Consider the following 57,671-nt stretch of genomic DNA (forward strand, 5'->3'; position numbering starts at 1 on the left):
TTTGTTTTGGGCGGTCGAAAAGCCAGCTAACATCCCGACTCCGCCAACAACGCCTCACAGTGCTAAAGTCGCACCCTCGATTTTGCTTTTCCCAAGGAAGCCGTTATGCCGGATGCGACGTCCCTCAGCGCTGGATTCATGGTGGTTCACGGCAACCGCCTGGACGAACTGCGCAGCCTGGTGGTCAGTTGGATGCGCCGCTATCCCCTGGCGCCTCTGGAAAACGAAATCGCTCTGGTACAAAGCAATGGCATCGCCCAATGGCTCAAGCTGGCCCTGGCTGAAGACCCGGAAGAAGACGACATGGGCGGCTGTGGCATCGCAGCAGCAATCGACGTGCAACTGCCCGGCAGTTTCATGTGGCAGCTCTATCGCATGGTCTTGGGCAAAGATGAAATCCCGCCCAAGTCTCTGCTCGATAAAGCCCCGCTGACCTGGCGCCTCATGCGCCTGCTTCCGGAGCTCATCAATCAACCGCACTTCGAACCGTTGCAGCGCTTTCTCACCCATGACACCGACCTGCGCAAACGCTACCAACTCGCCGAGCGTCTGGCCGACCTGTTCGACCAATACCAAGTCTACCGTGCCGACTGGCTAGAGGACTGGGCAGCCGGCCGTCACCAATTGCGCAGCGCTAGAGGTGAACCCAAGCCACTCAACCCCGCAAACTGCTGGCAAGCCGAGCTATGGCGCGCACTCTTGTTGGACGTCGGTGAGGAGGGCATGGCCGAAAGCCGCGCCGGTGTTCACCAGCGTTTTATCGAACGTATTAATAGCCTCGAAAACGCTCCGGCAGGTCTGCCCTCCCGGGTCATTGTGTTCGGCATCTCCTCTTTGCCCGCGCAAGCACTGGAAGCACTCGCCGGCCTGGCACGCTTCAGCCAAGTCTTGTTGTGCGTGCACAACCCTTGTCGCCACCATTGGTCCGACATCGTCGCCGACAAAGACCTGCTGCGTAACGAATACAAACGCCAAGCCCGCAAAGCCGGCATGCCGGTCACCATCGACCCACAAACCCTGCACCAGCACGCCCATCCGCTGCTGGCTGCCTGGGGCAAGCAAGGCCGCGACTACATCAGCCTGCTGGACAGCTACGACGACCCCAACAGCTACCGCGCCGCCTTCCGCGACGGGCGCATCGACCTGTTCAGCGACAGTCAGCCCACCACGCTGCTCAACCAGCTCCAGGACGACATCCTCGAACTGCGCCCGCTCAACGAAACCCGCGAGCTATGGCCTGCCGTGGACCTGGAACACGACACCTCAATCCGCTTCCACATTGCCCACAGCGCCCAGCGCGAAGTGGAAATCCTTCACGACCAACTCCTCCAGCGCTTCAGCGCCGACCCCACGCTGCGCCCCCGGGACATCATCGTCATGGTCCCCGACGTCGACAGCTACGCGCCGCATATCCGTGCAGTGTTCGGTCAACTGGAAAGAAGCGATCCACGCTTCATCCCCTTCACCCTCACCGACCAAGGCCAGCGCGGCCGCGATCCTCTGCTGATCGCCGTCGAACACCTGCTCAAGCTCCCCGATAGCCGCTTCCCCGTCAGCGAAATTCTCGACTTGCTTGACGTGCCCGCCCTGCGCGAGCGCTTCGCGATCAAGGAGCGCGACCTGCCCACGCTGCATCGCTGGATCGAAGGTGCCGGTATCCGCTGGGGGCTCAATGCCGAACAACGCGCCGGTCTCGGCTTGCCGGATGAGCTGGAGCAAAACAGTTGGCGGTTCGGCCTGCGCCGTATGTTGTTGGGCTACGCGGTCGGCACCGGCGCGGCGTGCAACGGTATCGAACCCTACGACGAAATCGGTGGCCTTGACGCTGCTCTTATCGGCCCCTTGGTCGCCCTGCTCGATGCATTGAATGAAGCGCACCACGCCCTGTCCCAATCAGCCGCCCCTCAACAATGGGGCGAGCGACTGCAGCGCTTGATGCAACTGTTCTTCCTGCCGAGCAGTGAACACGACGACTACCTGCTAGGCCAACTCGAGCAACTGCGCGAGACCTGGCTGGAAACCTGTGAGTCCGTCGGCTTGCAGGATGAGTTACCGCTCACCGTCGTCCGCGAAGCCTGGCTGGCCGGACTGGATCAAGGTCGCCTGTCCCAACGTTTCCTCGCCGGGGCTGTCAATTTTTGCACCTTGATGCCCATGCGTGCGATTCCGTTCAAGCTCGTATGCCTGCTCGGCATGAACGACGGCGACTACCCGCGCGCCCAGCCACCCTTGGACTTCGACCTCATGGGCAGCGACTATCGCCCTGGTGACCGTTCACGCCGTGAAGACGACCGCTACCTGCTGCTCGAAGCCCTGCTGTCAGCCCGAGACCAGTTGTACATCAGCTGGGTGGGCCGCAGCATCCGCGACAACAGTGATCGCCCAGCCTCCGTGCTGATCGGCCAATTGCGTGACCACCTCGCCAGTGGCTGGCACAACGTAAATACAGCAGAGCTCCTGCTGGACGCCATGACTCAGGAACACCCACTCCAACCCTTCAGCGCGCGCTATTTCCACGAAGGCGACCCACTGTTCAGCTATGCCCGTGAATGGCAGTTGCTCCACGAAGCACCGGTTACCAGGCTTGAAGAAGAGGGGCTCCCGCAACACGAGCAGGAAGAACCCCTGACCCTCGGCCAGTTGCAGGACTTCCTGCGCAACCCGGTCAAACACTTCTTCAGCCAGCGTCTCAAAGTTTTCTTCGAGGCCGCTGAAGTGCCCCTTGCCGACGAAGAACCTTTCGTACTCGACGCGCTGCAACGCTACAGCCTCAGCGACAGCCTGCTGAGCGCCGCACTCACACAGCCCGACCATCTCGACCAAGCCCTAAACGCCCAGGCCCTGCGTTTGCAAGGCAGCGGCCTGTTGCCCATGGTCGGCTTTGGCGAATGCTTGCGTAACGAACTGATCGAGCCGTTGCCTGACCTGTTGCAACGCTACCAACAATTACTTGCCCTCTGGCCGACGCCTCACACTGGCGCGGAACCGATCGGTTTTGAGCATCAAGGCCTTCAACTTGATGGCTGGATCAGTGGTCTGCACCGGCGCAGTGATGGTGGCTTGCTGAGTGTCACCACCATCCCCAACAGCATCGGCTCGATCAAATCACGCAAGTGGCATCGCCTGATCCGTCCCTGGGTCAATCACGTGGTTGCCTGCGCCTGCGGGCTGCCGTTGAGTACCGGCTTGGTGGCCAGCGATGACACCTTGCTGCTGTCACCTCTGGATAAACCTGCCGCCCAGGAAATCCTCGGCCACCTGCTGCTGGCCTGGCATACCGGTATGAGCAAACCGCTGCCTGTCGCCGTTAAAACCGCCTTCGCCTGGCTCGGCCAAACCGATCCTGTTAAAACCCTGGCAGCGGCGAGTAAAGCCTACGAGGGCGACGGCCTCAAAACCGATGGCGAACGCCGCGAAACCCCAGCGCTCACGCGACAGTTCCCCGACTTCGCCACCCTAATGGCGAGTGAAGAGTTTGAAGGTTGGTGCGAAACCCTCTATCGCCCCCTGCTCAACGCTCCATGGCGATCACTGACAAGCGAGGAGGCCAGCGCATGAGCAGCAAACCCTTGGCCCTGGCTTTCCCGCTAAAAGGCAGCCAGCTGATTGAAGCCAGCGCCGGTACCGGCAAGACCTTCACCATCTCCGCCCTCTATCTGCGCCTTGTGCTCGGGCACGGTGGTGATGAGTCAGGCTTTGGCCGCGAACTGTTGCCACCGCAAATCCTGGTGGTGACCTTCACTGATGCGGCCACCAAGGAACTGCGCGAGCGCATCCGCATCCGCCTGGCCGAGGCCGCGCGCTTCTTCCGTGACGAAATCCCGCAGCCCGATACCTTGATCGCCGACTTGCGCGATCAATATCTGCCGGAACAATGGCCTGCCTGCGCCAACCGCCTGGACATCGCAGCCCAGTGGATGGACGAAGCTGCTGTCTCCACTATCCACAGTTGGTGCCAGCGCATGCTGCGCGAACACGCCTTCGACAGCGGCAGCCTGTTCACCCAGACCCTGGAAACCGATCACAGCGACCTGCTCGGCGAAGTCCTGCGCGACTACTGGCGGCTGTTCTGCTACCCCATGCACGACGACGCGCTCAACTGGGTGCGCAATAACTGGGGCGGCCCTGCCGCATTGATGCCGCGAGTGCGTGCGCTGTTTGGCAGCGAACGGCCCACCGACGAAACCCGCGACCCCGCCGAACTGATCAACGCATGCCTGCAGGAGCGCCGTGAGGCGCTGGTACAACTCAAGGCGCCCTGGCAGCAATGGGCCGCCGAGTTGCGCGACATCTGCCTGCAAGCCGTGGCCGCCAAAGCCGTCGACGGCCGCAAGATGCAAGCCCGCTACTTCGAGCCCTGGTTTGAAAAGATCAGCGCCTGGGCCGCTGACGAAACCCTGGAGCAACTGGACATCGGCACCGGTTTCACCCGCCTCACGCCTGACGGCATGGCCGAAGCCTGGAAGGGTGAGCCGCCGCATCACCCCGGCATCGACGCCATGGCCGGTCTCAAGGCTGCCCTCGATGCGTTGCCAAGCCCCGACGCCGCCGTGTTGCAACACGCCGCTGGCTGGGTCGGCAAACGCTTTGAGGACGAAAAACGCCGTCGTGCCGAAATGGGCTTCGACGACATGCTCATCCGCCTCAATGCCGCGCTGCAAGCCGATGGCGGCGAGCGCCTGGCCAGCGTGATTCGCGAGCAATTCCCGGTGGCGCTGATCGACGAGTTCCAGGACACCGACCCGGTGCAATACAGCATCTTCGACAGCATCTACCGCATCGAAGAAAACCACCTCGACAGCGGCCTGTTCCTGATCGGCGACCCCAAGCAGGCGATCTACGCCTTCCGTGGCGCCGACATCTACACCTACCTGCGCGCGCGGCAGTCCACCACCGGCCGCCACCACACCTTGGGCACCAACTTCCGCTCCAGCCATGCGATGGTCGAGGCGGTCAACCACGTGTTCCAACGTGCGGAAACCGGCCGTGGTGCTTTCCTGTTCCGTCAGCCGGATGGCGAAAACCCGGTACCGTTCCAGTCGGTGCTGTCCCAAGGCCGCAAGGAACAGCTTCAAGTCGACGGGCAAACGCTGCCCGCCCTGAACCTCTGGCACTTGCCCACCGACCAGCCGATATCCAACGTGGTCTATCGCCAGCAACTGGCAGCGGCCTGTGCCACGCAAATTGTCGAGTTGCTCAATGGCGGGCAGCAAGGTTCGGCGGGTTTCCTGCAGCCGGACACGAGCTTCAAGGGCGTGCTTCCGTCGGATATCGCCATCCTTGTGCGTGATGGCAAGGAGGCCCAGGCGGTGCGGGCCGAGTTGGCCGCCCGGGGCGTGCGCAGCGTTTACTTGTCGGATAAAGATTCCGTCTTTGCCGCCCAGGAAGCCCATGACCTGCTCGCGTGGCTCAAGGCCTGCGCCGAGCCGGATGTCGAGCGCCCCCTGCGCGCCGCCTTGGCCTGCGTCACCCTGAACCTTTCGTTACCGGAATTGGAACGTCTGAATCAAGACGAACTGGCGTGGGAAACCCGCGTCATGCAGTTCCGAGGTTACCGTGCGATCTGGCGCACCCAGGGCGTGCTGCCAATGTTGCGACGCCTGCTCCATGACTTCCAACTGCCACAAACCCTGATCGCCCGCAGTGACGGCGAGCGCGTGCTGACCAACCTGTTGCACCTCAGCGAACTGTTGCAGCAAGCCGCATCGGAACTGGACGGTGAACAGGCGCTGATCCGCCACCTGGCCGAGCACCTGGCGCTCTCCGGGCAGGCCGGTGAAGAGCAGATCCTGCGCCTGGAAAGCGATGAGCAACTGGTCAAGGTGGTGACCATCCACAAGTCCAAGGGACTGGAATATGACCTGGTTTTCCTGCCCTTCATCTGTTCGGCCAAGCCGGTCGATGGCAGCCGTTTGCCGCTTCACTACCATGATGAACACGGTAAATCCCACGTCAGCCTGCGCCCAACCGCCGAGCTGATCGCCCAAGCTGATGACGAGCGCCTCGCCGAAGACCTGCGCTTGTTCTACGTCGCGCTGACCCGCGCCAAACATGCGTGCTGGCTCGGCATTGCCGACCTCAAGCGCGGTAATAACAGCAGTTCCGTGCTGCACCTTTCGGCACTCGGTTATCTACTGGGTGCGGGAGCCTCGCTGGGCGAGTCCGCTGGCCTTGCACGTTGGTTGCTGGATCTCCAGGAAGGCTGCCAGGCAATCCACTATGGCCCGGTGCCCGAAGTCACCAGCATCGTGTTCCACCCGCCCAAAAATGAAGCTACTTTGCTTGCGCCTTTGCTACCCAAACGCAAGGCGGCAGAGAACTGGTGGATCGCGTCCTACAGTGCCCTGCGTATTGGCGACAGCATGAGCGCCGCCAGCCTCGAAGCGCCGGAAAGCCCTCAGGCCCAGAAGCTGTTCGATGACGAGCGCCTGGACCCCGACGCACCGCGCGAAGTAGCCGCGTCTGGCGGCGACATTCACCGTTTCCCGCGAGGGCCGAACCCAGGTACGTTCCTCCACGGCCTGTTGGAATGGGCGGGTGACGAGGGCTTCAACGTCACCCCAGCAGACATCGAAAAAGCCGTGGGCGCCCGCTGCAACCGCCGCAACTGGGAAGGCTGGATTGTGACCTTGAGCGGTTGGCTGGGCCAACTGCTGCAAACACCGCTGCCGGTGGATAACGGCCGCATTACCCTCAGCGGCCTCACGCAGTACCAGATCGAAATGGAGTTCTGGTTCGCCAGCCACAAAGTCGACGTGCTCGCCCTCGACAAACTGGTGTGCCAGTACACCCACGAGGGCGTCTCTCGTGTCGCTGCCGAGCCGGTGTTGCTCAATGGCATGTTCAAGGGGTTTATCGACCTGACCTTCGAACACGACGGCCGCTACTACGTGGCCGATTACAAATCCAACTGGCTCGGCCCTGACGATTCGGCCTACACCCATGACGCCATGGAGCAGTCGATCCTCGACCATCGGTACGACCTGCAATACGTACTTTACCTGCTGGCCCTGCACCGACAACTGAAGGCTCGCCTGCCGGACTACGACTACGACCGCCACGTAGGCGGCGCGCTGTATGTGTTCCTGCGCGGCACCCAGTCCGCCAGCCAAGGCGCGTATTTCACCCGGCCACCACGGGCGTTGATCGAAGGTCTGGACCTGATGTTCCAGGGCAAATCCATCCCGCCGAAGGCCGAGCCCGCCTGGGAACAAGGAGTGCTGCTATGAGCCTGTCTCCGCTACCGCTTGAAGCGCTCGAGCCCCTCAGCCGCGCTGCCGACCTGGTGCAGTTGCTGGAACGTTGGGTTGACCGCGGCTGGCTGCGTGCCTTGGACAAAGCGTTCGTCGGCTTCCTGCACGAACTCGACCCACAGGCCGATCCGTTGGTGCTGCTGGCAGCGGCCTTGACCAGCCACCAGTTAGGCCACGGTCACGTCTGCCTAGACCTGTTCGAAACCCTCAAGGCCCCCGACTTTGCCCTGTCCCTGCCGCCCGAAGGCGACCTGCAAACCGGCGCCATGCTGTTGCCGTCGCAACTGCTGGACGGGTTGGACGGTGCCCACTGGTGCCATGCGCTGGCTGCCAGCCACTTGGTCGCCCTGGCCGTCGATGGCAGCGAAGCCGCCCAAAGCCGGCCCTTGGTCCTGTCGGGCAAACGCCTGTACCTGCGCCGCTACTGGACTTACGAGCGGCGCATCGACACGGCCCTGCGCGTGCGCCTGGCGACCCAGGAAACCGTCAGCGCCGACTTGCCCCAGCGCCTCAATGGCCTGTTCGACCAGCCCCCGCCCGACGGTGTGATCGACTGGCAGAAACTGGCCTGCGCCCTGGCCACTCGCGGTGCCTTCAGCATCGTCACTGGTGGCCCCGGCACCGGCAAGACCACCACCGTGGTGCGCCTGCTCGCGCTGTTGCAGGCCCCAGCCGTGGAAACCGGCAACCCGCTGCGCATCCGTCTGGCCGCCCCCACCGGTAAAGCCGCGGCACGCCTCACCGAGTCCATCAGCCAGCAGGTGCTGTCGCTGAAAGTGCCGGACAACGTGAAGGAAAAAATCCCGACCCAGGTCACCACCGTTCACCGCTTGCTGGGCAGCCGCCCGGGCACGCGGCACTTCCGTCATCACATCGGCAACCCGCTGCCCCTGGATGTGCTGGTAGTGGATGAGGCCTCGATGATCGACCTGGAAATGATGGCCAACCTGCTCGATGCCTTGCCGCCTCATGCACGCCTGGTATTGCTGGGCGACAAGGACCAACTCGCCTCGGTCGAGGCGGGCGCGGTACTCGGCGATCTGTGCCGCGATGCCGAGGCTGGCTGGTACAGCCCTCACACGCGGCATTGGCTGCAAGCGGTCAGCGGCGAAGACCTCAGCGCCAGTGGCCTGCAAGAAGACCTCGACGGCAGTCACCCGCTGGCGCAGCAGGTTGTGATGCTGCGTTATTCACGGCGATTCGGTGAAGGCAGCGGCATAGGGCAACTGGCGCGTTGGGTCAACCAGCAAAATGCCGAAGAAGCCCGCAAGCTCCTGGCGGCCCGCAGTCACGCCGACCTGTTCTGCGTCAGCCTCAAAGGCGAGCACGACCACGCATTGGAGCGCCTGGTGCTGGACGGGCAGGGCGACGGCGCCCAGGGTTATCGCTACTACCTCAACCTGCTGCAATGCGCCCGACCGCCTCTTGATACACCGCGCGAAGACGCGGCGTGGACCCACTGGGCGCAACAGTTGCTGCAAGCGTTCGATGCCTTCCAATTGCTCTGTGCCGTGCGTAAGGGGCCGTGGGGTGTCGAAGGTCTCAACCTGCGTATCACGGCGGCCCTGCGCAAAGTGCGGCTGATCGAAGGCGATGATCAATGGTACGAAGGCCGCCCGGTACTGATGACCCGCAACGACTACGGCCTGGGCCTGATGAACGGTGACATCGGCATTGCCCTGAAATTACCCGAAAGCGACGGCCGTCCCCAGGTGCTGCGTGTGGCCTTCCCGCGCAACGATGGCCAGGGCGGTGTGCGCTTTGTATTGCCCAGCCGGCTCAATGATGTGGAAACCGTGTACGCCATGACCGTGCACAAGTCCCAGGGCTCGGAGTTCACCCACACCGCCCTGATCCTGCCGGACGCGCTGAACCCGGTGCTCACCAAAGAGCTGATCTACACCGGCATCACCCGGGCCAAGCGTTGGTTCAGCCTGATCGAGCCCCGTGGCGGTGTGTTCGAGGAGGCAGTGCGACGCAAGGTCAAGCGTTTGAGCGGGCTGATGCTGGAGCTGGAGCATGCAGCTGAAAAAATTGACTGACAGGTCACGCAATATTTCTGATTCAGTCGTCTGATTTTTCTGAAAAAATAGCGCGCCCCGCGAAGACCTACTCTTCGCGGGGTTTTCCGCCGCTGTGCTATCGTTGCGGCATCACCCTGAAAACACCTGAGAGAATCGCTGCATGAACGTGGCTGTCTCGCCCGCAGAGCGCAGTTTGAGCTGGAGACGCATGTTACTGGTGGCGGTTCTGTGCCTGCTCGCGCCCCGGGCATTTGCCCAGTCGCTTGCCCCGGCCAGCCTGGCTGACCAGCGTGCCCAGGCGGTCACCCAAGTGGTACTCGGCATCCTCAGTTATGCCCGTTGGCCAGTGGAGCCTGCGCAATTGCGCCTGTGCATCATCGGGCCGACCCAATACACCGACGATCTGGTCAAAGGCACCACCCAGGCCACCGGCCGACCGGTGGTGGTGCAACGCCTGCTGGCGGATCATCCCGATATCGTCAACGCCTGCGACGCGGTGTACATCGGCAAGCTCACCGCCGACGAACGCGGTCGCCTGTTTGCCTCGTTGATCGGCCACCCGGTGCTCAGCATCAGCGAAGGCGGCGATCAATGCACCGTGGGCAGCCTGTTCTGCCTGCGCGTGGCGGATGACCAGGTGTCTTTCGAGGTCAATCTCGACTCGGTCGCCCGCAGCGGCGTGCGTATTCACCCCAGCGTGCTGCAGTTGTCTCGCCGTCGAGCGCCTGCGCCATGAGCCTTGAAAAAGCGCGGCCAACCCTGCGCTCCGTCATCGGCCGAGGGCATTTGATCCTGGCGCTGGTGGCGGTGACGCTGGCGAGTGTCTCCCTGACCCTGCTCGGCGTGCTGGCGCTGCGGGTGTATGCCGAGCACAACCTGCACCTGATCGCGCGCTCCATCAACTACACCGTGGAGGCGGCGGTGGTGTTCAATGACAGCGCCGCGGCCACTGAGGCCCTGAGCCTGATTGCGTCCACCGAAGAGGTCGCCGAGGCCGAGGTGCAGGACGTGAATGGCAAGGTGCTCGCGCAATGGACTCGCCCGGAAACCGGCATGCTGTCGCGCGTCGAACTGGCGTTGGCCCATACCTTGCTCGAACAGCCGATCAATCAACCGATCCTTCACCAGGGGCGAACCATCGGCAGCATTCACCTGACCGGCCATGGCGGCAGCTTGCTGCGCTTCTTGCTCAGCGGCCTGGCCGGGATCCTGATCTGTACGGCCCTCAGCGCGTGGGTCGCCTTGCACCTGGCGCGGCGCCTGTTGCGTGGCATCACCGGCCCTCTGCAGCGCCTCGCCTCCGTGGCTCACGCCGCGCGCAGCGAGCGCGATTTCGACCGCCGCGTGCCCCCTGCGCAAATCGCCGAACTCGATAGCCTGGGCAGCGACTTCAACGCGTTGCTCGGCGAGATGGAAGCCTGGCAAAGCCACCTGCAAAGTGAAAACGAATCCCTCGCCCACCAGGCCAACCACGACAGCCTCACCGGGCTGCCCAACCGCGCCTTTTTCGAAGGGCGGCTGATTCGTGCCCTGCGCGGCGCGGCCAAGGCCAAGGAGCGGGTGGCGGTGTTGTATCTCGACAGCGACCGTTTCAAAGAAATCAACGACAGCTTTGGCCACGCCGCTGGCGATGCGGTGCTGGTGGCCGTCGCCGACCGCGTGCGGGCTCAACTGCGCGAAGATGACCTGGTGGCGCGCCTGGGCGGTGATGAGTTCGCCATCCTGCTCGCGCCCTTGCACAACGTGGAAGACGCCCAGCGCATCGCCGACAAAATCATTGCCAGCATGGACCTGCCGATCCCGGTGCCCGGCAACACCCAGGTGTTGACCTCACTCAGTATCGGCATTGCGATCTACCCCGATCATGGCGCCACGCCCGGCACCCTGCTCAATGCCGCCGACGCGGCGATGTACCAGGCCAAGCGTTTATCGTCCGGTGGCCAGCAAACGGCGGAGCCGGAGAGCCCCGTCGTCAACGTTCAACACAGGAGTTGATCCCTTGTTCTCGACCACGCGATTCATGTTTATCACCTTGCTGGTGGCGTTCCTTGCCCTCGGTGGCTGCCAGACAGCCCCGCAAAAAGGCCTGACCCCGGCCCAGGTCGCTGTGCTCAAGCAGCAAGGTTTCGAACTCACTGACGAAGGCTGGGCATTCGGCCTGTCCGGCAAAGTGCTGTTCGGCAGTGACGTCGAAACCCTCAACCAGCCCAGTACCGACATCGTCCAGCGTATCGGCAAGGCCCTGCTGGGCGTCGGTATCGAACGCGTGCGCGTCGACGGCCACACCGACGCCTCAGGTAAGGAAACCTACAACCAGCAACTGTCCCTGCGCCGCGCCAAAAGCGTGGCCACGGTGCTGCAAGGTGTAGGCATGAAAGAAGAAAACATCCAACTGCGCGGCCTGGGCAGCAGCGAACCGGTCGCGCCGAACACCACGGCAGCGGGGCGCACCGAAAATCGGCGAGTGTCGATTGTGGTGATTGCGGACTGAACCCGTCCCCCCAATCTCAATGTGAAACCCAATCAACTGTGGGAACTGGCTTGCCTGCGATAGCGGTGTCGCAGTACTGGATGTATTGACTGACACACTGCCATCGCAGGCAAGCCAGCTCCCACAGTTGGTTTGCGGTGTGCTTGAAACCGCGTTTGCTAAGTAATTTCTCCGTAGGAAAGCTCAGCCATGAAGAGCCTTGATGGCTAGGTTGATGAGGTTTCGCTTTTTCGCACGAGGTCGGCTTAGTTAAATGGCCGCTCTGAGTTGCCCCGAAGCTCATAACGTACATCCGCCACAAGTCGAGCCCCATGGACAACTCCGATATTGCGATCACGCTGGTCTTGATCTCTGCCTTCATGCACGCCACCTGGAACGCTGTTGTCCGCGCCGGCAGCAGTCGCTTCATGACCTTGGCCATGGTGGATGGCACAGCGCTGGTGATATGCCTGTTGGCGCTGCCGCTTGTGAGCGCGCCGAGCCTCGATGTATGGGGCTACATCCTCGTCTCGGTGGGTCTCAATACGGTCTATCGGTTGTTTCTGATCAAAGCCTATGAGACGGGGGATTTCGGTCAGGTGTACCCGGTGATGCGTGGGATACCGCCCGTGCTGGTCGCGCTGTTTTCCTACTTTCTGTTGCATGAGCAGCTGTCACCCCAGGCGCTGGCGGGAGTGCTGCTGATTTGTGTGGGCATCATCAGCCTAACCTTTGTGCGCAGGATGACGGCGAAGATGTTCAAACCGATCCTGATGGCAACGTGTGCCGGAGCGTTTATCGCGGCTTACACGGTGGTGGACGCCAAAGGCGTAAGGGCCAGTGAGACGGTGTTGCAATACATCATCTACCTGACGGTGTTCCAGAGCATTCCGATCCCGGTGCTGGCGTTTTCCAGGGAGCGTTCAGCGTTGGCGAATGCGATCCGCGGGCATTGGCGAGTCGGCGTGTTAGGCGGTGTTTTTTACCTGGCGTCTTACGGGTTGGTATTGTTTGCGTTGTCACTGGACGCGGTGGCCAAGGTCTCAGCGCTGCGGGAAACCAGTGTTATTATCGGCGCCATTATTGCCGCGCTGTTTTTTAAAGAACGGTTCGGTTGGCGACGGATGCTGTCGGCATTCATCATTGTTTGCGGGATCATCTCTATCAAAGTGAGCACCTGATGGCCCAGCGTCCGCCTCCCACACCGATGCTTCAAGCCTTCGTCAGCGCTGCGCAAACCGGTAGTTTTGCGCGTGCGGCGTCGGAGCTTAACCTTACCGCGAGTGCCATCAGCCATCAGATTGCAGGCCTGGAGGAGTGGTGGGGCGTGCAGTTGTTTGAGCGGCATTCACGCGGCGTCAAGCTGACGTCCGCGGGGCAGGCGTTGTTGCCGGTTACCGATGGATTTTTCAAGGCACTGGATGGGGTGCTGCATTCACTCAACCCTTCAAAGCCCCGACCGCTGTACCTCTCCTGCACATCTTCCCTCTGTTCGACGTGGTTGATCCCCAGGATGCACGGCTCTCACACCGAGGCCTCGTTCAACCTTGATCTGGTGTTGACCAGCGTCGACATCAACAGCGCCAGCCTGGAAGCGCATCAATACGATGTCGCTGTGGTGATGGGGCACGGCGATTACCCGGATCATCATGTTGAACTGCTGATGCGTGACGCGGTGTTCCCCGTTTGCTCGCCGGAATTTCTACAGTTGAAAGGGGATATTGCGCCGGGTGAAGTCGCCCAATACCCGCTGATTCATCGGGTGGACGATCAGGTGTGTCCGGGGTGGGAAAGCTGGTTTGCGTTTCAGGGGCTGACGGCGCCGCCTTATCACCATGGACCGAGATTTCCCGATTCGAGCCTGGCGATCAGTCTGGCGGTAAGGGGCACAGGGATCGCACTGGGCAGGACTGCGTTGGTGTATGACCAATTGGAAAACGGTGCATTGGTTGCGTTGAAAAGCCCCGTGATGATGTCCCCTGCGGCCTACTACATCATTTGTCGAAATGGGCGGCAGTCAGAGCCGGATATTGCTCGGCTGATTGAATGGCTCAAGACGCGTGCGGGTGAGTTCCTGCGCGACGTTCGAGCTCGTTATCCGAATATTGCCGGGGCTGGTACGGTGTAAGTCTATGAACGATGTGACGCTTACCTGTAGGGCTGCGTTTTAATCCGCGAACCGCATCTCCCGTGTCTCCCCCATCAACAACCCCTGGTTCTGCTCCGTCACTTCCCTGATGTAGTCCCACAACAACGTTATCCGCTTCAACTTGCGCAAATCCTCCCGGCAATACATCCAAAATTGCCGCGTAATCGCTATCTGCTCCCCCAGCACCGGCAACAACCGTGGATCCTGCGCCGCTAAAAAGCACGGCAATATCGCCATGGACCGCCCCTGCTGCGCCGCCACGTACTGCGCGATCACGCTGGTACTGCGCAAACTGGCGCTGGCGCCGGGCACCACGTTGGCCAGGTACAGCAGCTCTGAGCTGAACGCCAAGTCATCCACATAGCTGATAAACGGGTGTTCGGCCAAATCCGCCGGTTTACGGATCGGCGGGTGTTGGTCCAGGTATTCCTGGGTGGCATACAGCTGCAATTTGTAATCACACAGTTTGCAGCACACATAGGGCCCGTGTTCCGGCCGTTCCAGGGCGATGACGATGTCGGCTTCGCGCTTGGACAGGCTGATGAAGTGGGGCAGGGGCAGGATGTCCACCGAGATGGCGGGGTAGGTGTCGACGAAGTGGCTTAACTGCGGGGTGACGAAGAAGCTGCCGAACCCTTCGGTGCAGCCCATGCGTACGTGCCCAGACAGCGCCACGCCCGAGCCGGAGACTTGCTCACAGGCCATGTGCAAAGTGCTTTCGATGGACTCGGCGTAACCCAGCAAACGCTGGCCCTCGTTGGTGAGCACGAAGCCATTGGTCCGGGATTTTTCGAACAGCAGCGTACCGAGGGACACTTCCAGTGAGCTGATGCGCCGCGACACCGTGGTGTAGTCCACCGCCAGGCGCTTGGCCGCCACGCTGGCCTTGCGGGTGCGGGCCACTTCGAGGAAAAACTTCAGGTCATCCCAGTTCAGGGCGCCCAGGGACGTGATGTTTTTTTGCATATTGGTCCGGCTTTTATGTGCGTTCTTATTAGAGATTTGCACATCTATACTCGAAAAACAGTCCGAACGCCTCATTTCCAAGGCGATTCACGCGCCTTGTCTCTGCATAACTACAAGATTGGAGACCACATGAACGCATCTGCCGATATTTCCGTGCAACAGGTCAAGCTGCTGATCAACGGTGAGTGGGTCGAGTCCAAGACCACCGAGTGGCACGACATCGTCAACCCGGCCACCCAAGAGGTGCTGGCCAAAGTCCCTTTTGCCACCGCCGGTGAAGTCAATGCCGCCATCGACGCCGCCCATCGCGCCTTCCAGACCTGGAAGCTGACGCCGATCGGCGCGCGCATGCGCATCATGCTCAAGCTGCAAGCCTTGATCCGCGAACATTCCAAGCGCATCGCCGTGGTCCTCAGCGCCGAGCAGGGCAAGACCATTGCCGATGCCGAGGGCGATATTTTCCGTGGCCTGGAAGTGGTGGAGCACGCCTGCTCCATCGGCACCCTGCAAATGGGCGAGTTCGCCGAGAACGTCGCCGGGGGCGTCGACACCTACACCCTGCGCCAACCCATCGGCGTGTGCGCCGGCATCACCCCGTTCAACTTCCCGGCGATGATCCCGCTGTGGATGTTCCCGATGGCCATCGCCTGCGGTAACACCTTCGTGCTCAAACCGTCCGAGCAGGACCCGTTGTCGACGATGTTGCTGGTGGAGCTGGCGCTGGAAGCCGGTGTGCCGGCTGGCGTGCTCAACGTGGTGCACGGTGGCAAGGACGTGGTGGATGCGCTGTGCACCCACAAAGACATCAAGGCCGTATCCTTCGTCGGCTCGACCGCCGTGGGCACTCACGTCTACGACCTGGCCGGCAAACACGGCAAGCGTGTGCAATCGATGATGGGCGCCAAGAACCACGCCGTGGTGCTGCCGGATGCCAACCGCGAACACACCCTCAATGCCCTGGTCGGCGCCGGTTTTGGCGCGGCGGGCCAGCGCTGCATGGCCACTTCGGTGGTGGTGCTGGTGGGCGCGTCCAAGCAATGGCTGCCGGACCTGAAAGCATTGGCGCAGAAACTCAAGGTCAATGCCGGCAGCGAAGCGGGCACGGATGTCGGCCCGGTGATCTCCAAGCGCGCCAAGGCACGCATCCTGGACCTGATCGAAAGCGGCGTGAAAGAAGGCGCCAAGCTGGAGCTGGACGGCCGCGACATCAAGGTGCCGGGCTTCGAGCAAGGCAACTTTGTCGGCCCGACCTTGTTCTCGGGCGTGACTACCGACATGCAGATCTACACCCAGGAAATCTTCGGCCCGGTGCTGGTGGTGATCGAGGTTGCGACCTTGGATGAAGCCATCGCCCTGGTCAACGCCAACCCGTTCGGCAACGGCACCGGCCTGTTCACCCAGAGCGGCGCGGCGGCGCGCAAGTTCCAGAGCGAAATCGACGTGGGCCAGGTCGGCATCAACATCCCGATCCCGGTGCCGGTGCCGTTCTTCAGCTTCACCGGCTCCCGTGGTTCCAAGCTTGGCGACCTGGGCCCGTACGGCAAACAAGTGGTGCAGTTCTACACCCAGACCAAGACCGTCACCAGCCGTTGGTTCGACGACGACACGGTCAACGATGGCGTCAACACCACCATCAACCTGCGCTGACTCCGGGAGACGACCATGAAGATTGCATTTATCGGCCTGGGCAACATGGGTGCGCCCATGGCCCGCAACCTGATCAAGGCCGGCCACGTGCTGAACCTGTTCGACCTGAACCAAGCCGTGCTCAAGGAACTGGCCGAACTGGGCGGCACCATCAGCTATTCACCGCGTGATGCGGCCACCGGCGCTGAACTGGTGATCACCATGCTGCCCGCCGCCGCCCATGTGCGCAGCGTGTGGCTGAATGAAGACGGCGTACTCGCCGGCATTGGCAAAGGCGTGCCGGCGGTGGATTGCAGCACCATCGACCCGCAGACCATCCGCGACGTCGCGACAGTGGCGGCCAAGCAAGGTGTGGCCGTGGCCGACGCCCCCGTCTCCGGAGGCACCGGCGGCGCCGCGGCAGGGACGTTGACCTTCATGGTCGGCGCCACCGCGGACCTGTTCGCCACCCTGCAACCGGTGCTGGCGCAGATGGGCCGCAACATCGTGCACTGCGGCGACGTAGGCACCGGGCAAATCGCCAAGATCTGCAACAACCTGCTGTTGGGGATCAGCATGGTCGGCGTCAGCGAAGCCATGGCTTTGGGCGACGCATTGGGCATCGACACCCAGGTGCTGGCGGGGATCATCAACAGCTCGACCGGGCGTTGCTGGAGTTCTGACACCTACAACCCGTGGCCCGGCGTGATTGAAACGGCGCCGTCGTCCCGTGGCTATACCGGTGGGTTTGGCGCCGACCTAATGCTCAAGGACCTGGGCCTGGCCACCGAAGCTGCGCGTCAGGCCAAGCAACCGGTGATTCTCGGCGCCGTGGCCCAGCAGTTGTATCAATCGATGAGCCAGCGCGGGGAAGGGGGCAAGGACTTCTCGGCGATCATCAACAGCTATCGCAAGCCCAAATAGGGGCGTTTCCGGGAACCCACCGTGGGTGGGTTCCCGGGTTTTTGCGGCTCAAGCAAACACAAAATACTTACGCACCGTCTCAACCACTTCCCACGTCCCCTTCATCCCTGGCTCCACCACGAAGATATCCCCAGCCCGCAGGTGAATCGGCTCCAGGCCTTCCGGGGTGATGATGCAGTAGCCTTCCTGGAAGTGGCAGTATTCCCACTTCACGTAGTCCACGTACCACTTGCCCGGGGTGCAGATCCAGGTGCCCATGATCTTGCTGCCGTCTTCGCTGGTGTAGGCGTTGAGGTTGACGGTGTGCGGGTCGCCTTCGAGTTTTTCCCATTTACAGGCGTCCAGGACCGGCAAGGGGTGGGTGTCGCGCAGTACGGTGATGGGCTTGGACATGATGTCTCCAGGGCAGGGAATGGAAAGAGCCACCCTAAGGCCTTGGGCTTAGCAACAGTGGTCTGAACTCGACATCGGGATGCCCAGAAGCGCAGGTCCTGCACAATGCCAAACCCCGTAGGAGCCGGCTTGCCGGCGATGGCGCCCTTCAGAACGCCATCGCCGGCAAGCCGGCTCCTACAATTGAAATATCCAATCACGAATAGCGCATTTCTTCGCAGTAAGTACGAAAGATTTCCGTCCCGGCGCCAGAATTCGCAAGAAAATTCGCAACAGGCCCTCGTATCATTCACCCCAGTAACCGCCGAGAGCCTTCAGATGAACCCAATAAAAACGTGGTGGGATATCAGCCCGCCCTTGAGCACGGCGACCCCGACCTGGCCGGGAGATACGCCGTTCCAGGAAGAGCGCGTGTGGCAGTTTGGTCCGGAGTGCCCGGTGAATGTGGGGCGCATCACCTTGTCGCCGCACACCGGCGCCCACGTGGACGCACCGCTGCATTACAGCGCCGACGGCGCGCCGATTGGCGAGGTGTCGCTGGACGTGTACATGGGCCCGTGCCGCGTGCTGCATTGCCTGGGCAGCGGCGCCCTGGTGCAGCCGCATCAGCTGGAAGGGCGTGTGGATAACTTGCCGGAGCGCGTGCTGCTGCGCACTTATCCACAAGCGCCGCTGACCGAATGGGATTCGAACTTCACCGCCATCGCCCCGCAAACCATCGAGCTGCTCGCCAGCCTGGGCGTGCGTTTGATCGGCATCGACACCCCGTCCCTGGACCCGCAGCAGTCCAAGACCATGGATTCGCACAACGCCGTGGCGCGCCATGGCATGGCGGTTCTCGAAGGCATCGTGCTCGACGACGTACCGGAGGGCGACTATGAACTGATCGCCCTGCCGCTGCGATTTGCCAACCTCGACGCCAGCCCGGTCCGCGCCATTCTCCGCCCGCTCAAGGAGCCCACGCGATGAGCCAATGCCCTTTCTCTGCTGATTATCAGCCGCCCGAAGAATGGCATAACGCCGAACTGAATTTTTCCGAGTCCATGAGCTACGGCGATTACCTGGACCTGGGCAAAGTCCTCAGTGCCCAACACCCGCTGTCGCCGGACCACAACGAAATGCTCTTCATCATCCAGCACCAGACGTCCGAGCTGTGGATGAAACTCATGCTCCACGAACTCAAGGCCGCCCGCGAACACGTGCGCCTGGGCGAGTTGCCGCCGGCGTTCAAGATGCTGGCGCGGGTGTCGCGGATCTTCGACCAACTGGTGCACGCCTGGGCAGTACTGGCGACCATGACGCCGTCGGAGTACAAGGCGATCCGCCCGTTCCTGGGGCAGTCGTCGGGGTTCCAGTCGTTCCAGTACCGCGAGATCGAATTCATCCTCGGCAATAAAAGCGCGGCGCTGTTACGGCCCCACGCCCATCGGCCAGAGCTGTTGAACGAGTTGAAAGTGGCGATTGCCACGCCGTCGCTGTATGACGAGGCGATCAACCTGATGGCCAAGGCCGGCCTGGCGATTGACCCGAAACGCGCCGAACGCGACCCGACGGCGCCGACGGTACACGATGACTCCGTGGAGGCGGCGTGGCGTGAGGTGTATCGCGACCCGAGCCGTTATTGGGATTTGTATCAGTTGGCCGAGAAATTTATCGACCTGGAGGACTCGTTCCGCCAGTGGCGTTTCCGCCATGTGACGACGGTGGAACGGATCATTGGCTTCCAGCCGGGCACCGGCGGCACCGAGGGCGTGGGGTATTTGCGCAAGATGCTCGACACCGTGCTGTTCCCGGAACTCTGGCGAGTACGCTCCACGCTCTAAACAAAAAAGCCCCGGATTACCGGGGCTTTTTATTGGTTGAAACACACCCTTTGTAGGAGCCCGGCTTGCCGGCGATGGCGTCTTCGATATCGGCGCAAGGCTTGAGGCCCATCGCCGGCAAGCCGGCTCCTACAAGGTTATTGTGCGTTGACCACCGCATTGCCTTTGCGAACCCGCAACCGGTAGGCCACATAAATAATCCCCACCCACACCGGCATCGCATACACCGACTCGCTGATGCCCGGAATCGCCAGCATCACGCTGATGATCATCACCATGAACGCCAGGCACAGGTAGTTGCTGAACGGGAACCAGAAGGTCTTGAACGACGGGGTCACGCCTTGCTGGCCCATGGCTTTGCGGAACTTGATGTGGGTGATGCTGATCAGCGCCCAGTTGATCATCAGCGAGGCAACCACCAGCGCGAACAACAGCTCCAGCGCGCTTTTCGGTGCCACGTAGTTGACCACCACGCACAGCATCGTCACCAACGCCGAAATCGCCAGGGCGCGGATCGGCACGCCTTGCTTGTTCAGCTTCATCAGCGATTTCGGTGCATCGCCTTGCTCGGCCAGGCCGAACAGCATGCGGCTGTTGCAGTACACGCCGCTGTTGTACACCGACAGCGCCGCGGTCAGTACCACGAAGTTGAGGATGTGCGCGGCGGTGTCGTTACCGATCAGCGAGAAGATCTGCACAAACGGGCTGCCGCTGTAGGCATCGCCCGACGCGCCGAGGGTTTGCAGCAGTTGGTCCCATGGGTACAGCGACAGCAGCACGGTCAGGGCGCCGACGTAGAAAATCAGGATGCGGTAGACCACCTGATTGATCGCCTTCGGGATCACCTTGCGTGGCTCGCTGGCCTCGGCCGCAGTAATGCCCACCAGCTCCAGGCCGCCGAACGAGAACATGATGAACGCCATGGACATCAACAGCCCCATGCCGCCATTGGGGAAGAATCCGCCGTGGCTCCACAGGTTGCTGACGGTCGCTTGCGGGCCACCGGTGCCGCTGAACAGCAGGTAGCAGCCGAGCACGATCATGCCGACAATCGCCACCACCTTGATGATCGCGAACCAGAACTCGGCCTCACCGAAGAACTTCACGTTCAGGGTGTTGATCAGGTTCACGGCCACAAAGAACACCAGCGCACTGACCCAGGTCGGGATCTCCGGCCACCAGAACTGGATGTACTTGCCCACCGCCGTCAGTTCGGCCATGCCCACCAGGACGTAGAGCACCCAGTAGTTCCAACCCGCCAGGAAGCCTGCGTAGCCGCCCCAGTATTTGTGGGCGAAGTGGCTGAAGGAACCGGCCACCGGCTCTTCGACGATCATCTCGCCGAGCTGGCGCATGATCAGGAACGCGATGAAGCCGGCAATCGCGTAACCCAGGATCATCGACGGCCCCGCCGACTTGAGTACCCCGGCCGAGCCGAGGAACAACCCCGTACCAATCGCCCCTCCCAAGGCGATCAGCTGAATATGCCGGTTCTTCAGGCCACGCTTGAGGCCTACCGGGTTAACCATGTCATCCGCCATTAACATTCCCTTCTACTTGTTTTTCTTAGGGTAAGTGCACGCGCAGCTGCCCCTCAGAAGTACTGAGGGTCAGATATTACTCTGCGTAAACTTTTCGTAATACAGCTGAACGCCATCAAGTGCCTGATCCGCCAGCCATTGTTGGACGGATTCGACCATTGGAGGGGGGCCGCACAGGTACATATCTGCCGAACTGTCCCGCCATTCGGCCACCTCGAAATGCTCGGTGAGGTAGCCGCGCTTGCCGGGCCAGTCTTCGGCGGGCGCGCTGAGCACCTCGGTGTAGCGAAAGCCCGCGATTTTCGAAGCATAGGCCTGGATGCGCGCCGCTTCGCACAAGTCTTCGGCACCCCGCACGCCGTAATACAGGTGAACGGGGTGGTCGCAGCCGTTGGCGGCCAGTTCGTCGAGCATGCCCAGCAAGGCCGACAGCCCGGTTCCACCGGCCACCAGCACCAGCGGCTTGGTCACGTGGCGCAAGTAAAACGCGCCCAGCGGGGCTTCGATCAACAGCTCATCGCCCACCTGGCAGCGTTTGCGCAGGTAGTTGCTCATCACCCCGTCGGGCAGCAGGCGCACCAGGAACTGCAGGTGATTCCCCGGCAGGTTGGCGAAGGAGTACGACCGCCAACTGTCCGTGCCTGGCACCGACAGGCGTGCATATTGGCCGGGCAGAAAATCCAGGGCCTGTTCCAACTGCACCTGCAGGATCGCCGTGCTGGCCGACACCTGCTCCACCGCGCTCACGGTGCCCCTTACCTGCACGGGCCCCGGCGCATTGCAAAGGCTTGAGTCGAAGTCGAAATAGAACGTCGCGTCGGACTTCACCCGCGTCTGGCAACTGAGCATCTTGCGCTGCTGCAGGTCGAGGCTGGACAGGGCTTCTTCGTCGACATAATCCTGGGTGTAATCGCCGCTCTCGCAGCGCCCCTGGCAGGTGCCGCACACGCCTTCGCGGCAATCCAGCGGGATCTTGATGCCATTGCGCAGCGCCGCATCCAGCAGGACTTCATTGGCGCCCACCGGAAGAAACAGGGTCTTGCCATCGGCAAAACTGAAGGCCACTTTATGATTCATCCACCATTCTCCATGGATTCGATAACTGTAGGAGCTGGCTTGCCAGCGATAGCGGTCTGGCGGGCGGCAGTGCTCAACAGGTCAGACGCCATCGCCGGCAAGCCGGCTCCTACAGGGTCAGAGGTGATAGAAGTCGAGCACCGAGTTGATGGTGTCGTTGAGCAGCAGCGTATGCTTGCGGGTGATCAACCAGCTGTCGCCATCGGGCTTGAGGCGGTACGTGGCATGCCCGTAGAACTGCTCCGACGTGGCCAGGCGATAGAACAGCGTGTGCCAGTTCAACTTCACCTCCAGCGTTCCATCCACCTGCTCGGCAATGCGCACGTTGTTGATCAGGTGCAAAGTGCGCGGCATCGGCGTGGCTGACGCGGCTTTGCCGGTGCGCAAACGAAATACACGGTCTTCCAGGCCCGAGCGGTTGGCGTAGTAAATCAACGACATTTCGCGCTTGGGGTCGCGGGTGTAGACGTGCTCCGAGTCCCACTGCGGCAGGTGGAATTCACTCTGCGGGTCGAACAGCTGCACATAGGCGTCCCAGTCCTGGGCATCACACAGCTCGGCCTTGCGATAGAAGAACTGCTCGATCCGATACTGCAATTGGGCGTTCATTACTCCACCTCCCGCAGTGTCAGCGCTTGCTTGTCGAGGCCTTTGAGCAGGAACTGCTGCCAGTTGCGGTGCTGGTTCACATACAGGCCTTCGTGGGTGAATTCGGTGCCGGTCATGGCCGGTTGAATGCCGATGGCTTCGCTGTTGGGCGTGGGCCCGGTCTCCCAGCGATGGCTGCCGCGCGAGATATCGCTCCAGCGCTCCAGGCGGCCCTGGAAACCGCGCTGGGCTTCGCGAAACTCCACCAGGTCATCCGGCGTGCCCATGCCCGAGACGTTGAAGAAATCCTCGAACTGGCGGATACGGTTTTCGCGGTCGGCGTCGGACTCGTTCTTGACCCCCAGGCACTGGCTGATGATCTCGGTCTTGTTCCACGCCACCGGGCGGATGATGCGCAGTTGCGAGCTGATCTGGTCGAGAAAGAACAAGCTCGGGTAGATGTTCAGGTTGCGCAGGCGGTGCATCATCCACTCGGCCTTCTGCTGGCCGTGTTCCTCTACCAAGCGCGGCATGATGGTGGCGTAGCCGGAGCGCACGCTCGGGTTGGGCATGTCGCTGAACAACAGGCTGTGGCCGTTGTTGAACGCAAACCAGCCGTCATCGGTGTTTGCGTCGCCCGCGCCGAGCTTGCTGTAGTCCAGGGTGCTGCCAGCGCCTGTGCCGTTCTCGGTGTTGACCTGCTGGCGGTGCTGCACCGTGGCCACGTAGTTGTAGTGCACGGTGCTGACGTGATAACCGTCCAGGCCGTTCTCGTTTTGCAGCTTCCAGTTGCCGTCGTAGGTGTAGGCGGATTTGCCCGGCAGCACTTCCAGTTCGCCGGTGGCGGACTGGGCGACCATCATGTCGAAAAACACTTTGGCATCGCCGAGGAAGTCTTCCAGGCTGTCGGTGCCGTTGACGTCCAGGCTGATAAACACAAAACCTTTGTAGCTCTCGATGCGGGCCTTTTTCAGGCCGCGCGTGGCTTTGTCGAAACCTTCCGGGTACTCCTCCGGTGCCTTGACCTTCACCAGCCGGCCGTCGCTCTTGTAGCACCAGGCGTGGAACGGGCAGGTAAAGGTCGATTGGTTGCCCTTGCCGACCCGCGTCAGGGTGGTGCCGCGATGCTGGCAGGCGTTGATCAGCGCATTGAGCCGGCCTTCGCCATCACGGGTGATGATCATCGGCTGGCGCCCGGCGCGCATCGTCACGAAGTCGTGGGGGTTGGCCAATTCGCTTTCGTGGCAGGCGTAGATCCAGTTCTTTTCGAAGATCAGTTCCATCTCCAGGTCGAACAACTCCGGCTCGGTGAACATGTCCCGGGCGATGCGGAACACTTCATCCTCCGGGCGAAAATCCAGACAACCTTCGATAAACGTTTTCCACTGCTCGACGCTTCTTGCACCACTCATGGGAGGCACCTTTTTTGATCAGGGCTAATCGGTGGTTCATTAGAGGGGGCGGGGCAGGGCGCGGGCTATCCGCTAAATGGGCGAACCTGCGCCGGAAAGTTGGGCCGCAAAATTGGGCAGCAAATACCCAACCCGGTGCAGGGCGGTGACGGGATGCGCTACTGTCTTGCGGGGCAAAGGGCGCGCAAACCGGCGACTTATCCACATAGTCGATCGTTGCTATCCACTCAGTGGCCATGGGGCGGGTGTGGCGCATAACTTGCTGTCGAACAATAACGACGCGCCGACAGAGCGTGCAAAAAGCCTAACCGCCGTGGGTGCACCTTGATGAGTAGCCATACACGCGAAATCCATATTCAACGCTTTGACCTGGAAGGTGCCTGCAGCTGGATGTCCGGCATTTGTGGGCCGCACCGGCTGGCGACGTCCACGCCCGAACGCCTGCGCTTTCACCACAGTGCCAATGTGTTCAAGTCCCGCGCCACCACCTTGGGCGTGATCGAATACGGCACCGACGTGACCATCGACATTGAAGACGCCGAACACTTCAGCAGCTACAGCCTGAGCCTGCCGCTGGTGGGCGAACAGGAACTGAGCAAGAACGGTGAGCGCCTGAGTTCCAACCGCGACCAAGGCGTGATCCTCTCGCCCAATGAGCATCAGGTGCTGGCCATCTCTGGCGACTGTCGCAAGTTGCAGGTGGTGATCACCCGCGCGGCGATGAGCGAAACGCTGGAAGGTTTGCTGCAACGACCGATCGAGGCACCGCTGCGGTTCGAGTCGGTGATGGATGCAGTGGACGGCGCGTCGGCGTCGTGGTGGCGCATGGCGCGTTACTTCATTGCAGAGCTGGAGCGCAGCAGCGAGTTATATGAGCAGGCCGCGTTTACCCGAGACCTGGAAAGCTCGCTGATCAAGGGGTTGATCCTGGCGCAGCCGAACAACTACTCCGAAGAGCTGCGCGACGTGCTCGGTGTGAAGCTGCCGCACTATCTGATTCGGGCGCGTCAATACTTGCATGACAACGCCCGCGAAGCGGTGTGCCTGGAAGACTTGGAAGCTGTCTCCGGGGTCACGCGCTTCAAGCTGTTTGATGCCTTTCGCAAGTACTTCGCGCTGTCGCCCATGGCGTATTTGAAGAAGCATCGGTTGGGTGCGGTGCGCCAGGAGATTCTCGAGCAAGGCTCCACGCGCACCATCTCCGAAATTGCCCTGGGGTGGGGGTTTACGCACCTGGGGCGGTTCTCCGCGGAGTACCGCAAGTTGTTCGATGAATCCCCCAGCCAAACCTTGCAGCGCAAGCGCTTGCGCAGCCTTTGATCCCCATGAAGATCCAAATGTGGGAGCTGGCTTGCCTGCGATGACGGTAGTGCAGACACCACCGCTATCGCAGGCAAGCCAGCTCCCACAGGGGATTTGTGGTGTTTGGGAGGAATCAGATCAATTCTTCCACCAGTTGCAGGCAATGATTCAGCCCAGGCGACTGGTCATTCACCCGTCGGCTGAGAATGATCGGCGAGGTTGCCGTGGCCTCCACAATCGGCGTATACCCGATGTCCGCACGGTGCAGCACCTGCACCGACGCCGGCACCAGCGTCACGCCCATCCCCGCGCCCACCAGCCCGATGGCGGTCTGCAATTCGTTGGTCCACTGCGCCACTTTGAGGCTCAGGCCGTGGGCGTCGAACAGCGCGATCACATGGTCGGCATAACTGGGTCGTGGGTTACCGGGGTAGAGCACAATGGGTTCGGCGGCCAATTGGGCGAGGGTGGCCGGCGCCTCCAGCAACGGGTGGCCGGCGGGCAGCACGGCCACCAGTCGATCTTCCACCAGCACGCGCTGGACAATGGCTGGGTCGTCGATGCGAATCCGCCCGAACCCTACATCAATGCGTCCGGCCTTGAGCGCTTCGACCTGCTGCAAGGTGGTCATTTCCGACAGCCCCAGCTCCAGTTCCAGCGCCTCATGGGTGCGCAGGCGACGGATCAGTTCCGGCAGCACGCCGTACAGGGTCGACGGCGCAAAGCCGATGCCCAGCCAGGTCTTTTCGCCCTGGCCAATGCGGCGCGTGTTGTCGCAGACCTTGTTCAACTGCTCCAGCAACACATTGGCATGTTCGTAGAAAAACCGCCCGGCCTCGGTCAGCCGCAGCGGCCGGCCGCGTTCGAGCAGGATGACCCCCAATTCGTCCTCCAATTGCTGGATCTGCCGGCTCAACGGCGGCTGGGCGATGTGCAGGCGTTCGGCGGCGCGGGTGAAGTTGAGGGTTTCACCCAGCACCTGGAAATAGCGCAGATGACGCAGCTCCATGACGGCTCCTTTCATACCTTTAGGGTATTGCTCAAGACCCATTCTATATTGGAAGCCTTTAAAGATACGGCACAGAATCGGCTCAAACCTAAAAAGAACCCAACGGGTATAGCCATGCCGATTTGCGCCATCGAGTCGATCGAGACGATCATCGTCGACCTTCCTACCATTCGCCCGCACAAGCTGGCGATGCACACGATGCAAAACCAGACGCTGGTGATCATCCGCCTGCGTTGCGCCGACGGCATTGAAGGCATCGGCGAAGCCACCACCATCGGCGGCCTGAGCTACGGCAACGAAAGCCCCGACAGCATCAAGATCAACATCGACCGCCACTTTGCCCCGCTGCTGATCGGCCAGGACGCCAGCAACATCAACGCGGCCATGTTGCGCCTGGAGCGCAGCATCCGTGGCAACACCTTTGCCAAGTCCGGGATCGAAAGCGCCTTGCTCGATGCCTTGGGCAAGCGCCTCAACCTGCCGGTCAGCGAACTGCTCGGCGGTCGCGTACGCGATGCCTTGCCGGTGGCCTGGACCCTGGCCAGCGGCAACACCGAAAAGGACATTGCCGAAGCCGAAAAGATGCTCGACCTGCGCCGCCACCGCATCTTCAAGTTGAAGATCGGCGCCGGTGACGTCAGCCAGGACTTGGCCCATGTGATCACGATCAAAAAAGCCCTGGGCGATCGCGCCAGCGTGCGGGTCGACGTCAACCAGGCGTGGGATGAAGCCGTCGCCCTGCGCGCGTGCAAGGTGTTGGGTGACAACGGCATCGACCTGATCGAACAACCGATCTCGCGCAACAACCGTGGCGGCATGGCACGGCTCAACCTGTCGAGCCCGGCGCCGATCATGGCCGATGAGTCCATCGAGTGTGTCGAGGATGCCTTCAACCTGGCCCGCGAAGGTGCGGCCTCGGTGTTCGCCCTCAAGATCGCCAAGAACGGCGGCCCGCGCGCTGTGTTACGCACCGCCGCAATTGCCGAAGCGGCGGGCATTGGCCTGTACGGCGGCACCATGCTCGAAGGCGGCATCGGCACGCTGGCCTCGGCCCATGCCTTCCTCACGCTGAACAAACTGGCGTGGGACACCGAGCTGTTCGGCCCGTTGCTGCTCACCGAAGACATCCTCGTCGAGCCACCGGTTTACCGCGATTTCCAGCTGCACGTTTCCACCGCCCCGGGCCTGGGCCTGGCCATCGATGAAGAGCGCCTGGCGTTCTTCCGTCGTGACAAACACTAAGAGGCGCCTGCCATGTTGTTCCACGTAAAAATGACCGTGAACCTGCCGCTCGACATGAACCCGGAGCGCGCCGCTGGCCTCAAGGCCGAAGAAAAAGCCCTGGCCCAGCGGCTGCAACAGGAAGGCAAATGGCGCCATTTGTGGCGCATCGCCGGGCACTACGCCAACTACAGCGTGTTCGATGTCGACAGCGTGCAGGACCTGCACGACCTGCTGATGCAACTGCCGCTGTTCCCCTACATGGCCATCGAAGTGAATGCCCTGTGCCGGCACCCTTCGTCGATCCATGAGGACGACCGTTAAGCCTGCTTCAACACTAATAACTACAAGATGAGGATTGCACCATGTCCATCCGACTGTCCCAGACTGCCCATGCCCAACAGTTTCTCGAAGAAGCCAGCGGCAACCTCAACGACGGTGGCAACCCGCGTACCAAGGCGCTGATCTACCGGATCCTGCGCGATACCGTGAACATCATCGAAGACCTGGAAGTGACCCCGGAAGAGTTCTGGAAGGCGGTCAACTACCTCAACGAACTGGGCAAGCATCAGGAAGCCGGTTTGCTCGCGGCCGGCCTGGGACTGGAGCATTACCTGGATTTGTTGATGGACGCTGCCGACGAAGAAGCCGGTAAATCCGGCGGTACACCGCGTACCATCGAGGGCCCGTTGTATGTGGCTGGGGCGCCTTTGTCGAAATACGAGGCACGCCTGGACGACGGCACTGACGCGGCGGTGCCGCTGTTCATGCGCGGGCAGGTGCGCGACACGCATGGCAAGCCATTGGCCGGGGCGATTGTGGATGTGTGGCAGGCCAACACGGGCGGCACTTACTCTTGGTTCGACCCGACGCAATCGGAGTTCAACCTGCGTCGGCGCATCGAAACCGATGCCCAGGGCAACTACCGTTTTCGCAGCATCGTGCCGTCGGGCTACGGCTGCCCACCGACCGGCCCGACCCAGCAGTTACTCGATCAACTGGGGCGCCACGGGCAGCGGCCGGCGCACATTCACTTCTTCATTTCGGCGCCTGGGCATCGACACCTGACCACGCAGATCAACCTGTCGGATGACCCGTACCTGCATGATGATTTCGCCTACGCGACGCGGGATGAATTGATTGCTGAAATCCGCTTCAGTGACGATCAGCAGCTGGCGCGGGAGTTCGGTGTGGAAGGGCGATTTGCGCAGATCGATTTTGACTTTGAATTGCAGGCCTCGGCGGCACCGGTCGAGCAAAAACGCATGCAGCGCGTGCGCGCCCTCGAAGACTGAACAACGAACACGCTTCAACATGTGGGAGCTGGCTTGCCTGCGATAGCGGTGGTGAATGTTACATAGCTATCGCAGGCAAGCCAGCTCCCACAGGTTCCAGTTTTCGCAGGTTTTTTTGTGGTGTTGCTGGTTATTTGCGGATAACCAAATCCAGCACCTCATCCCGATCCTTGATCTTCTGCAGCACAATCTCCGAACGAATATCCATCACCCCCGCCGTGCGGTTCAGGTGGTTCACGATAAAGTCCGAAAAGTGCTTGAGGTTGCGTGCCTGCACCCGCAGCACATAGTTGCTGGCGCCGGTGATCACGTAGGCACTGGCCACCTCGGGCCAGCCTTGTACCTTCTTGATAAACGTCTCGTGCCAATCCTCCACATCCTGGCGCAACGACAGGTGCACGATGGCCTCCAGCTCGATGCCCAATTGCTCGGCGTTGAGCACTGCGCGATACCCGCTGATGATTCCTTCGCTCTCCAGCAGGCGCAAACGGCGCAGGCAGGCGGAGGGCGACAGCGCGACTTTTTCCGCCAGCTCCTGGTTGCTGATACGGCCATCCTGTTGCAGGAAATGCAGGAGGCGCAGGTCGGTGGCGTCGAGAATCATGGTTAGAATAAATCCGCGTGTTTGGGGGTTAAATTCGAATTTCCTACAGCTTAATTAGCCTTTTACCCGTTACTTTGCACGAAAATTTTGTAAAGCTTCGTTCAATATTTTGTCCATCGTCACTTATAAAAACAGGACAACCCATGACCACTCGAAGCCACTGCCAAGCCCTCGATGCCCAGGACCCGCTGGCGCCCTTGCGCCGTCAGTTCGCGCTGCCAGACGGCGTGATCTACCTCGACGGCAACTCCCTGGGCGCACGCCCGGTGGCCGCACTGGAACGGGCGCGGGCGGTGATCGCCGAGGAATGGGGCAATGGCTTGATCCGCAGTTGGAACAGCGCCGGTTGGGCCGACTTGTCGCAACGCCTGGGCAACCGCCTGGCCCCGCTGATCGGCGCACGCGACGGCGAGGTGGTGATCACCGATACCACCTCGATCAACCTGTTCAAGGTACTCAGTGCCGCCCTCACGGTGCAGCGCCAACGTACGCCGGCGCGCAAGGTGATCGTCAGCGAAGCCAGCAACTTCCCCACTGACCTGTACATCGCCGAAGGCCTCACCGAGTTGCTGCAACAGGGCTATTCCCTGCGCCTGGTCAACAGCCCGGACGAACTGCCCCAGGCCATCGACAGTGACGTGGCGGTGGTGATGCTCACCCACGTCAACTACAAGACCGGCTACATGTACGACATGCAGGCGGTCACGGCCTTGAGCCACGAGTGCGGCGCGCTGAGTATCTGGGACCTGGCGCATTCGGCGGGCGCGGTGCCCATCGACCTGCACACCGCCGGTGCGGACTACGCGATTGGCTGCACCTACAAATACCTGAATGGCGGCCCCGGCTCCCAGGCGTTCGTGTGGGTCAACCCGGCCCTGGTGGACGTGGTGCGCCAGCCGCTGTCGGGCTGGTTCGGGCATACCCGCCAGTTCGCCATGGAATCCAACTACGCGCCGAGTGCGGGCATCGCCCGTTACCTGTGCGGCACGCAGCCGATCACGTCGCTGGCCATGGTGGAATGCGGTCTGGAGATCTTTGCCCAGACCGACATGGCCAGCCTGCGCAGTAAATCCCTGGCATTGACCGACCTGTTTATCGCATTGGTCGAAGCGCGATGCGCCGCCCATGGCCTGGTGTTGATCACCCCGCGTGAGCACGCCAAGCGCGGCAGTCATGTGAGCTTTGAACACCCTGAAGGCTACGCGGTAATCCAGGCGCTGATCGCCCGTGGCGTGATCGGTGATTACCGTGAGCCGCGCATCATGCGGTTCGGGTTTACGCCGTTGTACACAAGCTTTACCGAGGTGTTCGACGCCGTGGAAATCCTCGGCGAAATCCTCGACAACCACACCTGGAACCAGCCGCAGTTCAAGGTGCGCAACAGCGTTACCTGACACAACGCCCCATTTCCTGTAGGAGCCCGGCTTGCCGGCGATAGCGCCCGTGAGATTGCCATCGCCGGCAAGCCGGGTTCCTACAAGGGCGCGCGCCAGCAACAACCATCACAATAATAAAGGGGCACACCACGTGACCACGCCAGACAACGGCTTTGCAGAGATCACCCACCGCGAACTGGGCCTGAGGCGCCAGCTCACTTCCGGCCAGATGAGCATGATCGCCATCGGTGGCGCCATCGGCACCGGGCTGTTCATGGGCAGCGCCTATGCCATTGGTTACGCCGGGCCCAGCGTACTGGTGAGCTACGCCATCGGCGCGTTGATCACCTTGCTGTTGATGGGCTGCCTGGCGGAGATGACGGTGGCCCATTCCACCTCGGGTTCGTTTGGTGCCTACGCCGAGTTCTACATCAGCCCGCTGGCGGGGTTCCTGGTGCGTTACGCCTACTGGGCGGCGATTGTGTTGGCCGTGGGCGCCGAGGTCACGGCGGTGGCGATGTACATGAAGTACTGGTTCGCCAACGTGCCGGAATGGGTGTGGATCGTGTCGTTTTCCAGCGTGCTGATCCTGCTTAATGCGATCAGCGTGAAGACCTTCGGCAACTTCGAATACTGGTTTTCCACGATCAAGATCAGCGCCATCGTTGGCTTCATCATCCTCGCCGTCTATGTGGTGTTCGGCTCGGGCAACCCGGAATACGGCGTGCAGAACTACACGGCCCACGACGGCTTTTTCCCCCATGGCCTGAGCGGCATGTGGATCGCGGTGATTGTGTCGATCTTCAGCTACCTGAGCGTGGAGATGATCGCCGTGGCCGCCGGTGAAGCCGCCGACCCGGAGCAGGCGGTGAAGAAAGCCTTCCGTGCCACGATCGTGCGCCTGGTGGTGTTTTACCTGCTGACGCTGGCGTTGATGCTGGCCATCGTACCGTGGAACCAGGCCGGGCAGACCCAGAGCCCGTTCGTCACGGTGATGCAGACCATCGGCATTCCCGGCGCCACGGGGGTGATGAATTTCGTGATCCTGATCGCGGCGTTGTCGGCGATGAACAGCCAGCTCTACATCACCACGCGCATGATGTTCAGTCTGTCCCGCGCCGGGTTTGCGCCCAAGGCCATGGGCGCCTTGAGCAAGAGCGGCATCCCGCTGAACGCGCTGTTGCTGTCCAGCTCGGGGATTGCCTTGGCGACGTTGCTCAACGTGGTGTACCCGGAAAGCTCGTTCACGCTGATGATGGCTATTTCCATGTTTGGCGCGATCTTCACCTGGTTCATGATTTTCCTCACCCACTTCTTCTTCCGCCGTTACCGCAAGCGCCATGGCGGGCCGAAGCTGTCGTTCCAACTGCGCCTGTTTCCCTACAGCACGCTGCTGGGCCTGGTGCTGATGGGCGCAGTCATGATCACCACCTATTTCACCGAGGCGTTCAAGATGACCCTGGTGTTTGGCGTGCCCTTCCTGCTGATCCTGTCGGCGGTGTACTACGGGTTTTTCCGCAAGGGCAGGGCCAAGGCGTCGAACAAGGCCTTGGCGTAACCGGGCAACTGTTCGAACGCACGCGCCGCGAGCAGCAATTTTCGGCAGGCCCAGTCTTCCTGCAAAGGCTGGGTGTTGAAACGCGGCGCCGACGGCCAGCGCTCCAGTGCCGCCTGCGGGACAATCCCCAGGCCCGCACCGCCGGCGACCATGCGCATCACCCCATCAAACCCTTCGGCGCGGATGCGCGTTTGCAGGCGGAATCCTGCGTGCAGCGCCTGTTCTTCCAGGTACACGGTCAATGCGCTGTTGGCAGCCAGGCCGACGAAGTCGTGTTGCAGGCTGTCGATAAAACTTCCTCCCGTGAAGGGATGATCCAGCGGCGTGATCAGCACCAACGGATCGTCGCGAAAGGGCAGGGTTTGCAGGCCATGGGTGTCCACCGCGTCGGAAATGATCCCGAGGTCTGCCGTGCCCTGACGCAGGGCTTGGGTGATGCGCAGGCTCGGCAGCTCTTGCAGGTCGATATCGAGGTTGGGGTGCTGGCGCAAAAAGTCGGCGAGCAATTCCGGCAGGTATTCACTGAGTGCTGTGGTATTGCACAGCAGGCGCACTTGGCCTTTGATGCCGTTGGCGTATTCCGCAAGGTCCTGTTGCAGGTGTTCGGCCTGTTGCAGCAACAGGCGGGCGTGACGGGCCAGGGCTTTGCCTGCGGGGGTGGGCGTGACACCGCGGCGGTTGCGCTCCAGGAACTCGATGCCCAGTGAGGCTTCCATCGCGCGGATGCGTGCGCTGGCAGCGGCCAGGGACAGATGGCTGCGGGCTGCGCCGGCGGTGATGTTGCCGGTGTCGAGGATGTGCAGGTAGAGGCGCAGGTCGATCAGGTCAAAGTGCATGGTGTGAGGTTCTCGGTGTCTGGGCGGGCCTCATCGCCGGCAAGCCGGCTCCTACAGTTGAATGTATTCACACATCCCAATGTAGGAGCCGGCTTGCCGGCGATAGCGTCATCAGCCTCCCGCAAAACAAGAGGCTGCCTCAGTATATGGCGAATTTCCGAACAGGCCGAAATCCCCCACAATCCCCCCATGAATACCTTCCTAGCGTTCTACCAAGACATCGGCCCGGCCTTGACGCTGTTAGTAATCGGCACTTTCCTGCTGGCTGGCACCGTCAAGGGTGTGATCGGCCTCGGTCTGCCTACCGTGGCCATGGGCCTGCTCGGCCTGGCTATGCTGCCGGCGCAGGCTGCGGCGTTGCTCATCATTCCGTCGACGGTCACCAACCTGTGGCAACTGGCGTTCGGCGGTCATTTGAGTGCGTTGCTCAAACGCCTGTGGCCGATGCTGCTGCTGATTTTCCTTGGCACCGGGCTCGGTACGCTGTGGCTGGGCATGGACGGCGGTGGCTGGGTGGTTCATGCATTGGGCGGCGCGTTGCTGGTGTATGCGCTCAGCGGGTTGTTCCTGCCCACCTTCAAGGTCAAGCCTGAAGCCGAGCGCTGGCTGGGCCCGGTGTGCGGTGTGATCACCGGCATCATCACCTCGGCCACCGGCGTGTTCGTGATTCCTGCGGTGCCGTACCTGCAAGCCTTGGGCTTGAACCGTGATCAACTGGTGCAGGCGCTGGGGCTGTCGTTCACCGTGTCGACCCTGGCACTGGCCGCCGGGCTGGCTTGGCGCGGCACCTTGGGCGGCGGCGAGATCAATGCGTCGCTGCTGGCGCTGGTGCCTGCGTTGCTGGGCATGTGGCTGGGCCAGGCGGTGCGCCAGCGCATCAACGCGGTGCTGTTCAAGCGCGTGTTTTTCGTCGGCATGGCGTTGCTGGGTGCTCATCTGCTGATCAGTGGTTAAAGATCAACGCCTTATTCGTGCATTTTGATCAAATGTATTTTGCCGCGCCGCTGCTTATTCCGAGGGGGCAATGTCGATAGCCTGCCGGCAGACATTTCTAACCCTTTGGATTCCCCCCATGAAAAAAGTCCTCCTGCTCAACGGCGGCAAGCAATTCGCCCACTCCGACGGCCGCTACAACACCACCCTGCATGACGCCGCCGTGGCGGTATTGGACCGTGCCGGCATCGACGTCAAGGTCACCCACATCGACGCAGGCTACGACGTGGCCGAAGAAGTCGCCAAATACCTCTGGGCCGACGTGATCATCTACCAGATGCCCGGTTGGTGGATGGGCGCGCCGTGGATCGTCAAGAAGTACATCGACGAAGTCTTCACCGAAGGCCACGGCAGCCTCTACGCCAGCGACGGCCGCACGCGCTCCGATTCGTCGCAGAAGTACGGCAGCGGCGGGCTGATCCAGGGCAAGCAGTACATGCTGTCGCTGACTTGGAACGCGCCGCAGCAAGCCTTCGACGACCCTACCGACTTCTTCGAAGCCAAGGGTGTGGACGCTGTGTACTTCCCGTTCCACAAGGCCAACGAATTCCTCGGCATGACCGGCCTGCCGACCTTCCTCTGCGTGGACGTGATGAAGCGCCCGGCGATCGAGGCTGACGTGGCGCGCTACGAAGAGCATCTGGCGCAGGTGTTCAATTTCTCGGTGTAAGCTGCCAGCAACCGAAAACGAGGACAGCCCGTGAAAGCCCGATCCGATGAGCTACAGATCTTTGTCAGCGTGATTGAGTGCGGTTCGATTTCCGCGGCGGCCGAGCAGGTCGGGCAGACGCCGTCGGCGGTCAGCCGCACCTTGTCGCGCCTGGAAGCCAAGCTCGACACCACGCTGATCAACCGCACCACGCGGCGCATGGACCTGACCGAGGAGGGCAAGTACTTCTTCGAGCAGGCCAAGGTGATCCTGGCGCAGATGGATGAGCTGGAAGAGCGCCTGTCGTCGCGTCAGAAAAAACCGGCCGGGCGGCTGCGGATCAACGCCGCCGTGCCGTTCATGCTGCATGGGATCGTGCCGTACATCGCCGAATTTCGCAGCCTGTACCCGGACATCCAGCTGGAGCTCAACAGCGATGACCTGATCATCGACCTGCTGGAACAGAGCACCGACATCGCCATCCGCATTGGTGTGCTGGCCGACTCCACCCTGCACGCGCGCTCCCTCGGTTGCACGCCGCTGCATATCCTCGCCAGCCCGGACTACCTCAAGCAGCACGGCACCCCGCAGACGGTCGCCGAATTGGCGGAGCACACCTTGCTCGGTTTCACCCAGACCGAAACCCTCAACCACTGGCCGCTGCGTCATGTGGAGGGCGATCGCTGGCTGATCCAGCCCAGTGTGGCGGCCTCCAGTGGTGAAACCGTGCGGCATCTGGCCTTGGAGGGGCAGGGCATTTGTTGCCTGTCGAACTTCATGACCATCGACGACATCGAGGCCGGGCGCCTGGTGCCGGTGCTGGAGAGCTTCAACAGCGGGTATCGCCAGCCGATCCACGCGGTGTTCTACCGTAACTCGCAGCTGGCGTTGCGTATCCAGTGCTTCCTGGACTTTATGCAGGCCAAGTTGGTGCGGTATGCCTGCTGATTCGTGATCTTCGCGCAAGAGTGAATTGGGCGGGACGGGCTTATTCGATAGCCGTCGTCCCTTCATCATCTAGGCATACATCGAGTCGCACCCATCGCAGCCTCGCTTGCGCTCGACAACTCCTACACCCATCACTTACCCAGTCAGGAGAACACTCCATGAACGTATTCGTAACCGGTGCCGCAGGTTTTATCGGCGGTTCCATTGCTACTGGCCTGGTCAAGGCTGGCCATCACGTTACCGGCTTGGTGCGCAGCACCGAACAGGCGGCCGAGATGACTTCGCTGGGCATTACCCCCGTCATCGGCACCCTGGATGACGCCGCTGTATTGACCGAACAGGCGCGGAAGGCCGACGCCGTGATCAACGCCGCCAGCAGCGACCACCGCGCCGCCGTGGAAACGTTGCTCGCTGCGCTGAAAGGTTCGAACAAACCCTTCCTGCACACCAGCGGTTCGAGCATTGTTGGTGACGCGTCGGGTGGTAAGCCCAGCGACGTTATTTACTTCGAAGATAACTTGCCCGAGCCGACGGTGGATAAAGCTGCTCGCGTGGCGATCGACAACCTGATCCTGGCCGCCGCCCAAGAAGGCGTGAACTCGGCAGTCATCTGCAACACCTTGATCTACGGCCACAGCCTGGGCGTGAAACGTGACAGCGTGCAATTGCCGCGCTTGCTCAAGCAGGCCCGCAAGAGCGGTGTGGTGCGCCATGTGGGCACCGGGCAGAACATCTGGTCCAACGTGCACATCGAAGACGTGGTGGCCTTGTACCTGCTGGCGCTGACCAAGAATGTGCCGGGCACGTTCTACTTTGTCGAAAGCAGCGAAGCGTCGTTTATCGACATGACCACCGCGATTGCTCAAGCCCTGAACCTGGGTGAACCGCAGGATTGGCCATTGGCCGACGCCGAAGCCGAGTGGGGCTATGAAATGGCCAACTATGGCCTGGGCTCCAACAGCCGGGTGCGTGGCAAGCATGCTCGCGAGCTGCTGGGCTGGGCGCCGAAGCGTACGTCGGTGGTGGAGTGGATTCGCCACGAGATGGTGTGATGTTCGCTTAGCACCGCGTCGTTGCAATCGCAGGCAAGCCAGCTCCCACACTCGAATGTGTTCACAAATCAAAATGTGGGAGCTGGCTTGCCTGCGATGAGGCCCTTGAGATCGCCGCTGGCCTTGAGGTAGCCATCGCCGGCAAGCCGGCTCCTACTGGTTCTGGCTCGCTCAATTCCGTACCATCCCCCGCCTTATCCCCGCATTACCCTGGTACCTCATGACCCTTTCCCGTCTGCGCGCCGATGCCCTGGCCGGCCTCACCACGTCGTTCGCGCTGCTGCCCGAATGCATCGCCTTTGCCCTGGTGGCCCACCTCAACCCGTTGATGGGGCTCTACGGCGCCTTCATCATTTGCACCCTCACGGCGTTGTTCGGTGGCCGGCCGGGCATGGTCTCGGGCGCAGCCGGGTCGATGGCGGTGGTGATCGTCGCGCTGGTGGTGCAACACGGTGTCGAGTATCTGCTGGCCACGGTGCTGCTGGGCGGGTTGATCATGATCGCCTTTGGCCTGTTGCGCCTGGGCAAGCTGGTACGCATGGTGCCGCACCCGGTGATGCTGGGGTTCGTCAACGGTCTGGCGATCATCATTGCGCTGGCGCAACTGGAGCACTTCAAGAGCGGTGAGCATTGGCTTAATGGCACGCCGCTGTACGTGATGATCGGTTTGGTGCTGGTGACCATGGCCATCGTGTACCTGCTGCCACGTATCACCCGCGCCGTGCCGCCGGCCCTGGTGGCGATCCTCGGCGTAGGCCTGGCGGTGTACCTGCTCGGTTTGCCCACACGCACCCTGGGCGACATGGCGCACATCGCCGGCGGCCTGCCGACCTTCGCGCTGCCGCAGGTTCCCTGGACACTGGAAACCCTCGCCATCATCGCGCCCTATGCGTTCCTGATGGCCATGGTTGGCCTGCTGGAAACCCTGCTCACCCTCAACCTCACCGATGAAATCACTGAGACCCGTGGCTACCCTGACCGCGAAAGCGTGGCCCTGGGCGCGGCGAATATGGTCTCGGGCGTGTTTGGCGGCATGGGCGGTTGCGCGATGATCGGGCAAACCGTGATCAACCTCAGCTCCGGTGGGCGTGGGCGCTTCTCCGGCGTGTTTGCCGGGGTGATGATCCTGTTGTTCATCCTGTTTCTGTCGCCGTTCATCGAACGGATCCCGCTGGCGGCGCTGGTGGGGGTGATGTTTGTGGTGTCCCAGCAAACGTTCGCCTGGGCGTCCTTGCGGGTGATCAACAAGGTGCCGCTCAACGACGTGCTGGTGATTCTGGCGGTGACGGTGATCACGGTGTTCACCGACCTGGCCACGGCTGTGTTGTGCGGAATCGTGATTGCGGCGCTGAACTTCGCCTGGCAGCAGGCGCGGGAGCTGTATGCCGATGAGCACTTGGAAGCCGATGGCGGCAAGTTGTACCGCGTGCACGGCACGTTGTTCTTCGCCTCGACCACGCCGTTTTTGAACCGGTTCGACCCGGCCAACGACCCGGCCCAGGTGACGCTGGATTGCCGTCACCTGAGCTTTGTCGACTATTCAGCGATTGCTGCGCTGATGACCCTGCGCGAGCGCTATACCAAGGCTGGCAAGCACCTGCGAGTGCTGCACCTGTCCGAGCGGTGCAAGAAGCTGCTCAAGCGCGCCAAGGTCCACCACGACTAACCTGTAGGAGCCGGCTTGCCGGCGATGGCTGCCTCACTATCAACGTTGATATTGAGGGCCTCATCGCCGGCAAGCCGGCTCCTACGGTTGGGGTTACGGCCCGACCAGGTCTTCGAGTTCCTGGGCGCGGGTCTGGGTCATGTCGAGCACACAGCCGGTGCCGTTGACCTGGTCGATGGTGCCGCCCGTGGCGCTGCCAGCGAAGCCGCAATTGGCGTCGCGGTATTTGATCCACAGGCGCTGCACGTCTTGCAGCTTCTGTTTGCGGTCGCCTTCCTGGGCGGCCAGCGCGGTCTTGTAGGCTTTGTTCAGTCGGTCATCCTGCACCTTGGCCTCCTTGGTGTTGCAGCCGACCATGTCCGCGGTGGTGTTGGCGCCGTCCATGCACTTTTTCAGCGCCGGGTTATCGGCGGCCGACGCGTTGCCGCACAGGGCGAGCAGCAGGGCGCTGGCGGCAAAAGGAACTAGCAGGGCTTTGCGATTCATTGTCTGTTTTTTCCTGGTCGTGAGTACTGGGCGGTGAGGGCGCCGAAATCTGAGACTCGGCCCCGGCCATTGAGTTTCGGCACGCAAAAAACTTCATGTAAAAACACCCTCCGGATTTTCATGAACGGGCGCGTGGCATATCCCCAAGCGACAGCGCTTATCCGTGGACGAAAATTACTTTCATGAAAATTGAAAATACTCCTCGGTAATGATTTATGAGTTTCACCAACAAATCGACGTGACCCTTTCCGAGGAGTACCGCATGGCCGCATCACCGGGCTTCGGGCTATTGGCATACGCTGCCATTGCCATCATTGCATTGATCGTGCTGATTGCACGTTACCGGCTCAACCCGTTCATCGTCATCACCCTGGTGTCGATTGGCCTGGCGCTGATGGCTGGCATGCCGGCCGACACCATCATGGGCTCCTACGAGGCGGGCGTCGGCAAGACCCTGGGGCATATCGCCCTGGTCGTGGCGCTGGGCACCATGCTGGGCAAGATGATGGCCGAGTCCGGTGGCGCCGAGCAGGTGGCGCGTACGCTGATCAACCGTTTCGGCGAGCGCAATGCCCACTGGGCCATGGTGTGCATTGCCTTCCTGGTGGGGTTGCCGCTGTTTTTCGAGGTCGGTTTTGTGCTGCTGGTGCCAATCGCCTTTACCGTGGCGCGGCGTGTGGGCGTGTCGATCCTGATGGTCGGCTTGCCCATGGTTGCCGGTTTGTCGGTGGTGCACGCGTTGGTGCCGCCGCACCCAGCGGCGATGATGGCGGTGCTGGCATACAACGCGTCAGTGGGGCAGACCGTGCTGTATGCGATTCTGATCGGCATTCCTACTGCAATCATCGCCGGGCCCGTCTACGCCAAATTTATCGTGCCGCGTATTCACTTGCCGGCCGAAAACCCGCTGGAACGCCAGTTCATTGACCGTGAACCGCGCACTCGTCTGCCGAGCTTCACGCTGACCATGGGCACTATTTTGCTGCCGGTGGTGCTGATGATGATCGGCGGTTGGGCCAATGTGATTTCCACACCGGGCACCGGCTTCAATCAGTTCCTGTTGTTTATCGGCAACTCGGTGATCGCGTTGCTGGTGGCGACCTTGGTGAGCTTCTGGACCTTGGGCATCGCACAGGGCTTCAATCGCGAGTCGATTCTCAAGTTCACCAATGAGTGCCTGGCACCGACCGCGAGTATCACCTTGCTGGTGGGCGCGGGCGGTGGTTTGAATCGCATCCTGGTCGACGCGGGCGTTACCAACGAAATCCTCGGTTTGGCCCACGCCTTTCATCTGTCGCCATTGGTAATGGGTTGGCTGTTTGCTGCGCTGATGCGTATTGCTACGGGCTCGGCCACTGTGGCGATGACGACCGCGTCCGGCGTGGTTGCACCTGTGGCCGTGGGCCTGGGTTATCCACACCCCGAATTGCTGGTACTGGCCACTGGCGCGGGCTCGGTGATCTTTTCCCACGTGAACGACGGTGGCTTCTGGCTGATCAAGGAATACTTCAATATGACGGTGATCCAGACCTTCAAGACCTGGACCGTGTTGGAGACCCTGATTTCAGTGGTCGCCTTCGGTCTGACCTATGGTCTGTCCTGCATCCTGTAACCCGGAGACCCCATGGACATCCTCTACCAGATCCGCGCCCGCCAGGATTCCTTCAGTGCCGGTGAAGGGCGCATCGCCAAGCTGATGCTTGAGGACGTGGGTTTTGCCGCGTCGGCCAGCCTGGAAGCGTTGTCGCAACGGGCCGAGGTCAGCACGGCCACCCTGTCGCGGTTTGCGCGCAGTGTGGGCTGTCGGGATCTGCGTGATTTGCGCCTGCAACTGGCCCAGGCCAGTGGGGTGGGCAGCCGCTTCCTGGACCCGTCGGGGTTGCCGGAGCAGTCGGCGTTTCATCGGCAGATCCTGGGGGATATCGAGGCGACCCTGCGCCAGCATTTGTCGGGTTTCAACCAGGCGAGTTTTGCCGACGCGGTGAGCTTGTTGGGCAAGGCGCGGATGATCCATGCGTTTGGCATGGGCGGCCCGTCGAGCCTGTGCAGCGATGAGTTGCAGGTCCGCCTGGTGCGCCTGGGTTATTCGATTGCCGCCAGCCATGACCCGGTGATGATGCGGGTCACTGCCGCGACGTTGGGCCCTGAGCACGCGTTGATCGTGTGCTCGCTCACCGGCCTTACGCCGGAGCTGCTGGACGTGGTCAGGCTGGCGCGCAACTACGATGCGCGCATCCTCGCCATCACCCTTGCCGGTTCCCCACTGGCCGAACTGGCCGACGTGGTGCTGCCGCTGCAACCGGCCGAAACCAGTTTTATCTACAAACCCACGGCGGCGCGCTACGGAATGCTGCTGGCCATCGACCTGCTCGCCACCGAGCTGGCGCTGGCCATGCCGGACGACAACCAGGAGCGCCTGCGCCGGATCAAGCTGGCCCTGGACGATTATCGCGGCGGCCCCGACAGCCTGCCGCTTGGAGACTGACATGAAGTACGACACGCTGATTCGCCAGGCGCTGATCATCGATGGCAGCAACACGCCCGGTTATGTCGCTGACGTTGGGGTGCGCGAGGGGCGCATCGAGGCCATCGGTGATTTATCCGAGGCGACGGCCACTCATGAAGTGGACGCGATGGGGCGCGTGTTGGCGCCGGGCTTTATCGACGTGCACACCCACGATGACACGGTGGTGATCCGCCAACCGCAGATGCTGCCCAAGCTCAGCCAAGGGGTTACGACGGTGATTGTCGGCAACTGTGGCATCAGTGCCTCGCCGGTCAGTTTGCGGGGTGATCCACCGGACCCGATGAACCTGTTGGGCACGCGCGCGGCGTTCACTTACCCGCGTTTTGCCGACTACCGTGCGGCGGTGGAGAGTGCTCACCCTGCGGTCAACGTCGCCGCGCTGATCGGCCATACGGCCTTGCGCAGCAATCATATGGATGACCTGCATCGCACCACAACGCCGGATGAAATTTCGGCCATGCGTGTGCAACTGCAAGAAAGCCTCGAAGCCGGTGCCCTCGGTTTATCCACAGGCCTGGCCTACGCCAGTGCCTTCAACGCCGAGACCGATGAAGTGCTGCAACTGAGTGAAGAGCTGACGGCGTTTGGCGCGGTGTACACCACCCATTTGCGCAGTGAATTCGAACCGGTACTGGAGGCGATGGACGAGGCTTTCCTGATCGGCCGGCATGCCAGGGCGCCGGTGATCATTTCCCACCTCAAGTGTGCTGGCGCCGGTAACTGGGGGCGTAGTCCACAGCTGTTGGCGTCGCTGGAGCACGCGGCGAAAACCCATCCGGTAGGGTGTGATTGCTACCCCTATGCGGCGAGTTCTTCGACGCTGGACCTCAAGCAGGTTACCGATGCGTTCCGCATCACCATCACCTGGTCGACGCCACACCCGGAGATGGGCGGGCGTGATTTGCAGGCTATTGCCGCCGAGTGGGATGTTTCGCTGATGGATGCTGCACGCCGGCTGCAACCGGCGGGGGCGGTGTATTACGGAATGGATGAGGCGGACGTGCGGCGTATTCTGGCGCATCCCTTGTCGATGGTGGGCTCGGATGGGCTGCCGGAGGATCCGTTCCCGCATCCGCGTTTGTGGGGGGCGTTTCCACGGGTGCTGGGGCATTTCAGTCGGGATGTCGGTCTGTTCCCGCTGCATACCGCGGTGCATAAGATGACCGGGCTGTCGGCCGCACGTTTTGGGTTGTCCGAACGTGGCGAAATCCGCGAAGGGCACTGGGCTGACCTGGTGCTGTTCGACCCGTTGCGCGTACGTGATGTGGCGGACTTCAAGGAACCGCAACGGGCGGCAGAGGGCATTGATGGCGTGTGGGTCAACGGCGTATTGAGCTACAGCGAAGGGCAGGCGAACGGCGAAAGGCCGGGGCGGTTCCTGGCGCGCAGTGGGGATTTGCGGGGTGGGTTCGTGGCGGGGCGGTAGATCGGTTTGGCCTTCATCGCAGGCAAGTCAGCTCCCACAGTGGATCGGGGTGGGGCTGGATGAATGCGATCCACTGGGGGAGCTGCCTGCGATTGCGGTCTGCCATTCAACAATGGAACCCCCTATAGTTGTGGTTTCAGACACGGAGGCGGATGCATGCACTTAGGAAAAGTCACCCCCATTTTGCGGATTTTCGACGAAGCCAAGGCGCTGGAGTTTTACGTTGATCTCCTGGGGTTCAAGGTGGATTGGCAGCATCGCTTCGAGGCGAATTTTCCGCTGTATTTGCAGGTTTCGCTGGGCGATTGCGTACTGCATTTGTCCGAGCATCATGGCGATGCGTCACCGGGCGCAGCGGTGCGGATTCAGGCGCAAGGGGTGGACGCCTATCAGCAGCAGTTGGTGGGCAAGGACTATCGGTATGCCAAGCCTGGGGTTGAAGAAACGCCCTGGGGCTCGCGGGAGATGAGCATCAAGGACCCGTTTGGGAATCGGGTCGTGTTTGTCGAGGAAGGCGAGGGCTGAGGGGAAATCGCAGGCAATAAAAAACCGCCTTAGTAAGGGCGGTTTTTTATTGCAAACCCAGTTAGTGGCTGGGGTTGCACTCTCAAAGGACGCAATCGACCCGCAGGCAGATACTAACGCCCGTCATTTCATCACGCAAGGCCGAGCGATGCCTGATAAAGCTCGCTTTACCGCATTTTTTCTGCACAGGCTCAACTGCAAAAACTTGTAATGAATCCAGCGAACGATACTGGATATTTGACCACTGTCGGACACACCTCAAACGAGGATCTTCGTTAGGATCTTCCCCGTTCTGCGTTTGTCGCTTTTTGGGTGAGCCGGGTATGCGCGCGAATTCTGGACCGACCGCCACGGGCTAGTAATCCGTGCCGGATTGATGCGGAAGGACCATTAGCCCGGCCACCTCAATGGACGCAATCGACTCGCGTCCGAAGGCTCACGTGTTCCGGTAAGTGCGCTGGAGGTAAGGCCCAACCTAGGGAGGGCCGAGTATGTCTAAGTTTGCACGACGTACGTGGGACCTCGTAGTGAATGCCTTGCGTGTTTATCACGTGTGGACATTCCTGCGGGACAGCTTCGATGACCTGTAAGGCCTGAGAAGTGAAGCCGCCTCGGTGCATGCCGAGGCGGCTTTTTTTGGTTTGTCAGACCCGGAAATGACTGACCATCTGCTGCAACTGGCTGCCCAAACGCGCCAGTTCCACACTCGACTTGGCGGTCTCGTCACTCGCCGTTGCGGTCTGCTCCGACACATCCCGCACATTCACGATGCTGCGACTGATCTCTTCCGCCACGGCGCTCTGCTGCTCGGCGGCGGCCGCAATCTGCTGGTTCATCGACTGGATGTTCGACACCGTACGGGTGATGTTCTCCAGTGACACACCGGCCTTGCGCGTCAGTTCGACGCTGCTGTCGGTGAGGCTGCGGCTGTTGTTCATCACGTTGGCCACTTGCTGCGTGCCGTTTTGCAAACCGGCGACCAGGCCTTCGATTTCCTCGGTGGACTTCTGCGTGCGCTGGGCCAGGCCGCGCACTTCGTCGGCGACCACGGCAAACCCGCGGCCGGCCTCACCGGCCCGCGCGGCTTCGATCGCAGCGTTGAGGGCGAGCAGGTTGGTCTGTTCAGCCACGGCCTTGATCACGTCCATCACGCTGCCGATCTTGTTGCTCTCTTGCTGCAGGTGCGTCATTGCGTCCGTGGAGCGCGCCACTTCGGCGGCCAGGCGCTCGATCTGAGCGATGGCTTCGGCCACCACCTTGTCGCCTTCACGGGCTTGGCCGTCCGCGTCGGACGCGGCCTGAGAAGCTTGCTCGGCATTGCGCGCCACTTCCTGCACGGTGGCGGTCATCTCGTGCATGGCAGTGGCCACTTGATCGGTCTCGATCTTCTGGCTGTTCACGCCTGCACTGGTCTGTTCGGTCACGGCCGACAACTCTTCGGCGGCGCTGGAGATCTGCATCACGCCGTCGCGGATACCACTGATCAACTCACGCAAGGTGGTGCCCATGCGCTGGATGCCTTGTTGCAGCACGCCCAGCTCATCGCGGCGGGTCACCTGGATGTTGTGGCTCAAGTCGCCCGAGGCGATGCGTTCAACCACGGCCAGGGTGTCTTGCAGAGGGCGAGTGATCTGGCGGGTGATGACCAGGGCGGCAACGATGCCGACCAGCAGGGCCAGCAAGGTGCTGATCAGTTGCAGGCTGCGGGCTTGGGCGCTTTCCGCGTCGCGGCGGTCGAGCTGGATGTCGTAGAGCTTATCGCTGATCGAAACGATGTCAGTGCCCTGGGTGGTCATCTCGGCACGGGCAGTGACGATGTTGGCGTTGGCGGCCTTGTAGCTTTGCACGGCGGTGCGGTAAGCGCCGAGGGCGGTCTCTAGCGAGGCCAATGCCGCTTGCTGGCTGCTGCCGAACGCGGCGCTGAGATGCTTCAAGCCACTGATGGCTTTCTCGATTTGCGCGGCGGCGCGGGCTTCGGTTTCGGCGTTGACGTTGTTGGTGTAGCCGCGCACTTCGTAGCGAGCCAGTTGGAAGTCTTCCTTGGCATTGGTCACGGCCTGGTATTGCGTGTAGCGCTCGGCACTCTCGGGCATTTGTTGCACGCTGGTGTCCAGGGCGTTGATCTGTGCGTTGGCGATGTCTGCCTTGTCGCCCATGACTTGGCGCGCAGCGCTGCCGTTGCGGTAGGCCTCGCGCATCTTGTTCAGGGACTGCTGGTACGCGGTGATGATGGTCTTCTGCTCGTTGAGCAGCTTGAGGTTTTCCGGGCTCTTGAAGCTGTCCAGCAGTTTCTGTTGCTGGGCGGCGAAGGCGTCGAGGTTGGTCTGTACGTTCTGCGCCACCGCTTCGTCGCCGTTGGCCAGCATGTATTGCAGGCGCACGATGCGCAGCTTGGTCAGCGAGGCGTTGAGCTGGGTAATGTCGCTCATCCAGTTGCTGCGATCGATCAGGCCGCCCAGGCTGGTCCAGCCGGTCAAGGCCAGGATCGAGGTGAGGACCAGTACCAGGCCGAAGCCCAGGCCCAGTTTGAGGTTGACGCTGATGTTGCCGAACCAGCTGTTCATCGAATGCTCCGCAAGTTGATGTTTGTCTGCTGGACGGTGTTGTTGTTTGACCCAGCCAAAGTAAGTAGATGGGTATCGGCGGCGATACATGATTCTGAAATGACTTTTTCGGCTGGGGGGGTGAAACAGGCACTCTGCCCGATGAACGGGCAGGGTGCTGGCGACTCATCCGGCCACTTGTGTTAACCCCATGCCTCTTGGGGGAGGGGTTTTGAGCGCCTCGACCAATTGAGACAAGTAGTAGAAGCGCAGGGGGCTGAAGGATTCCCAGCGCTCGACGAAGTACTGGCCCTTGTCGTCGATTTGAATCGGCGTGGTGAGAATTTCATTGCTGCGCGAGAAGTGCACAAGATTGGCCTCACCGTCAGTGGGGCGCTCGATAAAGAACTGCCCGGGCGTCGTCAGCTTGCTGCGGTCCGGCAACGGTTCGACGGGGGGCAGCGGCCGCCCTGCAATGCCCACTTCAACGCGGTAGTCGCTGCGCAAGGCCACGCCATAGCGCTCGTCACCCATCTGCCAGCCAGCGCTGTGCAATGGCTTGGCCAGTTCTGGCACGGTATCGCGCACATGCAGGCTGACAGCATCCTGCAACTGCGCGATGCCCGGTACGCCGACATACATGTCTGTGTGTGTACTGCTCATGAACGCCACCCACTTATGCGGACCAAGGGCCTGTTGGTCCGCGCTGATTACCTGGTTGGCAAAGTAGCTGAACAGCCGGGCGCGGGAGTTCTGCTCACTAAGGCCTTTGACGTGATAGCTGGCGGTACAGTCCAGCGCACGGATGCGCAGCCCATATTTGTTCGCAGCCTTGATTACGTTGGTGAAGGTGTCCGGGCCGTGGTATCGCGGCATGTGGCCCGCGTCCAGGCTGAACAGGTAGTCCTTCAAGATGTCCGGCATTTTCAGCGTGCGCTGATAGGTCTCCAGCGCTGTCTGGTGCAGGTCGGTAAGCAGGTGCTCCATGTACAGCGTTTTCACGCCTTGTTTTTTCAGGTGCTTGAAGCTGTCGATCAGCAGTCGCTTGCTGGAGCGTGCGATATGGGCTTCGCCGATGACCAGGCCGAGTTTTTGTTGATACAGGCGTTCAATGAATACCGTTTCACTGCTCGTCGTGGCCAGGTTCGCCGGCAAACTGCGCGGGGGCAATGTGAGCTCGTTGAAAAATACCTTGGCCTTGTCCGAAAGCCGCTGCCGGATTTCGCTGAAGGTGAACTGCACGGCGGCATGCCTTGGATTGACGTGTGTGTAGTGTGTGTCGAGGCCGTGACGGGTGTGTCTGATCAGTTCAATATCGCCGCGAATATCCAGGGGCAGGTCGAACTCGGTGTAATGGCTGACAGCGACCGCCGGCGTGCCCGACGTACTGGGGCTGGGCAACGTGACGTGGGTGGTTGGCAGGGCCAAGATGAAGTCACCGCGAGACTGCACGCGGGTGGAGGTGTCTGGCCACACGCCGATGCGCTGGCCGGGTGCGGCGTCTTCAACCCGCAGGGCCGGGGTATTTTGTAGATCTGCCAGGCCCGCGACCTGTTCATGAGTGCCCAGGCGGTTGGAGTCCACCAGCGCCACCCAGCCTTCGCCGGGGTTGTTTTTCAGGTTCTGCTCAATCACCGAGTGGGAGTAGAAATTGCGCAGCTTGCTGCTGCGGGGAATGAAGCGCGGGCCATCCCCCAGAGCCAGTACGTGCTCCATATGGTACGAGGCGGACCCGTCGATGCCATCGATGGCGATATTCAAGCGTTGGGTTTCCAGCAGCAATTTTCGATAAGTGAAGGGGGCATCGGCCGTGAGCCCCAGGGTTTGATCGACTTGAATCAGATGCCGCTCGATCTGTGTCAGCGCCTGAGCCTTGCTGCCGCTGAGCTGATTGTTGAGGACCTTCAGCTTGCGGTGGAACAGGTCGCGGGGCAGGTTTTCGATATAGACGCGCTTGAGCCCCTGTTCGGCCAGCGCAGGCAGTTGTTCGATCAACAGTTGCTTGCTGGCAATGGAGCTGTCGAGGGCGCCGATGATCAGGCGCTTGTTGCGATTGAACAGGGGCTTGAGGATGTCCGCAGGTGCGGCATCGACGGCGAACGCGGGCAAGGGGGATTTGGGCGCGACAGTGGGTAACGCCTGGAAGAAGGCGTCGGCGCGCTGGTTCAGCCGCTCGACGTGCTTGGCGTACGCCGTGCGCAACGGGGCCGCTTCCGTGAAGGCATTACCTTGGGCTGCACCACCATATTCGGTCCCCATCCCCTCAAGGCGGGCCTTGAACTCCGGGTCAAGCAACGTGCGGAAGGTCTTGGCTTGCTCGGGCGCGACGTCGAACACTTCCAAGGGGCTGCTCTCGTCGGCCAACAATGTTTCGTATTTCTTGCGCCCGCCACCGACCAAGCCGGAACGCACCCATTGGCCGTCGGCATTGCGGTTGACCAACCGTGTGGTGGACAGCAAATGGCCGCTCTGCGGGTCATGGCGATACAGCAAATAACGGCCCAGTGCATCCGGGGTGTGTGACGCCCACAGTGAGTTTCCATCGAACAGTACCGGCTGCATGCCCTCGGGTTTGAGCACGTCTAGCTGGCTGAGCACGGCGTTGTCGGCAGCTTGCGTGCTGGTGCGGATCGTCGGGCGCAGTGACTTGAAGGCGCCCTTCAATGCCGGGCGCGCGTCGAACAACAGCGCGCCGCCCATATTGGCCAGGTAGCCGAGATAGTGTTGCAGGGCGCTGTCTGTGTCGTTCTGGTGGTAGGCGTTGAGGGCGAGCATGGCGTCCTTGAAGGCCAGTAGCCCCCCCAGGGTCAGGCTGAGCAGTGGGAACGGCATGGTGGCTACGGCGGTCAGCCACTCGACGCAGGTCCAGAGAACGCCGGTGATCATCTGGAGCCGATTGACTGTCGTTGCGTGCACGTCATCGATCTTGCGTTGCAGGTTCATGTTGTAGAACTCATGGCGCAAATCGGTCAGCGGCGTGGTGTGCTGGATGCTGTCATGTCGGGCAGGGCTGGGGGTGGTGCGGTCGATTTCGACTGGCAACCCTTTACGAGCGGTTTTCAGGAACTGCGCAATCCGTGCCTTTGACTGCAGCGGTACCCGCGCGCCCCAATAAGCAGGCATGCCCTCGACTTTTTTGAGCAGGTAGTTGAACAGCTTGGCCTCGCGCCAACTAATGCCGTCCGGCGCATCAGGGGTATAAAGCAGTATCGGGTTGTCGCCGTGGCTGAACAGGTAGTTGCCGATGACCCAGTCCCCATCAATGGACAGCCGGTGCACCCTGTAGGTGTGGCGCTCGGTGTTGCCGCTGTCGGAAAGCCTTTCGATGGCCTGCTCCAGCCAGGCCTGGTCAGCCTGAGTGAGATGCCCTTGCAGGCGGGACTCCAGAGCAGCGCTTTTCATCTGTAGTTGCACGATTGCCAACACGGCAGTGCGTCGTTCGTCATAGCCTGGGCTGTCGCTGTTTTGCAGGCGTCGGCGGATTTCGTCGGTATAGCGTTGACCGATCCAGACGCCCGTGACGGAGCGTGCGACGTTCTGCGCAGTCAACGGGCTCAGGTCTACGTTGGGTGGGCCGCGGAAGGTCGCGGAAGTTGAGAATTTTTCATTGAGAAAGCCGATGCCGTCTTCATACCCATCGCGATACAGCGTGGTGTACGACACTGGCGTCGCCGCAGCGCCGACCAGTGGTTTGGGTGCATAGGCAAATACTGTATCCGGGTCAATATCGTTTTGCTGGCGACCTAACAGCCGGTTGAGACTGAGCCTGGCTTGGTCATGCAGGTAGCGTTCAAACGCAGGGACGCTGGATTCTGCGTCCGGCCGGGCGTTGTAGACACGCAGTGCGCCCGCGGCATCATCGGCCAGGCTTGCCAGGCGGCTGCGGTCACTGACAGAGGCCGTACGGTACCAGGCCGGCGAGCTGAACTCGTAGTCATCCAACTGTATCGTCAGTTGGTGCGCGGCTATCGCTTCCAGGCAGTCGGTATAGGTGCTCGGTTTGCCGAAGGTTACTTCCAGATGCTCGTTGACGTCAGGGCGCAGGCTGATACTGCGCAGGAAGTCACGCATCTTTGGCCTGAAACGCCGCGGCACCTGTTCCAGCAGGTACTCGCTCATGGTGCGCCCGTTGAGGCGAGCCTTGCTGTCCGTCCAGCCGATGATATGGGTCTGGCATTCGCGCAGCGTGTTGAATGCGATGAACTGTTGGACGCTCGGTGCATCGGGCGTACACAGCAGCAAGCGTTTGACCTGGCCCTGGCTGTCTTCTTCGCGCAGCAGCCACAGGTCCTTGAGTTGTGCGCCGTGGAGCAACACGGTCTGGGCGTACAAAGGTTGACGTGTGTTTTTTTGCAGGTCCTCAAAGCGTTTGAAATCAGCCTGGTTCAGATGGCCTTGCAGCCGGGCGACGTTGGCCATGAGCGTCAGGCGCTGATGGAAGAACCCGCGTGCCGCCAGCTTGATTTGTGGAGTGGCCAGTGCCGTTTTCAGCGTGATGGCGAAGTCCAAACGCGGTTGCAGGTCTTGCAGCAGCATAAGCAGGGTTTGCACGTTGAGATGGGCGTGGGCCACACGGAGCGGCGCACCGGCGTAGCTCAGGGTGCTGCGCTCGAGGAATGCCGAACCGGGTGTACTGTCGCCAGGATGCAGGCCGCGCAGGGTCAACTCCACCAATGAGCGTTGCTGGTTGTAGGTGCCGACCTGAGGCACCGTACGAGCGGTGGTGATGTGCAGCAGGTCCGGGTCCAGGTCGTGGATATCCAGCTCATCGGCCAGTTGCTCAGCCCATTGATGGCGGGCCAGTGCCTGAGGGGTCGCGGCAGGGCCGAACAGATCGAGGAAAGCCTGGCGAGCCGTGTTGTAGCGGTGCAGGTGCTGGTCAATGGTCGTGCGCTCGAGCCTGTTGGCGCTGCGATACCAATCGGGCAGGGCCTTGAACAGGTTGCGCTCAAGCAGGCGCTGGGCGCGAAAGTCCAGGCGCGCCGTGAGGTCGGGCAGCGCGGCGTGTAGAGCGTCGTCAAGGTGTTGCTTGAGCTGGGTGGCATTCAGCTGAGCGTTTTCGGCCAGGGTCAGGGCGTGGTGGATGTCTTTTTTGCGCTTTTCGAGCACGGCTTGATAGGCGTGTTCGAACAGCGGTTGATCCGTGATTGGTTGCAGAGCCAGCGGCCAGATATCGGTGATGGCCAGGTGCTGATACCGCACCGGCAAATGACGGCTGAATTCAGCGTGGCCGCTGCGCAGTGCCATGGTTTGCAGCAGGCCGCGGTCGAGTTCTTGCAAGGTAGCGAAGGCTTCCAGCCCGCGTGAGGGCGTGAAGAGCAGCACCGGCCCGACGCTCGCGTCGCCGCTCAGGCTGTCAACATGTGGGTTGGCCTGGCGTGTCAGCACGAACGCCCCGGCGAATTCGATGCGCTCGTCCTGGTAATCGAAGGTCAAGGCGTACAGGCCGGGGCGTAACGCCGGAGGTCGGGAGCAGTCTTCCAGCATCTGCAGGTCGGAGGGGGATAGCAGGGCATCACTGACGTTAAGCCGGGTTTCCTGTTCCAACGCTTTGATGCCGGCGGTGTCGGTCAGGTAGGTCTTGCGGCTCTGACCATTGACGGCACTGGTGTCATCCAGATCTTGCAGTTGGGTGGCGAGGCGGGTTTTCAGTGGGCTCAGTTGGCTGGGGTCGCTCAGGTCCAGCCCCTGATAAAAGGCGCTGGCCTGAGTCATGTAGGCCAGGTTGATGCGCTTGAGGGTGGTGTTGAGGGTGTCCAGTGCCAGCCGCTCGGCTGGCAGGGTGACGGGGCGCCGACTGTAAGGGCGCAGTGTCGGATCGATTTCCAGCAGATGGCTATGGATTTGTTGCAGGGCAAGCGGGTTATTCGGCGTACTCATCGGTACGGTCCCAGGGTGATGAATGGAATCACCAGCATGGGCGGCGGCGGCCTGTGCCCGGCTGTAGATAGCTATGCCGTGACGCTCATCAAGGTTGGGTGTTGTGTGCTAGTCTGCTGGCCCTTTTAGATCTGGAGGGCACGTTAAATCGTGCCGTCCTACAGCGGAGCACCTTCATGTCCGAAGTTAATCTGTCCACCGACGAAACCCGCGTCAGCTACGGTATTGGCCGCCAACTGGGCGACCAACTGCGCGACAACCCGCCACCGGGCGTGAGCATCGACGCGATCCTGGCCGGCCTGACCGACGCTTTCGCTGGCAAGCCAAGCCGTGTCGACCAAGAGCAAATGGCTGCCAGCTTCAAGGTCATCCGCGAAATCATGCAAGCCGAAGCGGCTGCCAAGGCTGAAGCGGCTGCTGGCGCTGGTCTGGCATTCCTGGCTGAAAACGCCAAGCGTGATGGCATCACCACCCTGGCTTCCGGCCTGCAATTTGAAGTGCTGACTGCCGGTACTGGCGCCAAGCCAACCCGTGAAGATCAAGTGCGTACCCATTACCACGGCACCCTGATCGACGGCACAGTGTTCGACAGCTCCTACGAGCGCGGCCAGCCTGCAGAATTCCCGGTTGGCGGCGTGATCGCTGGCTGGACCGAAGCCCTGCAACTGATGAATGCCGGCAGCAAATGGCGCCTGTACGTGCCGAGCGAACTGGCTTACGGCGCTCAAGGTGTTGGCAGCATCCCGCCGCACAGCGTTCTGGTGTTCGACGTCGAGCTGCTCGACGTTCTGTAAGACCTGCTGATTACTGCGGGTGTTGGGCTTGTGTGGGAGCGGGCTTGCTCGCGAATGCATCAACGCGGTCTGTCTGATACACCGTGTTGTCCGCTTCGCGAGCAAGCCCGCTCCCACATAAAGCCCATTCCCAAAGACCGTACAGTTTGCTTCATGGATGGAACTTGCCATTCAACTCCGTGGCCGGGCGCAATGCTCGGGCATAGCAGAACAGAAACAGATTACGCACCACTTCCTTCAGCACCCCAGGCTCACTGGAACTCAGGCCGTTCACGTCCAGGTCGCCCTGGTCCTGCAGTTCATTCAGCGCTTCTTCTTCCAGTACCGCACAGACTTCACCGGTTTCCCGATGCAGGATCCGCAGGTAAGGGTGTGGGCGATCCAGCCAGGCATCGATCAAATACGTCATGAGTCATTCTCCTTGATGAGTTTCAATGAGAATAATTCTTATTCGTGGAATAGCAAGTGCCTATTGGCGGATTCTGGATTTTTCTGTGTGGATATTGCGCGGGGTCAACGGGGAGGGCGAAACGCCATCCCGCGACGGGCGCGGGATGGAAGCAGCAGGTTCAGACCTTGCGCACGAACTCGGACTTGAGCTTCATCGGGCCGATACCGTCGATCTTGCAGTCGATATCGTGGTCGCCGTCGCACAGGCGGATGTTCTTGACCTTGGTGCCGACCTTGACCACCAGAGAGGTGCCCTTGACCTTGAGGTCCTTGATCACGGTAATGGTGTCGCCGTCCTGCAGCACATTGCCGACGGAGTCTTTCTTCACGGTTTCATCGCCGGCCGCTTCGGTCTCGCCGTTGGCGGACCACTCATGGGCGCATTCCGGGCAGACCAGCTGGGCGCCGTCTTCGTAGGTGTATTCGGAATTGCATTTCGGGCAGGGTGGCAACGTGCTCACTAAGGCTCCTTGAGAGTCAGGGGTGGCTAAAGGGCGCACATTATATAGGGTTTTTAGTCCGGGGCGGGATGGTGAGTTGGTAATACAAACTAAATGTGGGAGCGGGCTTGCTCGCGAAAGCGGTGTGCCAGTCACGTCTTTGTTTACTGACCCACCGCCTTCGCGAGCAAGCCCGCTCCCACACAAGCCCGCTCGCTACAGATCTGCGTTAGTGCGTACGGGCTACCGCAAATTCACTCAGCTCTACCAGGGCATCCCGATACTCGCTGGCGGGAATCACTTCCAGGCACTGGATGGCGCGGGCGACGAAGTCACGCGCCAGTTGGGCGGTGTAGTCCAGTGAGCCCGAAGCCTCGACGGCGGCACGGATGGCCTCCAGGTCTTCGATCCCGCCTTTCTGGATCGCTTTGCGCACCAGGGCGGCCTGTTCCGGCGTGCCTTCGCGCATGGTGTAGATCAGCGGCAGGGTTGGCTTGCCTTCGGCCAGGTCATCACCGACGTTCTTGCCCAGGGTTTCGGCATCGCCACGGTAGTCGAGCAGGTCGTCCACCAGTTGGAATGCCACACCCAGGTGGTCGCCAAAGGTGCGCAGCGCTTCGGCCTGTTCGGCGGTGGCACCACACAATGCAGCGGCACTGTGGGTCGAGGCTTCGAAGAGCATTGCGGTCTTGCCGCGAATCACTTCCATGTAGGTTTCTTCGGTGGTGCTGGCGTCGCGGACCTTCGACAGCTGCAACACTTCGCCCTCGGCGATGATGCGCGTGGCCTGTGAAAGAATCTTCATCACCGGCATCGAGCCCAGCTCGACCATCATTTCGAACGAGCGCGAATACAAGAAATCGCCCACCAGTACGCTGGGGGCGTTGCCCCACATTGCGTTGGCGGTCTCGCGGCCACGGCGCATGCCGGACATGTCGACTACGTCGTCATGCAGCAGGGTGGCGGTGTGCAGGAACTCAATGGTGGCGGCCAGGAGGCGCAGGTCATCGCCCTCACGGCCCAGGGCCTTGCCACATAGCAACACTAATAAAGGACGCAGGCGTTTGCCGCCCGCCGACGTAATGTAGTCGCCAATTTTGGAGACCAGCGGCACTTTGGACGTCAGCTGCTGCTTGATGATGCCGTCGACGGCGCTAAAATCGTCCGCGACCGCGCGGTAGAAAGCTTGGGGTTGCATCAGCGACAGTCGCTCCAGAAGGGTTGCGCGGCATGCTAGGACCCTGACCCCCGGGTGTCAAGGCGCGATAGACGGCCCCTTGCAAGGCATCTATAGCTTGCGTACAATCGCGCACCCTGAACTTCCTGGGCAGCACCTGCCTTACGCAATTGCATTCGGGACGTCCATCCCATGCAGCCATGCCAGCCAATACCTTTTCTTATAAAGCGCTGGGTGAGCAGGATTATCGGAGAAATACCATGTCGTACGCAGTAATTGTTACTGGTGGCAAGCAATACAAGGTCGCCCCAGGTGAATACCTGAAGATCGAAAAACTGGAAGTCGCTACTGGCGAATCCGTGACTTTTGATCGCGTTCTGTTGGTCGCCAATGGCGATGACGTGAACATCGGCGCTCCAGTTGTTGCTGGCGCTACCGTTGTGGCTGAAGTGATCTCCCAAGGTCGTCACGATAAAGTCCGCATCATCAAGTTCCGTCGTCGTAAGCACCACATGAAGCGTATGGGCCACCGCCAGTGGTACACCGAGATCAAAATCACCGGTATTCAGGCTTAATTTCAGCCTAATTCCTCACTAGGAGAATTGACTCATGGCACACAAAAAAGCTGGTGGTAGTACCCGTAACGGTCGCGACTCAGAAGCCAAACGCCTTGGCGTTAAGATGTATGGCGGCCAGAAAATCATTCCGGGCAACATCATCGTGCGTCAGCGCGGCACCCAATTCCACGCCGGTTACGGTGTAGGCATGGGTAAAGATCACACTCTCTTCGCGAAAATCGAAGGCGTGATCAAGTTTGAAGTAAAAGGCGCGTTCAACCGCCGTTACGTGAGCGTTGTCGCAGCTTAATTGCGAGATCGCTGGAAAAGCCCTGTCTTGCGACGGGGCTTTTTCGTTTGTGGGGTGAGTCTCTTGCAAAGCTGTTTGTGATGGGCTCAAGCGCTGGTTTTGCGGTCGTTGATTGAGGTCGCTGCGCTCATTTTTGCAAGAGTCTTATGTCTTGGTTTCTTAAGCTCGTCCACGCGACGAGAGGCGTTTTGTTATGAAGTTCGTTGATGAAGTTTCCATCCGAGTAAAAGCAGGCGACGGCGGTAACGGTTGCATGAGTTTCCGTCGCGAAAAATTCATCGAAAACGGTGGCCCGAACGGCGGCGATGGCGGTGACGGCGGTTCCATCTACATGATGGCCGACGAAAACCTCAACACCCTGGTCGACTACCGTTACACCCGGCATTTCGATGCCGAGCGTGGCTCCAACGGCGGCAGCACCGACTGCACCGGTAAAAAAGGCGAAGACCTGGTACTGCGCGTACCGGTCGGCACAACGATCATCGACTCCGCCACCCAGGAAGTGATCGGCGACCTGACCAAGGCTGGCCAGAAGCTGATGGTGGTGCAGGGCGGCTGGCACGGTCTGGGTAACACCCGATTCAAGTCCAGTACCAACCGTGCGCCGCGTCAGACCACGCCGGGCAAGCCGGGTGAGCAGCGTGACCTCAAGCTGGAAATGAAAGTACTCGCAGACGTCGGCCTGTTGGGCCTGCCGAACGCCGGTAAAAGTACCTTCATCCGCTCGGTCTCGGCGGCCAAGCCGAAAGTCGCCGATTACCCGTTCACCACCCTGGTGCCAAACCTGGGCGTGGTCAGCGTGGACCGCTGGAAAAGCTTCGTAATCGCCGACATTCCCGGCCTGATCGAAGGCGCTTCCGATGGCGCGGGCCTGGGGATTCGCTTCCTCAAGCACTTGTCCCGCACCCGTCTGCTGCTGCACCTCGTGGACATGGCGCCGCTGGATGACACCAGCGCACCGGACGCCGCTGAAGTGATCGTCAGCGAGCTGACCAAGTTCAGCCCGTCCCTGGCGGAGCGTGATCGCTGGCTGGTACTGAACAAATGCGACCAGATCCTCGAAGAAGAGCACGAGGCGCGCGTCAAGGAAATCGTCGACCGCCTGGAGTGGGAAGGCCCGGTCTACGTGATCTCGGCCATCGCCAAAGAAGGCACTGAGCGTCTGACCCGCGACATCATGCGCTACCTGGAAGACCGCGCCGACCGCCTGGCGGCCGATCCGGTGTTCAAGGCCGAACTGGCCGAACTCGACCAGCGCATCGAAGACGAAGCCCGCGCCCAGCTGCAGGCCTTGGACGACCAGCGTGCCCTGCGCCGCAGCGGCGTGAAGTCGGTCCATGACATCGGCGACGACGATTGGGACGAAGAAGACGTGGATGATGAAGACGGTCCGGAAATCATTTACGTGCGCGACTGATTCGTTGCAGTAAACTTGAACGCCGCTCCTTTTAGAGCGGCGTTTTAGTATCCGGGTTTAACGTTATGGGCCGCGCTGGGTCGCGCAGCCCTCAATCTAAGGTTGAAGATGATGCGGAGCAAAGTGACAGGTGCGCAGCGCTGGGTCGTAAAGATCGGAAGTGCGCTGCTGACGGCGGATGGCAAAGGTCTGGATCGCGCAGCCATGGGCGTCTGGGTCGAGCAGATGGTGGCCTTGCATGAGGCCGGTGTGGAGTTGGTGCTGGTGTCGTCCGGGGCGGTTGCTGCCGGGATGAGCCGCCTCGGCTGGACCGCGCGACCCAGCGCGATGCACGAACTGCAAGCCGCCGCCGCCATCGGCCAGATGGGCCTGGTGCAAGCCTGG

The 57,671-nt window shown here is 61.3% G+C and carries 47 protein-coding genes and 1 pseudogene (1 of these 48 running past the window's edge); 32 read left to right on the forward strand and 16 right to left on the reverse strand.

The genetic code is table 11. The features are described from left to right. Positions 1-105 precede the first annotated feature (105 nt). The 8 genes from recC (at position 106) to HX792_RS15500 (ending at position 13,875) form a co-directional block, all read left to right on the forward strand. Positions 106-3,558 carry an exodeoxyribonuclease V subunit gamma gene (gene recC / locus HX792_RS15465; protein WP_176996909.1) on the forward strand — a complete coding sequence of 1,151 codons (3,453 nt, stop codon included), beginning with the start codon at positions 106-108 and terminating at the stop codon, positions 3,556-3,558. After that, positions 3,555-7,229: an exodeoxyribonuclease V subunit beta gene (gene recB / locus HX792_RS15470; protein ID WP_176996910.1), complete on the forward strand. Its 3,675-nt coding sequence runs from the start codon at positions 3,555-3,557 to the stop codon at positions 7,227-7,229. The genes recC and recB overlap by 4 nt, the downstream gene beginning before the upstream one ends. After that, entirely contained in the window at positions 7,226-9,295 is a 2,070-nt protein-coding gene (gene recD, locus HX792_RS15475) for an exodeoxyribonuclease V subunit alpha (protein ID WP_176996911.1), read from the forward strand. The genes recB and recD overlap by 4 nt, the downstream gene beginning before the upstream one ends. Before the next feature lie 142 nt (positions 9,296-9,437). Continuing rightward, positions 9,438-10,013, forward strand: coding sequence for a YfiR family protein (locus tag HX792_RS15480; protein WP_176996912.1), 576 nt, complete (start codon positions 9,438-9,440; stop codon positions 10,011-10,013). Further along, a complete protein-coding gene (locus HX792_RS15485; protein WP_176996913.1) occupies positions 10,010-11,272 on the forward strand; it encodes a diguanylate cyclase domain-containing protein in 1,263 nt (420 codons plus the stop codon). The genes HX792_RS15480 and HX792_RS15485 overlap by 4 nt, the downstream gene beginning before the upstream one ends. A 4-nt stretch (positions 11,273-11,276) precedes the next feature. Further along, positions 11,277-11,768, forward strand: a complete 492-nt coding sequence (locus HX792_RS15490) for an OmpA family protein (RefSeq protein ID WP_176996914.1) — start codon at positions 11,277-11,279, stop codon at positions 11,766-11,768. A gap of 311 nt (positions 11,769-12,079) precedes the next feature. Beyond that, complete coding sequence (locus HX792_RS15495; RefSeq protein ID WP_176996915.1) at positions 12,080-12,928, forward strand: EamA family transporter; 849 nt, start codon at positions 12,080-12,082, stop codon at positions 12,926-12,928. Continuing rightward, positions 12,928-13,875: a LysR substrate-binding domain-containing protein gene (locus HX792_RS15500; protein WP_176996916.1), complete on the forward strand. Its 948-nt coding sequence runs from the start codon at positions 12,928-12,930 to the stop codon at positions 13,873-13,875. Before HX792_RS15495 ends, HX792_RS15500 begins: the two co-directional genes overlap by 1 nt. Before the next feature lie 39 nt (positions 13,876-13,914). Here HX792_RS15500 and HX792_RS15505 read toward each other — a convergent pair whose 3' ends face one another. Then, complete coding sequence (locus tag HX792_RS15505) at positions 13,915-14,862, reverse strand: LysR family transcriptional regulator (RefSeq protein ID WP_176996917.1); 948 nt, start codon at positions 14,860-14,862, stop codon at positions 13,915-13,917. 129 nt (positions 14,863-14,991) lie between these two features. On the opposite strand from HX792_RS15505, the gene HX792_RS15510 reads away from it, so the two are divergent. Both HX792_RS15510 and mmsB read left to right on the forward strand, forming a co-directional pair. Continuing rightward, the gene (locus HX792_RS15510; RefSeq protein ID WP_176996918.1) at positions 14,992-16,509 is read left to right on the forward strand and encodes a CoA-acylating methylmalonate-semialdehyde dehydrogenase; all 1,518 of its coding nucleotides are present in this window, start codon (positions 14,992-14,994) and stop codon (positions 16,507-16,509) included. 15 nt (positions 16,510-16,524) lie between these two features. Further along, on the forward strand, positions 16,525-17,412 hold the full coding sequence (mmsB, locus tag HX792_RS15515) for a 3-hydroxyisobutyrate dehydrogenase (RefSeq protein ID WP_176996919.1): 888 nt from the start codon (positions 16,525-16,527) through the stop codon (positions 17,410-17,412). Between the two features lie 48 nt (positions 17,413-17,460). Here the strand turns inward: mmsB and HX792_RS15520 are convergent, their stop codons facing one another. Then, positions 17,461-17,805: a cupin domain-containing protein gene (locus HX792_RS15520; RefSeq protein WP_010206533.1), complete on the reverse strand. Its 345-nt coding sequence runs from the start codon at positions 17,803-17,805 to the stop codon at positions 17,461-17,463. Between the two features lie 318 nt (positions 17,806-18,123). Here HX792_RS15520 and kynB point away from each other — a divergent pair, with 318 nt between their 5' ends. Next, entirely contained in the window at positions 18,124-18,774 is a 651-nt protein-coding gene (gene kynB, locus HX792_RS15525) for an arylformamidase (RefSeq protein ID WP_176996920.1), read from the forward strand. Next, positions 18,771-19,628 (forward strand): tryptophan 2,3-dioxygenase, encoded by an 858-nt coding sequence (kynA, locus tag HX792_RS15530; protein ID WP_176996921.1) that lies wholly within the window; start codon positions 18,771-18,773, stop codon positions 19,626-19,628. The genes kynB and kynA overlap by 4 nt, the downstream gene beginning before the upstream one ends. A 137-nt stretch (positions 19,629-19,765) precedes the next feature. Here kynA and HX792_RS15535 read toward each other — a convergent pair whose 3' ends face one another. The 4 genes from HX792_RS15535 to antA all read right to left on the reverse strand — a co-directional run bounded on the left by HX792_RS15535 (position 19,766) and on the right by antA (position 24,246). Further along, positions 19,766-21,169 (reverse strand): amino acid permease, encoded by a 1,404-nt coding sequence (locus HX792_RS15535; protein WP_176996922.1) that lies wholly within the window; start codon positions 21,167-21,169, stop codon positions 19,766-19,768. A 69-nt stretch (positions 21,170-21,238) separates the two neighbouring features. Next, positions 21,239-22,246 carry an anthranilate 1,2-dioxygenase electron transfer component AntC gene (gene antC / locus HX792_RS15540; RefSeq protein ID WP_176996923.1) on the reverse strand — a complete coding sequence of 336 codons (1,008 nt, stop codon included), beginning with the start codon at positions 22,244-22,246 and terminating at the stop codon, positions 21,239-21,241. Positions 22,247-22,363: 117 nt separating this feature from the next. Continuing rightward, on the reverse strand, positions 22,364-22,855 hold the full coding sequence (gene antB / locus HX792_RS15545; protein WP_176996924.1) for an anthranilate 1,2-dioxygenase small subunit: 492 nt from the start codon (positions 22,853-22,855) through the stop codon (positions 22,364-22,366). Continuing rightward, positions 22,855-24,246, reverse strand: a complete 1,392-nt coding sequence (gene antA / locus HX792_RS15550; protein WP_176996925.1) for an anthranilate 1,2-dioxygenase large subunit — start codon at positions 24,244-24,246, stop codon at positions 22,855-22,857. Before antA ends, antB begins: the two co-directional genes overlap by 1 nt. Before the next feature lie 327 nt (positions 24,247-24,573). On the opposite strand from antA, the gene HX792_RS15555 reads away from it, so the two are divergent. Continuing rightward, positions 24,574-25,566, forward strand: coding sequence for a helix-turn-helix domain-containing protein (locus HX792_RS15555; RefSeq protein ID WP_176996926.1), 993 nt, complete (start codon positions 24,574-24,576; stop codon positions 25,564-25,566). Positions 25,567-25,681: 115 nt separating this feature from the next. Here the strand turns inward: HX792_RS15555 and HX792_RS15560 are convergent, their stop codons facing one another. Next, positions 25,682-26,557, reverse strand: coding sequence for a LysR family transcriptional regulator (locus tag HX792_RS15560; RefSeq protein ID WP_176996927.1), 876 nt, complete (start codon positions 26,555-26,557; stop codon positions 25,682-25,684). A gap of 114 nt (positions 26,558-26,671) precedes the next feature. Here HX792_RS15560 and HX792_RS15565 point away from each other — a divergent pair, with 114 nt between their 5' ends. From HX792_RS15565 to catA, 3 genes are read left to right on the forward strand one after another with little or no spacing between them, the layout of a single operon-like run. Next, positions 26,672-27,799 (forward strand): muconate cycloisomerase family protein, encoded by a 1,128-nt coding sequence (locus HX792_RS15565; protein WP_176996928.1) that lies wholly within the window; start codon positions 26,672-26,674, stop codon positions 27,797-27,799. 12 nt (positions 27,800-27,811) lie between these two features. Beyond that, the gene (gene catC, locus HX792_RS15570; RefSeq protein WP_016974901.1) at positions 27,812-28,102 is read left to right on the forward strand and encodes a muconolactone Delta-isomerase; all 291 of its coding nucleotides are present in this window, start codon (positions 27,812-27,814) and stop codon (positions 28,100-28,102) included. Positions 28,103-28,143: 41 nt separating this feature from the next. Continuing rightward, positions 28,144-29,073, forward strand: a complete 930-nt coding sequence (gene catA, locus HX792_RS15575; RefSeq protein ID WP_176996929.1) for a catechol 1,2-dioxygenase — start codon at positions 28,144-28,146, stop codon at positions 29,071-29,073. Between the two features lie 130 nt (positions 29,074-29,203). Here catA and HX792_RS15580 read toward each other — a convergent pair whose 3' ends face one another. Next, on the reverse strand, positions 29,204-29,677 hold the full coding sequence (locus HX792_RS15580) for an Lrp/AsnC family transcriptional regulator (protein ID WP_016974903.1): 474 nt from the start codon (positions 29,675-29,677) through the stop codon (positions 29,204-29,206). 143 nt (positions 29,678-29,820) lie between these two features. Here HX792_RS15580 and kynU point away from each other — a divergent pair, with 143 nt between their 5' ends. Both kynU and HX792_RS15590 read left to right on the forward strand, forming a co-directional pair. Beyond that, entirely contained in the window at positions 29,821-31,071 is a 1,251-nt protein-coding gene (gene kynU, locus HX792_RS15585; RefSeq protein ID WP_176996930.1) for a kynureninase, read from the forward strand. Between the two features lie 133 nt (positions 31,072-31,204). Then, positions 31,205-32,611: an amino acid permease gene (locus tag HX792_RS15590; RefSeq protein WP_176996931.1), complete on the forward strand. Its 1,407-nt coding sequence runs from the start codon at positions 31,205-31,207 to the stop codon at positions 32,609-32,611. Here HX792_RS15590 and HX792_RS15595 read toward each other — a convergent pair. After that, positions 32,557-33,447 (reverse strand): LysR substrate-binding domain-containing protein, encoded by an 891-nt coding sequence (locus HX792_RS15595; protein ID WP_176996932.1) that lies wholly within the window; start codon positions 33,445-33,447, stop codon positions 32,557-32,559. The genes HX792_RS15590 and HX792_RS15595 overlap by 55 nt on opposite strands. Positions 33,448-33,636: 189 nt before the next feature. Here HX792_RS15595 and HX792_RS15600 point away from each other — a divergent pair, with 189 nt between their 5' ends. The 5 genes from HX792_RS15600 to HX792_RS15620 all read left to right on the forward strand — a co-directional run bounded on the left by HX792_RS15600 (position 33,637) and on the right by HX792_RS15620 (position 38,755). Then, positions 33,637-34,401: a sulfite exporter TauE/SafE family protein gene (locus HX792_RS15600; protein ID WP_176996933.1), complete on the forward strand. Its 765-nt coding sequence runs from the start codon at positions 33,637-33,639 to the stop codon at positions 34,399-34,401. A gap of 118 nt (positions 34,402-34,519) precedes the next feature. Beyond that, complete coding sequence (locus tag HX792_RS15605; RefSeq protein WP_176996934.1) at positions 34,520-35,110, forward strand: NAD(P)H-dependent oxidoreductase; 591 nt, start codon at positions 34,520-34,522, stop codon at positions 35,108-35,110. A 30-nt stretch (positions 35,111-35,140) separates the two neighbouring features. Further along, positions 35,141-36,037, forward strand: a complete 897-nt coding sequence (locus HX792_RS15610; protein ID WP_176996935.1) for a LysR family transcriptional regulator — start codon at positions 35,141-35,143, stop codon at positions 36,035-36,037. Positions 36,038-36,195: 158 nt separating this feature from the next. Next, positions 36,196-37,089 (forward strand): NAD-dependent epimerase/dehydratase family protein, encoded by an 894-nt coding sequence (locus HX792_RS15615; protein WP_176996936.1) that lies wholly within the window; start codon positions 36,196-36,198, stop codon positions 37,087-37,089. 220 nt (positions 37,090-37,309) lie between these two features. After that, positions 37,310-38,755, forward strand: coding sequence for a SulP family inorganic anion transporter (locus HX792_RS15620; protein ID WP_176996937.1), 1,446 nt, complete (start codon positions 37,310-37,312; stop codon positions 38,753-38,755). A 93-nt stretch (positions 38,756-38,848) separates the two neighbouring features. On the opposite strand, the gene HX792_RS15625 is transcribed toward HX792_RS15620, so the two are convergent. Beyond that, positions 38,849-39,241, reverse strand: coding sequence for a lysozyme inhibitor LprI family protein (locus tag HX792_RS15625; protein ID WP_176996938.1), 393 nt, complete (start codon positions 39,239-39,241; stop codon positions 38,849-38,851). 262 nt (positions 39,242-39,503) lie between these two features. Here HX792_RS15625 and HX792_RS15630 point away from each other — a divergent pair, with 262 nt between their 5' ends. The 4 genes from HX792_RS15630 (at position 39,504) to HX792_RS15645 (ending at position 43,719) form a co-directional block, all read left to right on the forward strand. Next, positions 39,504-40,853 (forward strand): gluconate:H+ symporter, encoded by a 1,350-nt coding sequence (locus HX792_RS15630; protein ID WP_256349852.1) that lies wholly within the window; start codon positions 39,504-39,506, stop codon positions 40,851-40,853. 12 nt (positions 40,854-40,865) lie between these two features. Further along, a complete protein-coding gene (locus HX792_RS15635; protein WP_176996940.1) occupies positions 40,866-41,726 on the forward strand; it encodes a MurR/RpiR family transcriptional regulator in 861 nt (286 codons plus the stop codon). A 1-nt stretch (position 41,727) separates the two neighbouring features. Continuing rightward, entirely contained in the window at positions 41,728-43,194 is a 1,467-nt protein-coding gene (locus HX792_RS15640; RefSeq protein ID WP_176996941.1) for an amidohydrolase family protein, read from the forward strand. A 156-nt stretch (positions 43,195-43,350) separates the two neighbouring features. After that, complete coding sequence (locus HX792_RS15645) at positions 43,351-43,719, forward strand: glyoxalase superfamily protein (protein WP_176996942.1); 369 nt, start codon at positions 43,351-43,353, stop codon at positions 43,717-43,719. 644 nt (positions 43,720-44,363) lie between these two features. Here the strand turns inward: HX792_RS15645 and HX792_RS30630 are convergent. The 3 genes and pseudogenes from HX792_RS30630 to HX792_RS15655 form a co-directional block, all read right to left on the reverse strand. Next, positions 44,364-45,227 carry a methyl-accepting chemotaxis protein gene (locus tag HX792_RS30630; RefSeq protein ID WP_371319360.1) on the reverse strand — a complete coding sequence of 288 codons (864 nt, stop codon included), beginning with the start codon at positions 45,225-45,227 and terminating at the stop codon, positions 44,364-44,366. Between the two features lie 39 nt (positions 45,228-45,266). Beyond that, positions 45,267-46,373, reverse strand: a pseudogene (locus tag HX792_RS30635) (methyl-accepting chemotaxis protein); the annotation flags it as partial. Positions 46,374-46,448: 75 nt separating this feature from the next. Further along, a complete protein-coding gene (locus HX792_RS15655; protein WP_176996944.1) occupies positions 46,449-52,142 on the reverse strand; it encodes a membrane-targeted effector domain-containing toxin in 5,694 nt (1,897 codons plus the stop codon). A gap of 176 nt (positions 52,143-52,318) precedes the next feature. Here HX792_RS15655 and HX792_RS15660 point away from each other — a divergent pair, with 176 nt between their 5' ends. Next, on the forward strand, positions 52,319-52,936 hold the full coding sequence (locus HX792_RS15660) for an FKBP-type peptidyl-prolyl cis-trans isomerase (protein ID WP_106578202.1): 618 nt from the start codon (positions 52,319-52,321) through the stop codon (positions 52,934-52,936). Positions 52,937-53,087: 151 nt separating this feature from the next. On the opposite strand, the gene HX792_RS15665 is transcribed toward HX792_RS15660, so the two are convergent. From HX792_RS15665 to HX792_RS15675, 3 genes are all read right to left on the reverse strand, one after another. Beyond that, on the reverse strand, positions 53,088-53,345 hold the full coding sequence (locus HX792_RS15665) for a hypothetical protein (RefSeq protein ID WP_003194088.1): 258 nt from the start codon (positions 53,343-53,345) through the stop codon (positions 53,088-53,090). 160 nt (positions 53,346-53,505) lie between these two features. Further along, on the reverse strand, positions 53,506-53,847 hold the full coding sequence (locus tag HX792_RS15670) for a zinc ribbon domain-containing protein YjdM (protein WP_176996945.1): 342 nt from the start codon (positions 53,845-53,847) through the stop codon (positions 53,506-53,508). 208 nt (positions 53,848-54,055) lie between these two features. Next, positions 54,056-55,024, reverse strand: a complete 969-nt coding sequence (locus tag HX792_RS15675; protein WP_176996946.1) for a polyprenyl synthetase family protein — start codon at positions 55,022-55,024, stop codon at positions 54,056-54,058. Between the two features lie 239 nt (positions 55,025-55,263). Here HX792_RS15675 and rplU point away from each other — a divergent pair, with 239 nt between their 5' ends. The 4 genes from rplU to proB form a co-directional block, all read left to right on the forward strand. Next, positions 55,264-55,578, forward strand: a complete 315-nt coding sequence (gene rplU, locus HX792_RS15680) for a 50S ribosomal protein L21 (protein ID WP_007950961.1) — start codon at positions 55,264-55,266, stop codon at positions 55,576-55,578. A gap of 34 nt (positions 55,579-55,612) precedes the next feature. After that, positions 55,613-55,870, forward strand: coding sequence for a 50S ribosomal protein L27 (rpmA, locus tag HX792_RS15685; RefSeq protein ID WP_003176049.1), 258 nt, complete (start codon positions 55,613-55,615; stop codon positions 55,868-55,870). Between the two features lie 193 nt (positions 55,871-56,063). Next, positions 56,064-57,287: an Obg family GTPase CgtA gene (gene cgtA, locus HX792_RS15690; protein ID WP_176996947.1), complete on the forward strand. Its 1,224-nt coding sequence runs from the start codon at positions 56,064-56,066 to the stop codon at positions 57,285-57,287. 111 nt (positions 57,288-57,398) lie between these two features. After that, positions 57,399-57,671 carry the beginning of a glutamate 5-kinase gene (proB, locus tag HX792_RS15695; protein ID WP_176996948.1) on the forward strand. Its footprint extends 846 nt past the window's final position, so only the first 273 of its 1,119 coding nucleotides appear in the window; the start codon lies at positions 57,399-57,401; its stop codon lies beyond the right edge, outside the window.

It is taken from the genome of Pseudomonas sp. B6002, from assembly GCF_013385985.1.
GTDB lineage: Bacteria > Pseudomonadota > Gammaproteobacteria > Pseudomonadales > Pseudomonadaceae > Aquipseudomonas.

What these genes read in the sequence shown, in the direction of transcription:
- recC (WP_176996909.1), top strand. Translation starts at nt 106, where the DNA reads ATGCCGGATGCGACGTCCCTCAGCGCTGGATTCATGGTGGTTCACGGC.
- recB (WP_176996910.1), top strand. Translation starts at nt 3,555, where the DNA reads ATGAGCAGCAAACCCTTGGCCCTGGCTTTCCCGCTAAAAGGCAGCCAG.
- recD (WP_176996911.1), top strand. Translation starts at nt 7,226, where the DNA reads ATGAGCCTGTCTCCGCTACCGCTTGAAGCGCTCGAGCCCCTCAGCCGC.
- HX792_RS15480 (WP_176996912.1), top strand. Translation starts at nt 9,438, where the DNA reads ATGAACGTGGCTGTCTCGCCCGCAGAGCGCAGTTTGAGCTGGAGACGC.
- HX792_RS15485 (WP_176996913.1), top strand. Translation starts at nt 10,010, where the DNA reads ATGAGCCTTGAAAAAGCGCGGCCAACCCTGCGCTCCGTCATCGGCCGA.
- HX792_RS15495 (WP_176996915.1), top strand. Translation starts at nt 12,080, where the DNA reads ATGGACAACTCCGATATTGCGATCACGCTGGTCTTGATCTCTGCCTTC.
- HX792_RS15500 (WP_176996916.1), top strand. Translation starts at nt 12,928, where the DNA reads ATGGCCCAGCGTCCGCCTCCCACACCGATGCTTCAAGCCTTCGTCAGC.
- HX792_RS15505 (WP_176996917.1), bottom strand. Translation starts at nt 14,862, where the DNA reads ATGCAAAAAAACATCACGTCCCTGGGCGCCCTGAACTGGGATGACCTG.
- HX792_RS15510 (WP_176996918.1), top strand. Translation starts at nt 14,992, where the DNA reads ATGAACGCATCTGCCGATATTTCCGTGCAACAGGTCAAGCTGCTGATC.
- mmsB (WP_176996919.1), top strand. Translation starts at nt 16,525, where the DNA reads ATGAAGATTGCATTTATCGGCCTGGGCAACATGGGTGCGCCCATGGCC.
- HX792_RS15520 (WP_010206533.1), bottom strand. Translation starts at nt 17,805, where the DNA reads ATGTCCAAGCCCATCACCGTACTGCGCGACACCCACCCCTTGCCGGTC.
- kynB (WP_176996920.1), top strand. Translation starts at nt 18,124, where the DNA reads ATGAACCCAATAAAAACGTGGTGGGATATCAGCCCGCCCTTGAGCACG.
- kynA (WP_176996921.1), top strand. Translation starts at nt 18,771, where the DNA reads ATGAGCCAATGCCCTTTCTCTGCTGATTATCAGCCGCCCGAAGAATGG.
- HX792_RS15535 (WP_176996922.1), bottom strand. Translation starts at nt 21,169, where the DNA reads ATGGCGGATGACATGGTTAACCCGGTAGGCCTCAAGCGTGGCCTGAAG.
- antC (WP_176996923.1), bottom strand. Translation starts at nt 22,246, where the DNA reads ATGAATCATAAAGTGGCCTTCAGTTTTGCCGATGGCAAGACCCTGTTT.
- antB (WP_176996924.1), bottom strand. Translation starts at nt 22,855, where the DNA reads ATGAACGCCCAATTGCAGTATCGGATCGAGCAGTTCTTCTATCGCAAG.
- antA (WP_176996925.1), bottom strand. Translation starts at nt 24,246, where the DNA reads ATGAGTGGTGCAAGAAGCGTCGAGCAGTGGAAAACGTTTATCGAAGGT.
- HX792_RS15555 (WP_176996926.1), top strand. Translation starts at nt 24,574, where the DNA reads ATGAGTAGCCATACACGCGAAATCCATATTCAACGCTTTGACCTGGAA.
- HX792_RS15560 (WP_176996927.1), bottom strand. Translation starts at nt 26,557, where the DNA reads ATGGAGCTGCGTCATCTGCGCTATTTCCAGGTGCTGGGTGAAACCCTC.
- HX792_RS15565 (WP_176996928.1), top strand. Translation starts at nt 26,672, where the DNA reads ATGCCGATTTGCGCCATCGAGTCGATCGAGACGATCATCGTCGACCTT.
- catC (WP_016974901.1), top strand. Translation starts at nt 27,812, where the DNA reads ATGTTGTTCCACGTAAAAATGACCGTGAACCTGCCGCTCGACATGAAC.
- catA (WP_176996929.1), top strand. Translation starts at nt 28,144, where the DNA reads ATGTCCATCCGACTGTCCCAGACTGCCCATGCCCAACAGTTTCTCGAA.
- HX792_RS15580 (WP_016974903.1), bottom strand. Translation starts at nt 29,677, where the DNA reads ATGATTCTCGACGCCACCGACCTGCGCCTCCTGCATTTCCTGCAACAG.
- kynU (WP_176996930.1), top strand. Translation starts at nt 29,821, where the DNA reads ATGACCACTCGAAGCCACTGCCAAGCCCTCGATGCCCAGGACCCGCTG.
- HX792_RS15595 (WP_176996932.1), bottom strand. Translation starts at nt 33,447, where the DNA reads ATGCACTTTGACCTGATCGACCTGCGCCTCTACCTGCACATCCTCGAC.
- HX792_RS15600 (WP_176996933.1), top strand. Translation starts at nt 33,637, where the DNA reads ATGAATACCTTCCTAGCGTTCTACCAAGACATCGGCCCGGCCTTGACG.
- HX792_RS15605 (WP_176996934.1), top strand. Translation starts at nt 34,520, where the DNA reads ATGAAAAAAGTCCTCCTGCTCAACGGCGGCAAGCAATTCGCCCACTCC.
- HX792_RS15615 (WP_176996936.1), top strand. Translation starts at nt 36,196, where the DNA reads ATGAACGTATTCGTAACCGGTGCCGCAGGTTTTATCGGCGGTTCCATT.
- HX792_RS15620 (WP_176996937.1), top strand. Translation starts at nt 37,310, where the DNA reads ATGACCCTTTCCCGTCTGCGCGCCGATGCCCTGGCCGGCCTCACCACG.
- HX792_RS15625 (WP_176996938.1), bottom strand. Translation starts at nt 39,241, where the DNA reads ATGAATCGCAAAGCCCTGCTAGTTCCTTTTGCCGCCAGCGCCCTGCTG.
- HX792_RS15630 (WP_256349852.1), top strand. Translation starts at nt 39,504, where the DNA reads ATGGCCGCATCACCGGGCTTCGGGCTATTGGCATACGCTGCCATTGCC.
- HX792_RS15635 (WP_176996940.1), top strand. Translation starts at nt 40,866, where the DNA reads ATGGACATCCTCTACCAGATCCGCGCCCGCCAGGATTCCTTCAGTGCC.
- HX792_RS15640 (WP_176996941.1), top strand. Translation starts at nt 41,728, where the DNA reads ATGAAGTACGACACGCTGATTCGCCAGGCGCTGATCATCGATGGCAGC.
- HX792_RS15645 (WP_176996942.1), top strand. Translation starts at nt 43,351, where the DNA reads ATGCACTTAGGAAAAGTCACCCCCATTTTGCGGATTTTCGACGAAGCC.
- HX792_RS30630 (WP_371319360.1), bottom strand. Translation starts at nt 45,227, where the DNA reads ATGGGCACCACCTTGCGTGAGTTGATCAGTGGTATCCGCGACGGCGTG.
- HX792_RS15655 (WP_176996944.1), bottom strand. Translation starts at nt 52,142, where the DNA reads ATGAGTACGCCGAATAACCCGCTTGCCCTGCAACAAATCCATAGCCAT.
- HX792_RS15660 (WP_106578202.1), top strand. Translation starts at nt 52,319, where the DNA reads ATGTCCGAAGTTAATCTGTCCACCGACGAAACCCGCGTCAGCTACGGT.
- HX792_RS15665 (WP_003194088.1), bottom strand. Translation starts at nt 53,345, where the DNA reads ATGACGTATTTGATCGATGCCTGGCTGGATCGCCCACACCCTTACCTG.
- HX792_RS15675 (WP_176996946.1), bottom strand. Translation starts at nt 55,024, where the DNA reads ATGCAACCCCAAGCTTTCTACCGCGCGGTCGCGGACGATTTTAGCGCC.
- rplU (WP_007950961.1), top strand. Translation starts at nt 55,264, where the DNA reads ATGTCGTACGCAGTAATTGTTACTGGTGGCAAGCAATACAAGGTCGCC.
- rpmA (WP_003176049.1), top strand. Translation starts at nt 55,613, where the DNA reads ATGGCACACAAAAAAGCTGGTGGTAGTACCCGTAACGGTCGCGACTCA.
- cgtA (WP_176996947.1), top strand. Translation starts at nt 56,064, where the DNA reads ATGAAGTTCGTTGATGAAGTTTCCATCCGAGTAAAAGCAGGCGACGGC.